Genomic DNA, 57,214 nt, shown 5'->3' on the forward strand with positions numbered 1-57,214 from the left:
GGCTGCACACCTACAATCACCACCGCGGACACACCGCGCTCAAGGGCCAACCACCCGCCAGCCGCGTCCCCAACCTCACAGGGCAATACACCTAGCGCGGCGAGGGTGCATCTTGACGGAGCCCTGACGCGGGCGCTGCCGCGTCGCTCTCACCCGGTGTGAACGCGGGGACGAAGGGCGCGGTTGGGTTCCGCCTCGCGCAGGACCTCTCGGGTGACCGGGGCCACCTCGCCCTGGCCGAAGAGGAAGAAGCGCAGGAAGTTGTTGAACGGGTTCCCTTCGGTCCACTCGAAGTAGATGTGCGGGGTGCAACCCGTCATGTCCCGGGCGTGCAGGAGGAGGGCCGCCAGGGCGTTGGAGACGGAGGAGTGCTCCAGGGTCAGGACGCGATAACGGTCGTGCAGGACCTCGCCTCGCACGGTCAGACCCGCCTCGAACTCCGAGGGATCGGTGATGGTGACCTCGGCGAAGACGAAGTCCTCCGTCTCGGGGAGGTCGTTGTCGGCGCGGATCTGCTCGGCCTTGGCGCGGTACGCGGCCTTGTCCCGTCGTCCCGGCTTGTTCGCGATGAAGCGTATGCGGCGGTGGGACATGTCCCGGATGAAACGCTCCGCCATGGGGTCGAGGTCGACGTTCGTCACCCGCAGTTCGAAGGCGCGGGCGAGGCGGGACAGCAGGGAGAGCAGCATGATGCCGACGATGAAGCAGGCACCGATCTTGACACCGTCCGGACGCTCGATGACGTTCGCGACCGTTACGTAGATCAGGACGGCAGAGACGACCGAGAAGGCGACGGTCCAGCCCTGCTGGGCGGCCCGGCGGGCGGCGATGGTCACCGCGATCGCCGCCGACGACATCAGGACCAGCACGCCGGTGGCGTAGGCCCCGCCCTGGGCGTCGACGTTGGCGTCGAAGATCCAGGTGACCAGGAAGGCGATCAGGGTGAAGACGATGACCATCGGGCGGACGGCACGCGCCCAGTGGGGGGCCATGCCGTAGCGGGGCAGGTAGCGCGGCATGAGGTTGAGCAGGCCTGCCATGGCGGAGGCGCCGGCGAACCAGAGGATGGCGATGGTGGAGATGTCGTAGACCGTGCCGAAGGCGTTGCCCAGGTACTCGTGCGCCAGATACGCCAGCGCGCGCCCGTTCGCCTGGCCGCCGGCCCTGAACTCCTTCGCCGGGATGAGGACGGTCGTGATGAAGCTCGTCGCGATCAGGAAGACGCTCATGATCAGGGCGGCGGTGGTGAGCAGCTTCTTGGTGTCCCGGATGCGGCCCTTCGGCTTCTCCTCGGTGTCGCCCGCGTCACCCTGGACGTGCGGCATCACGGCGACACCTGTTTCGAAACCGGACAGGCCGAGGGCGAGCTTCGGGAAGACCAGCAGGGAGACGCCGATCATGGCGAGGACATTGCCGTGCTGGGTGATCAGGGCGCTGGTCCAGTCCGTGACCACGTGTTCGGCAGTGAGGACATGCCACAGCCCGACGACCACGACCACGGCGTTCAGGCCGAGATAGACGACGACAAGGGCGACCGCGACCCCGATCGCCTCCAGGAAGCCCTTGAGGAACACAGCGCCGAGCAGAGCCACCAGCGCAAGCGTGATCAACATCTGCCGGCCGTTCAGCAAGCTCGTCAGGTGCGGGTTCTCGATCAGGTGGGTGGAGGCGTCGGCGGCCGACAGGGTGATGGTGATCAGGAAGTCGGTGGCGGCGAAGCCCAGCAGGGTCAGGACGAACAGCTTGCCCTTCCAGAAGGACAGCAGCCGCTCCAGCATCGCGATGGACCCCTCGCCGTGCGGACTCTCCTCGGCCACCCGGCGGTACACGGGCAGGGCACCGGCCAGGGTGACAACGACGAGGACGAGCGTGGCGATGGGGGAGAGCAGACCGGCCGCGAGGGCCGCGATGCCCGGCTGGTAACCGAGCGTGGAGAAGTAGTCGACACCGGTCAGGCACATCACGCGATACCAGCGCTGGCCCTTGTGGGGTGCTTCCGCCTTGGCGTACGGCCCCTGCTGGTGCCCCGCCATGTCGGACAGGCCTTCCAGCATCCACGTCCGCAATCGGCTCGGCGGCGGGTGTTCTGTGGTGGCCATCGAGGTGCTCTCCTGGTGTGCGACTCAGCGGCTCAGTGCGGGGGTCCGGCCGTCTGCGGACGGCGGCACCGGCAGCCAATCACCAGAGTGACCCCGGGGCCCATGAGCGATCTCACCGAGCGCATCAAGCTTCCGTTAAGACCGGGAGCCAAGAAGGCAACTCCTTCACGTGTCGCGCTCAGGGGGCCATGCAGCGCGCGTGCTCGGACGATGCTGCGTCAGTACCCGGCGGTGCCCGGCGCGGTTCACTGCGGTGATCATCTGCCCCGGTTACCGAGGGGCCCCGATCGCTTGCCGTATGAGTTCCGTCAAAGCAGGGGGATGGGCCGTAAGAGGGTCGTCAACGGGTGACCGGATCCGGCTGGACAGGCGTTTTCCTCTAAGCGTCCAAGTTTTCCACCGAACCACTCCAGGAGCTAACGATGGCCGATCTGGCCTTCGTCGCCATCACGATCGCGGTCTTCGCGCTGGTGGCCCTCGTCGCCAGGGGGGTGACGAAGCTGTGACCGCCGAGAACCTTGTCGGCCTGATCGTGGCCGTCGCCCTGCTGGGTTATCTCATCCTCGCCTTGATCTTCCCGGAGAGGTTCTGAGCACAGACATGGGTCCCGTACTTGCTGACGTGCTCTTCGTGACGGCGTTGGGCGGCGCACTCGCGTCGGTGCACCGTCCCCTCGGCGACTACATGGCCGCCGTCTTCCAGTCCCGGAAGCACCTGCGGGTGGAGCGGTGGATATACCGCTCTGTCGGCGCGAACCCCGACGCCGAGATGCGCTGGCCGGCCTACCTGCGCGGGGTACTGGCCTTCTCCGCGGTGAGTGTGCTGTTCCTCTACCTGCTCCAGCGGGTGCAGGACGAGCTGCCGCTGTCGCTGGGCTTCAAGCCGATCAGCCCCGACCAGGCGTTCAACACGGCCGCCTCCTTCGTGTCCAACACGAACTGGCAGTCGTACGCGGGTGAGACGGCGATGAGCCACCTCACCCAGACCATGGGCCTGGCCGTGCAGAACTTCGTCTCCGCAGCGGTCGGCATCGCCGTGGCCGTGGCACTGGTGCGCGGCTTCGCCCGGTCCCGCACCGGCGACCTCGGCAACTTCTGGGCCGACCTGGTGCGCTGCACCGTCCGCATCCTGATCCCGCTCTCCGTGATCGCAGCCGTGATTCTGATCGCCTGCGGTGCCATCCAGAACTTCGGCGACATCCACCACCTCACCACCCTCACCGGCCAGAGGCAGGCCATCAGCCCCGGCGCGGTGGCATCGCAAGAGGCCATCAAGGACCTGGGCACCAACGGCGGCGGCTTCTTCAACGCCAACAGCGCGCACCCCTTCGAGAACCCCGACGGCTTCACCAACTGGCTGGAGATCTTCCTGCTGCTGGTGATCCCCTTCTCGCTGCCGCGCACCTTCGGCACGATGGTCGGCTCGGTCAGGCAGGGCTACGCGATCCTCGCGGCAATGGGCATCATCTGGCTCCTCGCCGTGGTCGCCGTGACCTGGCTGGAGTACGCACACCCGGGCACCGCCTCCCAGCTGGCCGGCGGAGCGATGGAGGGCAAGGAGCAGCGTTTCGGCGAGGGCAACTCGTCGGCCTTCGCCGTGTCGACCACGATGACCTCCACCGGTTCCGTGGACTCCTTCCACGACTCCTTCGGCGGACTGTCCGGCGGGGTGCTGCTTCTCGGCATGATGCTGGGCGAGATCGCGCCCGGCGGCACCGGCTCGGGCCTGTACGGCATGCTGATCATGGCGATCATCGCGGTGTTCATCGCCGGTCTCATGGTCGGCCGTACGCCCGAGTACCTGGGCAAGAAGCTCGGCACCCGTGAGGTCAAGCTGGCCGCCTGCTACATCCTGGTCACCCCGGCCCTGGTGCTGATCGGCACGGCGCTGGCGATGGCGCTGGGGATGGGCCGGACGTCGATGACGAACGTGGGTGCGCACGGCTTCTCCGAGGTGCTGTACGCCTACACGTCCGCGTCCAACAACAACGGCTCCGCGTTCGCCGGATTCGCCGCGAACACCGAGTACCACAACACGATGCTGGGCCTGTGCATGCTGCTCGGGCGCTTCGTGCCCATGGTGTTCGTGCTGGCGCTGGCCGGCTCGCTCGCCGGGCAGCAGCCCATCCCGGCCACCGCGGGCACCCTGCGGACCGAGAAGCCGCTCTTCACCGGTCTGCTGGTGGGCGCGATCCTGATCATTGCCGGTCTGACGTTCTTCCCCGCCCTCGCGCTGGGCCCGCTGGCCGAAGGGTTGGCGTGATGACCATCAACACCTCGAATACAGAGATCAAGAAGCAGGACTCAATGTCCACTCCCACCCTCGCGCCCCACCAGGACGCGCCGACCGGGCACAAAGCGTCCGAAAGCCGTGTCGGCGGCGGACTGTTCGACCCCAAGCAGCTGGTCAAGTCGCTCCCGGACGCCTTCCGCAAGCTCGACCCACGGGTGATGGTCAAGTCCCCCGTGATGTTCGTGGTCCTCGTCGGCTCCGTCCTGACCACGGTGTTCTCCTTCCAGTACCCGGGCGACTGGTTCGGCTGGACCATCAGCGCCTGGCTGTGGCTGACCGTGATCTTCGCCAACCTGGCGGAGGCGGTCGCCGAGGGCCGGGGCAGGGCGCAGGCCGACACCCTGCGCAAGGCCAAGACCGATACCGTCGCGCGCCGGCTGCTGGAGGACGGCTCGGAGGAGCAGGTGCCCGGCACTGTGCTGACCGTGGGCGACCTGGTGGTCTGCGAGGCCGGCGACATCATCCCCGGTGACGGCGACGTCGTCGAGGGGGTCGCGTCCGTGGACGAGTCCGCCATCACCGGCGAGTCGGCGCCGGTCATCCGCGAGTCCGGCGGCGACCGCTCGGCCGTGACGGGCGGTACGAAGGTTCTTTCCGACCGGATCGTCATAAGGATCACCACCAAGCCCGGTGAGACTTTCATCGACCGGATGATCAACCTGGTGGAGGGTGCTGCCCGGCAGAAGACGCCCAACGAGATCGCGCTGAACATACTGCTCGCCTCGCTGACGATCGTCTTCCTGCTCGCGGTGGCGTCCCTGCCGCCGTTCGCCGACTACGCGCGTTCCAGGCTGAGCATGGTCGTGCTGGTCGCCCTGCTGGTCTGCCTCATACCGACGACGATCGGCGCCCTGCTGTCGGCCATCGGCATCGCGGGCATGGACCGTCTGGTCCAGCGCAACGTCCTGGCGATGTCGGGCCGTGCGGTCGAGGCGGCAGGTGACGTGTCGACGCTCCTGCTGGACAAGACCGGCACGATCACCCTCGGCAACCGGCAGGCCGCCGAGTTCGTGCCGGTGCGCGGCACGACGGAGGCCGAGGTCGCGGACGCCGCGCAGCTGTCCTCGCTGGCCGACGAGACGCCCGAAGGCCGGTCCGTCGTGGTCCTGGCGAAGGAGAGGTACGGGCTGCGCGAGCGCCCCCAGGGCGAACTGGCCGGCGCCGAGTGGATCGCCTTCACTGCCCAGACCCGCATGTCGGGAGTGGACGTGGACGGCCGCATGGTCCGCAAGGGCGCCACGGCCTCGGTCATCGCCTGGGTCGACGAGCGGGGCGGCACGGTCTCGGAAGACGCCCGGGCGCTGACCGACCGGATTTCGGAGGCCGGCGGCACTCCGCTGCTGGTCGCCGTCTCCGACGGCGAAGGTGCCCGTGTGCTCGGTGTCATCCATCTGAAGGACGTCGTCAAGGAGGGCATGCGGGAGCGGTTCGAGGAACTGCGCCGCATGGGCATCAAGACGATCATGATCACGGGTGACAACCCGCTGACCGCGAAGGCGATCGCGGAGGAGGCGGGCGTGGACGACTTCCTCGCCGAGGCCACCCCCGAGGACAAGATGGCCCTGATCAAGCGGGAGCAGGCAGGCGGCAAGCTGGTCGCGATGACCGGTGACGGCACGAACGACGCCCCGGCCCTCGCCCAGGCGGACGTCGGCGTGGCGATGAACACCGGCACGTCGGCCGCGAAGGAGGCCGGCAACATGGTCGACCTCGACTCCAATCCCACCAAGCTGATCGAGATCGTGGAGATCGGCAAGCAGCTGCTGATCACGCGCGGCGCGCTGACGACGTTCTCCATCGCCAACGACGTCGCCAAGTACTTCGCGATCATCCCGGCGCTGTTCGCGGCGGTCTACCCGGGCCTGGACAAGCTGAACATCATGCGCCTGTCCTCGCCCGACTCCGCGATCCTCTCCGCGGTCGTCTTCAACGCGCTGATCATCATCGCGCTGGTGCCGCTGTCCCTGAAGGGCGTGCAGTACAAGCCGGTCAGCGCCGACAAGATGCTCCGCCGCAACCTCGCGATCTATGGCCTGGGCGGCCTGGTCGCCCCGTTCCTCGGCATCAAGCTCATCGACCTGCTCATCTCGCTGATCCCCGGGATCGGGTGAAGAACATGAACAACTCTTTTGCGAACACCGGGCGAATGGTGTGGGCCGCACTGCGCATGCTGCTCGCCCTCACCGTCGTGACCGGGATCGTCTATCCCCTCGTCGTCACCGGCATCGGCCAGGCCGCCTTCCACAGCAAGGCCGACGGCTCGCTCCTCAAGGTCGACGGCAAGGAGGTGGGCTCCAAGCTGATCGGACAGAGCTGGAACATCAAGGGCACCGACAAGCCGGACCCGAAGTGGTTCCAGCCCCGCCCGTCCAACAGCAGCTACGACCCCCTGAGCACCGGTTCCAGCCAGCTCAGCGCCAGCAATTCCAAGCTGGTGCAGATGGTCGACAACGCCGAGAAGCAGGTCGCCGACTTCAACAGCGTGCCCAGGTCCGAGGTCCCCAAGGACGCGGTGACCGGCTCGGCCTCCGCGATCGATCCGGACATCTCCCCGGCGTACGCGCGGATCCAGGCCGACCGCGTGGCCAAGGCCAACGGGCTGCCCGGCGCGCAGGTCCGGAAGCTGGTCGAGGACCACGTCACGGGCCGCGACCTCGGCTTCATGGGGGAGCCGCGCGTCAACGTCCTGGAGCTCAACATCGCACTCAGGGACCTCGCGGCCAAGCACTGATGGGATGACGGCATCGTGCACGGGCGTCGACGGGACGGGACGAACCCCGGTCCGCCGACTCCCGCTGTCACGAGGACAGGAAAGGCAGACCTCCATGACCAGGGTGCTCGTGGTGGAGGACGACCCGCAGCTCGTACGGGCACTTGTGATCAACCTCCGCGCACGCCAGTACGACGTCGACGCCGCCCCCGACGGCGCCGCCGCGCTCCGCCTGGCCGCCGCCCACCGGCCGGACGTGGTCCTGCTCGACCTCGGTCTGCCCGACATGGACGGCGTCGACGTCATCACGGCCCTGCGGGGCTGGACACGCGTCCCGATCCTGGTCCTGTCCGCCCGTCAATCGTCCGACGAGAAGGTCGCGGCGCTCGACGCGGGCGCCGACGACTACGTCACCAAGCCGTTCAGCATGAACGAACTGCTCGCCCGGCTGCGCGCCGCCGTCCGCCGCACCGAGGACACACCGCTCGTCCCCGAGACGACGCGCGTGGAGACCGACGACTTCACCATCGATTTCCTCGCGAAGAAGGTCGTACGGCAGGGGCGGGACGTCCGCCTGACCCCGACCGAGTGGCACCTGCTGGAGATCCTGGTGACCAGCCCCGGCCGGCTGATCACCCAGAAGCGGCTACTCCAGGACGTGTGGGGCGTCACTCAGAGCAACAAGACCAACTACCTGCGTGTCTACATGGCCCAGCTGCGGCGCAAACTGGAAGCAGATCCCTCCCACCCCCGCTATCTGATCACCGAGCCCGGCATGGGCTACCGCTTCGAAGGGTGAACATGGCACGCGGCAAACTCCGGATCTATCTCGGCGCGGCACCCGGCGTCGGAAAGACCTACGCCATGCTCTCGGAAGGGCACCGCCGGGTCGAGCGGGGCACCGACTGCGTCGTCGCCTTCGTGGAGCACCACGGCCGGCCGCGCACCGAGGTGATGCTGCACGGCCTGGAGCGGGTGCCGCGCAGGGAGATCGCGTACCGGGGCAGCGTCTTCACCGAACTGGACGTGGACGCCGTCCTCGCCCGCCGCCCTCAGGTGGCCCTCGTCGACGAACTCGCGCACACCAACGTCCCCGGCTCCCGGAACACCAAGCGCTGGCAGGACGTCGAGGAACTGCTCGCGGCCGGCATCGATGTCGTCACCACCGTCAACATCCAGCACCTCGAGTCGCTCGGCGACGTCGTGGAGTCCATCACGGGCGTACGGCAGCAGGAGACGGTCCCCGACGAGGTCGTGCGCCGCGCGGACCAGATAGAGCTGGTCGACATGTCCCCGCAGGCGCTGCGCCGCCGGATGGCACACGGCAACGTCTACAAGCCGGACAAGGTCGACGCGGCGCTCTCGAACTACTTCCGCCCCGGCAACCTCACCGCTCTGCGGGAGCTGGCTCTGCTGTGGGTGGCCGACCGGGTCGACGCGTACCTGAAGGAGTACCGCAGCGAACACCGCGTCTCCACGATCTGGGGCTCGCGCGAGCGGATCGTCGTCGGTCTGACCGGGGGCCCGGAAGGCCGTACGCTCATCCGCCGCGCCGCACGCCTGGCGGAGAAGGGCGCGGGCGGCGAAGTCCTGGCCGTCTACATCTCCCGCAGCGACGGTCTGACCTCCGCGTCCCCGAAGGAACTCGCCGTCCAGCGCACCCTCGTGGAGGACCTCGGCGGTACCTTCCACCAGGTCGTCGGGGACGACATACCGGCCGCCCTGCTGGACTTCGCCCGCGGGGCCAACGCCACTCAGATCGTCCTCGGTGTCTCCCGCCGCAAGGCCTGGCAGTACATCTTCGGGCCCGGGGTCGGCGCCACCGTGGCACGGGACTCCGGCCCCGACCTCGACGTCCACCTCATCACGCACGCCGAAGTGGGCAAGGGCCGCGGACTGCCTGTCACACCCCGGGGCGCACGGCTCGGCCGGACCCGGCTCATATGGGGCTGGCTGGCCGGCATCGCAGGACCGCTGCTGCTGACGTGGCTGCTGAGCAGTTTGCTCCCGCAGGTCGGCCTCGCCAACGACATGCTGCTCTTCCTCACCATGACGGTGACGGCAGCCCTGCTCGGCGGCCTCCTACCCGCACTGGCCTCCGCGGTGGTCGGATCCGTCCTCCTGAACTGGTACTTCACCCCACCGGTCCACACCTGGACGATCGCCGACCCGAAGAACATCGTCGCCATCGCCGTCTTCTTCGGCGTCGCCGTGTCGGTGGCCTCGGTGGTGGACCTGGCGGCCCGGCGCACCCACCAGGCCGCCAGGCTGCGCGCCGAATCGGAGATCCTCTCCTTCCTCGCCGGAAACGTCCTGCGGGGCGAGAACACCCTGGAAGGTCTCCTGGACAGGGTCCGGGAGACCTTCAACATGGAATCGGCGGCCCTGCTGGAACGCGAGAGCGACGTCGCTCCCTGGACCCGCGCCGGTAGCATCGGCCCCCGCCCCTGCGCCACGCCCGACGAAGCAGACGTGGACGTCCCGGTCGGCGACCACCTGACCCTGGCCCTTGCCGGCCGCGTCCTGCCCGCCGAGGACCGCCGGGTGCTGGCCGCCTTCGCCGCACAGGCCGCCGTCGTCCTGGACCGCCGGCGGCTGGAGCAGAAGGCCGACGAGGCGAAGGCCCTGGCCGAGGGCAACCGCATCCGCACCGCCCTGCTCGCTGCCGTCAGCCACGACCTGCGCACCCCGCTCGCCGGCATCAAGGCCGCGGTCACCTCCCTGCGTTCGGAGGACGTCGAGTGGTCCGAGGCCGACCAGGCGGAGTTCCTGGCGGCCATCGAGGAGGGCGCCGACCGCCTGGACCACCTCGTCGGCAACCTGCTGGACATGTCCCGCCTCCAGACCGGCACGGTCACACCGATCATCCGTGAGACCGACCTGGACGAGGTCATCCCCATGGCGCTCGGCGGCGTGCCCGAGGACAGCGTCGACCTGGACATCCCGGAGACCCTGCCGATGGTCGACGTGGACCGTGGCCTGCTGGAACGCTCGGTCGCCAATGTCGTCGAGAACGCGGTCAAGTACAGCCCGCCGGGGGAGCCGGTCCTCGTCTCGGCCAGTGCCATGGCCGACCGCGTGGAGGTCCGGGTCGTGGACCGCGGCCCCGGCGTGCCGGACGAGGCCAAGTCCCGCATCTTCGAACCGTTCCAGCGCTACGGCGACTCACCGCGCGGCGCCGGCGTCGGCCTCGGCCTCGCGGTCGCCCGCGGCTTCGCGGAGGCCATCGGCGGCACCCTCAACGCCGAGGACACCCCCGGCGGCGGCCTCACCATGGTCCTCACCCTGCCGACGGCACCCCAACGCCGCCCAGAGGTACCTGATCCAGTCTCCGGTGTCACGTCATGAGCAGCCGGGCCTCCTCGGCGCCCCGGGCGCGAGAACGCGTCCCGACGCTCCCGGGCCCGTCTGCTCGTCCACGACCTTGCGCAGGGCCTCGACCACCCGCCGGTCCGCGCGGCCCGTGCCGTCCGAGACGGCCCGCAGCCGCGGGTCGACCAGCCCCACCACCCCCTCGGACACGGGCGAGGAATGCGAGGTCGACGTCCTCAAGCAGGCGTTCTGGGCCCCGCCAGCCCAGGGGATCGGCGCTCATGCCCGGCGTGACCCCCTACGAAAGCCGACGGCCCCCGTTGTCCTCGAACAGTTCTCGGGCGCGGCGCAGCAGCGCCTGCCGCACGTCGTCCGGGGACAGCACTCGTAGCGGGGTGCCCAGGCTGAGCAGGTATTTGGCGAGACCGTCAGCGTCAGGGCCGCCGATCTCGACGATGGTGTCCCCGGGTCCGTCCGAGCGGTGGGTGCCGACCGTGGGCGGGACCAGACGCAGCGCCCGGTCCAGGGACAGCGGGAGGCGGACCGTCACGTAGAGCGGGTACGCGCCTCTGGCGATGCCTCGCGAGACGAGAAGTGCCGGGTCGGGCGGGTCGACGAGTTCCACCACCTGCCCCGTTGGCTGCGCTTGCGTCACCCGGTCGGCCCGGAACGTCCGCCACTCGTCCCGCGCCACATCGTGGGCGACGAAGTACCAGCGGCGTCCGGTGTGCACGAGGCGGTACGGGTCGACATTCCGGACGGTGGCCTTTCCTTCCCGGTCCCGGTACGACAGGCGAGTGCGCTCACCCCGGCGGCACACGGTGGCCAGTTCCAGCAGCATGCCCGGCGCGATCTGCCGCTCGTCGGGCCTGGGTGTGTGCACGAACGCGGCGTCCAACTCGCCCAGCCGGTCAGCGACCCGCGGGGGCAGGCCCTGGCGCAGTTTCAGCAGCGCGGACAGCGAGGCCTGGTCGCTGCCGAGGACGCCGCTGAGCGCGGCCTCGCGCAGGGCGACGGCCACGGCGAGTGCCTCCTCGTCGTCGAGGACCAGCGGCGGCACCCGGGTGCCGCCGCCCAGACGGTAGCCACCCCACGGCCCGGGCTCGGATTCCACGCCGTAGCCGAGTTCCCGCAGCCTGGCGATGTCCCGGCGGACGGTGCGCTCGGTGACCTCCATCCGCCCGGCCAGCTCGCGGCAGGTCCACGACGGCCGCGCGGACAGCAGAGAGACCAGTCGCAGCAGGCGGGCGGAGGTGCTGATCACATCCGAAGTCTCTCTTATGACCAGGACAGAATCCGTCCTGGTCCCGGCGTAGCGTCTTCGCCATGAGCACCGGAAACGCATCCGCGCCCGCGATCCGCTACGCGGCCGTCACGTTCGACTGCCCGGATCCCGCCGAACTGGCCCGCTTCTACGGCGACGTCCTCGGCCTGCCCGTCGTCTACTCCAGCGACGACTTCATCCTGCTCGGCCAGGAGGGGTCGGCCGGACTGGGGTTCAACCGGCTGGCCGACTACCAGCGCCCCACCTGGCCGGGCCCCTCTCAGGAGAAGCAGGCCCACATCGATCTGGGCGTCGACGACCTGGATTCGGCGCAGTCTCACCTGGTGGCCCTGGGTGCTGTCGAGGCTCCGACCCAGCCTCAGCCCGATCGGTGGAGGGTCCTACTGGACCCCGCCGGCCACCCGTTCTGCATCTCCACCTTGGTCTGAACATGATCGGCCGATTGATGACCATGACCGCGCACCCGGGCAGGGGCGGCGAACTCGCCGCCCTCCTGCTGACAGTCGCGGAGCGACTTCGCGGCTTGCCAGGCTGCGAGATCTACCTCATCAGCCAGGACGGAGCAGACCCGGACACGGTCCACGTCGCCGAGGTCTGGCAGGACGACGCCGGCGCCCAGGCCGCCCTCGCTGCTCCGGCTCCCGTCGACGGCCCCGCCCCCTCCGACGTCCTCGCCCTGCTGTCGGCCCCGCCGCACCGCACGGACCTCACTGTCCTGGGCGGGGTGGGCCTCCCGACCGAGGGCCGACCCTGAGGAACGAGTCACCGGCCGTAGGAACATGGGCCCCGGCACAACCCATTCCCTGCTCGAAACCGTCTGAGGGGAAAGCTGAGAGATGGCCGACGACTTGGAAATCATCCTGTTCGAATCTGCTGAGGCATTCGAGCGCTGGCTGGACGAGCATCACTCCTCCTCGCCTGGCATCTGGCTGAAGCTCAGGAAGAAGACTCCGGGCGTCGTGGCTCTGGATTACGGACAGGCCCTCGACGTTGCACTTTGTTACGGCTGGATCGACGGGCAGAAGGGCAGGTTCGACGACTCCTACTGGCTGCAGCGGCTCACGCCGCGCAAGCCGAAGAGTAAGTGGTCGAAGATAAACCGTGATAAGGCCGAAGCCCTGCTCGAACAGGGACGTATGCGGCCGCCCGGTCTTGCCGAAGTCGAGCGTGCCAAGGCGGACGGTCGCTGGGACGCCGCGTATGCCGGGTGGAGGAGGGCCTCGGTGCCGGACGATCTGACTGAGGCGCTCGCTGCGAACCCCGCCGCTGCGGAGTTCTTCGCGACACTGGACGGCCAGAACCGGTACGCGATCCTGTACCGCGTTCAGGACGCCAAGAAGCCCGAGACCCGGGTGCGGCGGATCGAGAAGTATGTGGCAATGCTGGCGGAGCAGAAGAAGCTCTACCCCTGAGGCCCGCCGACCGGAGTGTGCACCTGGGCGTTGCCGGTGAACGGGATGCCCTTGTTGGGGCGGCCCGTTGCCGGATTCATCGCCGCGAGTAAGCGGGAGCGGCTGCTCCGGAGCATGGGATCCCTGCGGATGCTGAGGGACAGCCTCCCCCTCGATGATGGAGATCTTCCGGGTGCAGGACGGCCGCATCGCCGAGTTGTGGGGCATATCCACGCTCAACCGCTCAGCGGACGGCAGCGCGACCTCAGGGTGAGCACGTGTGGGGTGCGCTCGCCAGGACCACCACCGATCGCCAGGTGCCGACGCTCCGATCACCGCACGTGGACACGAGATCGCTGGGACACGGGGAGACGGAGTACTGATGCCGCCTGTCTCACCAGCATCGTCACCGCGATCAACGACTGGCTCTGCTGATCGGCCTGAGATCAGGCTGAAGACGCTCGCTGTTGATTACGCAGGTAATTACCTGCATAATCGGAGTGTGAGCCTCGAAGCGAGAGCGATGGACTCGGTCTTCAAAGCGCTGGCCGACCCCACCCGACGACTCCTGCTCGACCGTCTGCGCGAGCACAACGGCCAGACGCTGAGCGAGCTGTGCGAACGCCTGGACATGGCGCGCCAGTCAGCGACACAGCATCTGGACCTCCTCGAGCGGGCCAACCTCGTGACCGTCGTACGGCGCGGACGGGAACGCCTTCACTACCTCAACCCGGCACCCATCCACGAGATCGAGGAGCGCTGGATCTCGGGGTTCGACAAACCCCGCCTGCAAGCGATCAGTGCCATCAAGAACCAGGCAGAGGAGTACGCCATGACCAGCGAACCCACGTCCGTGCCGACCTACGTCTACGTCACCTACATCCGCGCAAACGCGGAGCAGGTGTGGCATGCCCTGACGGACGCAGACCTGACGGCGCGCTACTGGGGCCACGCCAACGTCTCGGACTGGCAGCAGGGCTCGACCTGGGAGCATCGGCGCACGGACGGATCAGGCGCCGTCGACGTCGTCGGACGAGTCATCAAGGCCGAGCCGCCGACACGCCTGGTCATCACCTTCGACGACGCCTCTGACGCCGAATCGCCGAGGGAGTCGTCGGTTGTCACCTTTCTCGTCGAACCGCACCACGACATCGTCCGACTCACCGTGACCCACGAGAATCTCGCCAACCCGGAGATGCTCAGCGAGGTTTCGCGCGGGTGGCCGGCCGTGCTGGCGAACCTCAAGTCGCTGCTGGAGACCGGCGAGGTCCTCCCGCAGGCGCCATGGGAGATGTACAGCGCACACGACTGAGCCGGAGCCCACACAGGCCGTCCCCCATTCCTTCTGCGCACGACCGCAGAAGGAGGAGGACGCAGCCACCTGATCATTCCGACCGTCCCCTCTTCCAACAAAGGGGCGAGCCGGGGCCGCTTGTGAGACCAGGGAGCCGCTCCTCCTGTATCGCAGTGCCTCGACGGATAAGGTCCTGCGGATGGACAGCACAGACCTGACGCCTCTGGAACGTCGCATCTGGCAGGCGTTCCCCAGCGGCGTAGCGATCGACGTCCGACGGGGCGAGAGTGAGGACCCCGCGACAATTCAGGACGCGGAACGAACGATACGGGCTGAGGTCATCCGGGCCCTCCTCCTGGGAGGTTCATCCGAACCCGGCGAGGCGCCTGCTCTGCGCGTGGCCGGAGCGAGGATCACCGGCGTCCTCGACCTCCAGCACGCAGAGATACACCACCCGATCCGTCTGACCTCCTGTCACTTCTGCCGCTCCTTGGAACTCGACGGGGCGCAGACCCGTCAACTCGACCTCACCGGGTCCTACCTTCCTGCTCTGGCGGCCAGGTCCGTCCGCATCGACGGCGCGCTCCGACTCACGAACTGCCGGATAGCGGGAAGCGTCCAGCTGAGCAACGCCGAGATCTCCAGCGGAATATTCCTGGACCACGCGCATCTCGGAACTGGTGGCGGATGGGCGCTCCAACTCGATCACGCCTCTGTCGGCGCCGACGTATGGGCACCCCACCTCGTGACACTGGGTGGGATCCGCCTCAGCACCGCGCATGTCGAAGGGGCAGTCGATCTAGAAGACGCCCAGCTCAAGAACGCGAATGGCGATGCCCTCGACGCCGCGCGACTCACCCTCGGAACCGTCCTCAACGCCGGTGGCCTCACCGCCGAGGGCCGCGTCAGGCTCACCGGCGCCAAGGTCGCAGGCTGGATCTCCTTCATCGAAGCCAAGCTCAGCAATCCCGGCGGCGTTGCGCTGGGCATAAGCAGTTGCCAAGCCACCCAGCTGACGCTACGAGATGCACAACCAGTCTCCGGCGACGTCAAAATGCACTACGCCAGCTTCAAGGTCATCGAGGCGGCGCCGCAGGTCTGGCCGGCCGCCGTACGCCTGGAGGGACTGACGTACGAGGCGCTTACCCCGCGCCTTCCCGCCGCAGACCGCATCGCGTTGCTGCAGCGCGATGCGGACGGGTTCGTCCCCCACAGCTACGAGCAGCTCGCGGCCTCCTACCGCCGCGTCGGTGATGACGCCGACGCCCGCACCGTCCAACTTGCCAAGCAGCGTCGACGCCGGACCACTCTTCCCTGGTACGCCAAGCTATGGGGTTGTCTCCAGGATGCGACCGTGGGCTATGGCTTCCGTCCCACCCGTGCCGCTAGCTGGCTCCTTGCCCTGCTCATTCTGGGCTCAGTCGCGTATGGAACCCACCAACCACCCCCAGTCGAGAAGGGCAAAGGTCCTCAGTTCAATGCCCCCATCTATACCCTGGACCTCCTGCTGCCGATCGTCGACTTCGGTCAGCAGAGTGCCTTCGCACCCACCGGCGTTTACCAGTGGTTCTCCTACCTACTGATCGCCGTCGGGTGGGTTCTCGCCACCACTGTTGCCGCCGGGATCACACGCACCCTCAGCCGCCAATAGCGCCCGCTCATTCACGCTCTCTGTCGAGCGGTGCTCCAGCGTGTCCGGCGGTAGTACGGTCAATCGGTGCCGCGCACGGGGCAACCGAGCGACGCGCCACGACAGGGCGAACGTTGCCTGATGCGGCACTAGCTGGAAGGGGTTGCCCTCCTCCCTCGCGCTACGGTGCTGCCATGTCTCGATCAGTCGAAACCGGATCGGTCTTGTCTCCTGTCACCGCGGACGACGTCGACCTCGCCGTGCGGCTCGCCGTGGGCACCCTTCGGGACGCACCCGCGGAGGGGTGGGGCGGTAGGGCCGGTTCGCTGGAGTGGGACTGCTGGGAGACCGCCGAGCACCTCGCCAACGACCTGTTCTACTACGCCGTGCAGCTGGGGCCGCCGAGCCCGCCGCTGGACACCCATGTGCCTTTCGCGTTGAGCCGGAAGAGGCCGGACGGACCCGCGGTCTTCCTCTTCGCGGACCGTGATGCGGGTCCGGCCGGCCTGGTGCAGGTGCTGGAGGCGTGCGGCGCGCTGCTGGTCGCCATGGTGCGTACCACGCCGCGTCGGGTCCGCGCCCACCACGCCGCCGGGGTGTCGGACCCCGAAGGCTTCGCGGCGCTCGGGGTGCAAGAGACACTGGTACACATGCACGACCTGGCGGAAGGCTTCGGGCTTGCCTGGACCCCGCCCCCCGCTCTCTGCTCGCGGGTGCTCGCCCGTCTGTTTCCAGAGGCTCCGGGCGGCGCGGATCCCTGGCTCACCCTGTTGTGGGCCACCGGCCGCGCCGAACTGCCGGGGCATCCTCGTCTCACCACGTGGCGCTCGGACAGCACACCGCGGTCATAGGAGCGGATCGGCCTCAGCCGCCGCCAGGCTGATGACCGTGCCCCTACCGCGCCGAGAGCACACCGGGTCACCCGTCCCAACCGGCGACCCGGCGAACCCATGCGGTCACGGCACTGGGCGAGGACGCCTGGCCGCCGTTCCTCAGGCCGGCCGAGCTCACCGGACTGGCCGGCGCTGCCCATCACGCTTTTGGTCCTGGTACAGCGACGTCCTCCCGTTCCCGGACGCACCCCAGTACGACGCGATGCTCCTGCAACTGCGCCGAGACTGACGTCACCATGCGAACGGCATGCCATGCCACCGGCCGGGCTTGCCTTCGATGGCGCCCTTCTCGTTGGCCGCTGAGTGCATCGGCGCGCGAGTGACCCGGTCCGCGGCGGTCCGCGAACTGCGGAAGGCTGCGGCGGCCACGACCGCGTCCAGCAGCATGTGCGGGGCGTCGTGTACCTCAGGAGGGCCGGACGCTGATCAGCCCGCCTGGCTGCTGTCCTTGTACGCGCCCCAGCCGTGCCAGCGCTCGATCTCGATCCAGGCGCTGACCCGCGCCCGGTCTCGTTGCGCGTAGGGCTTGCCGGTGTACTGCTGGCTGAGCCGGTCGATATCGGCGAGGTCTGAGTCGTTTCGCATCTTGGCGACCCGGCCGATGAGGCTGATGTGGTTGTACCAGTTGGCTTCGTCCAGCACCGTGAGGGCGACCCGTGGATCGTTGCGCATATGGTCCAGGCGCTTGCGGCCCTCGTCCATGTTGACCAGGATGCGGCCGTCGTCCTCCCACAGGTACCAGGTGGCGGTGGAGACGGGCTGACCATCCGGCCGGAGTGTGCTGATGACCGCTGGATTGGCCTTTTTGATCATGGCGATCGCATCGGGGGTAAGCGGAGGCTTCGACATCGTGCTCTCCTCGATAGCCGTATTTGTCGGAGACCGGTCTGCTGTGACCTCGTACACGCTGTCACATTTCACGCGAGAGGAGCTGTCGCACGACGCTCGCCGACCAGATGGTGCCCGTGTGGGCGAACGGCGCCGTCCCACAGTCGCAGTGAGGTCTCTGAGGATCTGGCGCGCCCGCTTCTCTTGCTCTCGCCGGACCCCATCGCCGTATCCGGCATCCCGGAGCGCGGTAACCGCTCTCCCCGTGTCCACGTACCGCCAAGAGAGCGGGGTCGGCTATCAAGGTGGAGGGGATGCGGGCGTGCGTGGCGCGGCAAGTTTCAAGACCGGTCAGGAATCGAGAAGCCCCGGCGGCCGCGCAGCCCTAGCGTGATGGTCATGGCAACCACCACTTCCCCCGCAGCCGCCACGGCCCTCGCGTCCGTCACCCTTGAGGTGGCCGACCCTGAGGCCGCCCGCCGCTTCTACAGCGCCTTCGGTGTGGACACGTATGTACGCCTGCGGGTGTGCGAGGCGCACTCCACCGGATTCCGCGGCTTCACTCTGGCGCTCACTGTGTCCGGGCCGGCCACCGTCGACAGCTTCGTCGCCATGGCCATGGACGCCGGCGCCACGGTACTGAAGCCCGCCGCGAAGTCGCTGTGGGGCTACGGCGGCGTCGTCCAGGCCCCGGACGGGACGATCTGGAAGATCGCGACCTCGGCGAAGAAGGACACGGGTCCCCCCACCCGCGAGATCGATGAGGTCGTCCTGCTGCTCGGCGTCGAGGACGTGAAGGCCGCCAAGCAGTTCTACGTCGGCCGGGGCCTGACCGTGGCCAAGAGCTTCGGTGGCAAGTACGCCGAGTTCGCCCCCGGTCAGTCCAGCCCCGTCAAGCTGGCGCTGTACAAGCGCCGTGCCCTTGCCAAGGACCTCGGAGTCCCCGCCGACGGCACCGACTCGCACCGCATCGTCCTCGGCAGCACCGTCGGCACCTTCACCGACCCCGACGGGTTCGTCTGGGAGGCTGCCGCGTCGCTCGCGCCGACGCCGTCCTGACGTCCGGCCCGCACTCCCGCCCCGCCCCACCCTGTACGAGAGGAAACTGCCATGCCGTCCACGAAGTCGTCCCCCGAGGACTCCGGCACGACCACCGAGAAGTACGACGGATTCACCGCCGAGGAGCGGGCGGCGATGAAGGAGCACGCACGCGAGGAGAAGAAGGCGGCGGCGCGGCGCGGTTCGTCCCGGGCGGAGAAGGAGGCGGCGGCGGAGCGGGACGTGCTCGCGAAGATCGCCGAGATGCCGGAGGCGGACCGCGTGCTCGCCGAGCGGATCCACGAGATCATCAAGACCGCCGCTCCGGACCTGACTCCCAAGCTCTGGTACGGGATGCCCGCGTACTCCAGAGACGGCAAGGTCCTCTGCCACTTCCAGAGCGCGGAGAAGTTCAAGTCGAGGTACGCCACGCTCGGCTTCAGCGACCAAGCGGCACTCGACGACGGCACCATGTGGTCGACCGCTTACGCCGTGAGGGAGCTGACCACGGCCGACGAAGAGCGTATCAGCGCGCTTGTCAAGAAGGCGGTGGGCTGAGGCCGGCCGGGGCAGAACCGGCGGCGAGAGCGACCGAGTCGTGGCCGTCTTGTCGTCCATCCACCGGTAGACCAGGCGGGAGGTGACGACCGCATAGGGCGCGGCGCGGTGGGTTCGCGACGGGCATTGGGGTTCCATCCTCGAAGGCAAGGCCGATGCCGCGGCCCGGGATTGTGCGCAGGTTCGGGTCCCATGCCGCCTGTGCGGAACCGCTGGGTCACGCCCTCGAACTGATCCCGCAGCCGCTCGGGGTACGGGCCGGACCTGCCGACCGACAGGAACGGTCCCGAGGAACTCCCACTCTTTGCCGGTGAGTTGCGTCTCCGCGTCACACCACAGTCCTACAGGACCCGCGCCCATTCCTCAGCTTGATCAAAACTGAAGACAGTCCCTGGCCCCCTGGGCCCGGGGGAGCACGGCACGCTGCTCGTGGTGGACCATATCCAGATGGGCTGCGGGAGCATCGGACCATTGTTCTCCTTCGAACCGGCCGGAATCACTTGCGACTTCATCTGCCTGTCCCAGTCCATCAGCGGGTACGGGACTGCCATGGCCCTCACGCTGATGCGCCCCGATCACGACGTGTGGAAGCCCGGCAAGCACAACGGCACTTCCGCGGCTACAACCACACGTGCGTCACCGCCGTCCGGGCGCTGGAGCTGTTCTGGTCCGAGGGCGCGCTGGAGGCTTGGACCACCGCGCTCGGCGAGCGCGTGGGCCGCGCCCTCGCTGAGACCGCCGGTGGCACGGACTGCCTGCACCGCGCGGGCGCGGTCTGACCCGGGACCTGCCCTTCGACCGTCCGGGTGCGGCCCGCGAGGTGTGCGACGCCGCGTACCTGGTCGGCCCCCTGCTGGAGACAGCCGGGCCTCAGGGTGAGACGGCCAAGGTCTGCCGCCGCTGACGGTGGCGGACGGGCAACTGGCACAGGGGCTCGGGACACTCGACGAAGCCGTCGCCTCGGTGGTCGGCAGGCGGATGCTTACGGCCTGAGTGAGCCCTCGCGCCAGCCTCTTGACGACGAACCGTGGGCGGCGAACAGACCAGGCCAACGAAGGGGAAAGCGCATGTCGGTCGATCTCGTCGGCTTCCTCGGCGTCGTACTGGTGGCCTACGTGGTCCCCGGCCCCGACTTCCTGGTGGTGGTCAGATCGGCCACCGAGCATCGCGCCAAGGGGCGGGCCGCGGCGCTGGGTGCCCAGACCGGGCTGTGTGTGCACATGCTCGCCGCCGCCGTCGGCCTGTCGCTGATCGCTGCCCGCTCTCCGGTGGTCTACGACGCCATCAAGCTGCTGGGCGCGGCCTATCTCGTCTACCTCGGTATCCGGGCGGTGCTGGCCGCCCGGCGCGCTGCCCGCGAGCAGCGTGCCGGGCGAGAGGTGACCGGCGGTCCGGGGGACGGTGCAGGGCCGCGGGCCTCAAAGGTAGACGGGTCGGCCCGCGGTCGATGGCGGTCCGGCTTCACCCAGGGATTCCTCACCAACGTGCTCAACCCCAAGGCGGCGCTGTTCTTCCTGAGCATCCTGCCGCAGTTCGTCCACGGCGGCGGCTCGCCAACGCGGCAGATCTTCTTCCTCGGCCTCCTGGACGTCCTGATCGGCATCGCCTACTGGTTCGCCCTCGTCGCCGTCGCGGTACGCCTGCGCATCCTCCTCGCCCGCCCGAAGGTCCGCCACCGCTGGGAGCTGACGACCGGCTGGCTGTTCATCGGCATCGGCGTCGCTGCAGCCTCCTGAAATACCTGCTCACTCTTCGCGTCACTGCGTCGATGCCGACAGCGTGTGTGGGGCGGCCGACCCGGGGAACCTGTGCTCCACGTGCGGCAGAACCGGTGAAAGGGTCATAACGATGCACACCTCCGAGGAGAACGACACCTCACACATCGACGAAGAGACGAAGGAACGCTCCGCGGAACAGCGGAACATCACCGCGCCTACTCCGCCGGATGTACGCGCCGAGGGCGAGCACGAGGAAAACTGGCCGCCCGCAGCCAAATCTCAAGCCCCATAAGAAGCGGCCAGGGGGACACAGTCGGCGAACGAGAAGCGAGACGGCCGACGCAACGTTTCGATCCCTTCGACGCGACTGGCGACCACCCCTACTGCCATGTGCTTCCCGTCGAGGGCGCTGCGCGCGTCGACTACGACGATCAGTACCCACCTGAGCGGGCCGACGCCATGCGACGTCCGGCCGACGCGACGTCCGGCCACGGCCTCGCTCTGGTCAGGCAGGACCATCCCCGCCGCCTCGTGCCGCATGAGCGGAACCGGCCCGAAGCAGGGAACGCCGGCCGGATCGGCCTAGGCGGACACTTGACGCGGCTATGCCGTAAGCCGGTTGGCCGTGAGGGCCGGGGTCGTCGAACAGTGGTGACCGGGCTTGGAGAGAATCCCGGCATGGTGATGGCACGGCACTGGTACTCCTCGTCGCCCGTGGTGGACGGGCTTCGGCTCTTGTATGAGCCGGGCTTCTGGCCCGCGCACTTGGCGGACTTGTCCGAGGGTCACCCGCCAGAGGCCTTCGGCTCCGATGCGGGCGACGCCGCGGCCATGCTGGACCAACTCCACAATCCGTCGGCGTGGCCGATGTTCACGGTGCCGCTGGTCGGCGGCTTCACGATCGTCCTGCACTACAACAGCGGCGAGGAGTTCACGACCACGGACTACTTCCTCACGCATCCCGACTGGGGCCAGGATCTCACCCTGGCCAGCGACGATCAGGACCGCATCGGCCCCGGGCTGTGCTGGCCCGAACTCACCGCCCTGCTGGAGGCACCACCGGGTGCGGCAGGCGTTACCGACCTTCACACCCGTCTCCTCCTTCTTCTGCCGGTTCTCGGCGACGCGGCGGTTCCGGAGGAGGCCGTGACGGGGGTGGCCGAGGCTCTGGCCGCTCAGGGGGCGCCCGAAGCGAGCGAGACGTTGGCCAGACGCCTGCTCCAGGGACACCCCATGTGGGGCGCCGCGGACTGGTGGTGCGACGATGACGAACAGAGCTGGCTCTGCGAGGGCGATCACAGCCCCCGCAAAGTTCCCCTCGGTGACCACCTGTCCCCACAACAGCGAACCGCTCTCGAAGCCTGCCTCACCCCCCGCTGAGCGCTCCGCACACGGTGCTCAAGTGTGGGATAACCCCTGCTCCGTTGTGTTCCCCACCTTCGCCGGCGCGTGTCGAGACGGCGGAAGCGGGGTCCGCGCGTTCGGCAGTCCGCTTGGTCACGTGCCCTCGCGGGGACGTGCATGACGACGTGCCGTCAAAGAGCGCGTAGTAGCCAGGTCAGTTCCAGTTCGCGGGCGGTCAGGCCGGATGTCTCGCGGAGCATGTCGGTTTCGGCTCCAGGGGGCAGTTCGCCGGCGAGAGTCAGGGCCGCTGCTGCCGTTTGTGGGCGGACGCCGAGGGATGCTCGCAGGTGGTAGGACCGGCGCAGCTGGGCGATGCCCTGTTCCCGGTCCTGCTCCAGGAGGTGGGCTCCGATGTGGCGTACGGCGTAGGACTCCAGCAGTGCGTCGTCATGTTCCCTGGCGTGCCCCAGTGCCTGCCGGTAGGCCGTTTTGGCGGCGTCGGGATCCTTGTGGATGTTGTCGGCGAGCACCCCGAGCCAGAACGTGGCCCAGCCGGTCAGCCGTCGGTCGGCCGTGGCGGTGGTGAACTCCTCGCGAGCCTGCGGCAGGTCTTCTGGGAGCGGCTCCAGGCTGAACAGCAGCCGGGTGTAGCGGATCTGTGCGGTGAGGTATCCGGCGAGTACGGGGTCGGACGGCTGGAGTGCGGTGACCGCCTCCTCGGCCGCCGCGGCGCCGTCCAGTCTCCACCAGTAGCGGTCCACCAGGATCTCCGCCCGCTCCGCCACCGCGTCCGTCGGCAGCATGGCGAGCGCCTCGTCCCACCGGCCCATACGGTGCAGCATTCGCGCGACGGCGGTTCCGCCGTCCATCATGTAGGCGGCATCAGTAGTCATGATGCCTACTCTTAAGGCTGGGAGGTAGGTGGTCAAGTGCGTTACGTCGACTACGTCGGGAATCTGACCCGACTTGCTGTCGAGATCGTCAACGGCGACGGCCCGAGCGAGTTGCGCCGGGAGATGTTCCGCCAGCACCGGATCGCCGAACCGGACCCCGAGCGGCTCGGCGAGTTTCTGCCCAGGCTGCTCGACGCGGTGGAGGCCGCATCCCATGGCGGGCCGCTCGGCCCCGTCAATGCCCTGCTGGAACAGCACCCGCCGCTTGTCCGGGTCAACGACCACAACGGCGAAGGCTCGCCACATCTGCACTTCGCTCCCAACGGCGAGGACGCCGTCAGCTGGCTCGGACGCAGTTGCTCCGCGGCACTCGCGCACGTCGTCTGCGGCGACCCGGCCGTGACGATCGGCCGCTGTCACGCTGTCGACTGTGAGCGTTTCTACGTCGACGACTCCCGCAACCGCACCCGGCGGTTCTGCTCCAACGCCTGTGCCAGCCGGACCACCGTCGCCGCCTACCGTGCCCGCCGCAAGGCTGGAGACTGACCCGGCGCCGTCGCCCCTCACAGATCGTCAATCGCTCTTCAGTCCACGCCTTCCCCACATCGTTGCCAAGCCAACGACCTGGGGCGAAGAGCAGCCCTGGCTGAATTCCGGTCCGGAGACCCCCATCAGGGATGCGTTCGTCGCCTCCAGCAGCCCGGACACCCCAGACCGTCTCGGCATGCACGCGTATGATCAGCCCATCCCGCCCAGCGAGAACGCATCAGCCCTGGGGGGTGCCCCTGTCTCTTTCCCGGCTGATAGCCGCCGGCGCGGCCCCGGACCTGATAGAGCGGGCCAGGACCGCGGCTGCTGAGGACATTGCCCACGCTCACGGGTCGTACCGGGCCGCAGGACAGCAATCGAAGGACATCAACAGCGCACCGAGGCTGGGCCCGTGGCATCGCGAAGTCCGCCAGACTGGACCCGCCCAGGGTCACGGCCTGCGCACGGTCTCCTGGGAACCGGGTCGGGTTCCCTCATGCGGTGCTCCTCAAGGCCAGCAGGTCCGACAACGCGTCCACCGTGCGGAGTGTGGGCACCTCGACGCCGGTGATCTCCGCCAGTTCGATCACGGCGGGGAGCAGGACGTCGAGTTCCAGCGGCTTTCCGCGCTCCAGGTCCTGGAGCGTGGACGGACGGTGGTCGCCGACGCGCTCGGCGCCGGCCAGGCGCCGTTCGACGGAGACCCCCACCTCGCAACCGAGGGCCTCGGCGACCGCGAGCGTCTCCCGCATCATCGTCTCGATGACCTGGCGGGTTCCGCCGTGCGTGGCCATCTGGCGCATGGTCGCCCGTACCAGGGCACTGATCGGGTTGAAGGAGACGTTCCCGAGGAGTTTGACCCAGATGTCGCTCCGGAGGTCCTCCTCCACGGGGCACTTGAGACCACCCGCCCGCATGGCCTCGGCGAAGTCCAGGCAGCGCTGCGAGGCGCCGCGCGCCGGCTCGCCGATGGAGAACCGGGTGCCTTCGACGTGCCGCACCACACCGGGGGCCTCCAGTTCGGTCGCCGCGTACACCACGCAGCCGATCGCCCGCTCGGGCGCGAGCACCGCACTGACCGCGCCGTCGGGGTCGACACTTTCCAGGCGGCGCCCGTCGTGGGGACCGCCGTGCCGGTGGAAGTACCACCAGGGAATGCCGTTCTGAGCGGCCACCACGGCGGTGGTGTCATGCAGCAGCGGCTCGATCAGCGGCCCGCACGCCGCGTACGAGTTCGCCTTCAGGCCCATGAACACGTAGTCGACCGGGCCTATCTCGGCCGAGTCGTCCGTGACGTGGGCGCGCGCGGTGAAGTCACCGCGCGGACTGAGGACGCGCACCCCGCCGCGCCTCATGGCAGCGAGATGGGGTCCACGGGCGATGAGATGCACGTCCGCGCCTCCGCGATGAAGGGCGGCACCGACGTAGGCGCCGATGGCACCGGCGCCGAGAATGGCGACTTTCACAAGGAGCTCCGTTCGGTCGAGGGTTACCGAGGAACTTCGGTGAACCTCCGGGGAGGCCTGGGGAATACGGCGAACGGCCAAGGAGGTGAAGGGGGTTCGGCATGACTGCCGTGATGTGCTTGTCGAGCGAAGAACTCGACTGAATATTGTCTACAGTATGGAAGATGGAGCGGCAAGGGTCCTGACGCAGGCGAGTGGCCGAACGGTGCGTCTCGGGCGTCGGGCGCCTATCGGGCGTACGACCGGGCCCAGTCCCTTTGTCGGGCGGAAGTTCGCCGTAGACTGTAGACGATAGTCAATCGGTTGCCGACTTCCTGCTGCCCGTCCCGGCGCCGTTCAGAGGGGACTTCGCGATGTTGTCGACTGGACTGGCGCATGGGGCGGTGCCCAAGCTGCGGCGACCAGGTCCGCTGCGCGACCGGGTCTACGAGGCGCTGCTCGACCTGATCACGACCCGCGCCCTGAGCCCCGGCCGGCACCTCGTCGAGAGCGAGCTCGCGGGCCACCTCGGAGTGTCCCGGCAGCCGGTGCGGGAGGCGCTGCAGCGGCTCAACACCGAGGGCTGGGTCGACCTGCGGCCTGCACAGGGCGCGTTCGTTCACCAGCCCACCGACGAGGAGGCCGGCCAACTGCTGTCCGCGCGTACGCTCCTGGAAGCGGAGGCGGCCGGGCTCGCCGCCGCCCATGCGGACGATGCGGGCGTTGCCGAGCTCAAGAAGATCTGCACGGCGGGCGCGCAGGCCGTCGCCGACGACGACGTCGACAGCGCGGTCGCGCTCAATGCCCGTTTCCGCGCCGAAGTGATGGAGTTGGCGGGCAACGCGGTCCTCCAGGGGCTCGTCGGCCAGGTCGACCGCCGGGTCCGCTGGTACTACACTCCGGTCGCCCGCCGGCGCGGCCGGCGCTCCTGGATGGAGCACCGCGGACTGATCGCGGCCATTTCCGGGCGCGACGAGGAATGCGCCGCTCGCCTGATGCGCGAACACGCCGAGCACACCCGCCGGTCGTACCACGAACGGGCGTGCGACTAGGGTCGCCGAAGGCGAGACCCGGCGCGAAGCCGGCCGTGCTGCGGCGACCGACCGGGCAGCGCCCGTCGGGAGCGGCCGAGGGCGGTCCTTCTCCCCAGGGGGAAAGGACCGCCTCGGGCTTGGCCGCCGACGGGCGTACGGCTCACGGGTCGTGGGGACGGTGCGTGGCGGTGAGCCGCTGGGACGTCACGCCACTTCCTCGCCCAGCGGTTGCGGGTTGGGTGCGATGGACCTGGCGGTTCGGCGGCCCGGCTGCCGCAGCAGCAGGGCGATGGCGGCCGCCACCATGGAGATGCCGCCGGCCAGCGCGTAGGCGCCGTTGTAACCCCATGCGGCGACGACCATGGAGCCCAGGCCGCCGCCGAACAGGCCGCTGACCAGCTTGCCGCTGTACACCATCCCGTAGTTCGTGGCGTTGTAGTTCTCGCCGAAGTAGTCCGGCGTGAGCGCCGCGAACATCGGGTAGAAGGCGCCGCTGCCGAAGCCGGAGAGGAACGCGAACGCCAGGAACAGGAACTCGTTGTGCGTGTTGCCGGCCCAGATCACACCGAACTGGGCCAGGCCCAGGACGACGATCACGAAGACGAGGGTCGTCTTGCGGCCCCAGAAGTCGGACAGCCAGCCGACGACCGCACGTCCGATGCCGTTGACGACGGACATGATGCCCATCGAGGAGGCCGCGACGAGCGGGCCGAAGCCGATCTGCTTGGCGTAGTCGACCTGGAAGGAGATGCCGAAGATCGAGACTCCCGCGGTCATCACGATGGAGATCCACATCAGGTACAGCTGGGCCGTCCTGAGGGCCTCCCTCGGCGTGAACTGCCGTACCGCCGGAGGGTTCTTCTCGAGGCTCTTGGTGTTCTTCCTGTTGCTGGTGTGGGTCAGCGGGTCGATGTCCGCGGGCCACCAGTTCTTCGGCGGGTCCTTGAAGAAGTACGCGCAGATGGCGACGGCGGCCAGGACGTAGAGGCCCACGAGGTCCAGGACGGTGTTGTAGTTCGAGGTGTCGAAGGCGTAGTTGAAGATGAAGATGAAGGGCAGGGCGCCGTAGGCGAATCCGCCGTTCACGAAGCCGGTCTTGGCGCCCCGCTTCTCGGGGAACCACTTGCCGACCATGTTGATGCAGGTGGCGTAGATCGCGCCGGCGCCGATGCCGCCGATCACGCCGAAGCCGAGGATCGCCATCCAGACGTTGTGCAGATGCGACAGCGCCAGGAAGCCGATGAGGCACATCACCGAGCCGATGTACATGGCCTGCCGTGCCTTGAGTATGCCCTTCTCCCGAAGCCACCCGGCAGGTGTGGCGATGCCGGCCTGGAAGAAGACCCAGATGCTCAGGATCCAGAAGGTGTTGCTCTGGGTCCAGCCGTGCGCCTTGGACAGTGTGTCCTCGGCCGAGCCGTAGGCGTATTCGAAGACGCTGATCGCGATCATCGCGACCCACGGCAGCCACATCATCAGCTTGCGTGGATGACCGAGGATGTCCCGGTCGGTCTCGCCGATGCGGTACACGCGGCCGTTGGCGTCCGTGACCTCCCGGTAAGGGACCATTCTGGGTGAATCGGTAGTTGTCATGTCAGTTGAACCCCTTGCGTTCGAAAGCTCTGGCCAGCGCCCCCTGTCCAAATGCCTTTCGTGCGCGTATGGGAGCAGGAGGCGGCCGACCGCGCTGTCGGCCGCCCCGTTCACCTCACGTCCTCATGTACCGCCCCCTTGCCCTTCGTTCTCGCGGCCCGCCATCGGACGTCGCATCAGAGCAGCCCCGCGGCCCTGGCCCACCGGTACTTGGCACCCAGCGCCGCCACCGGCTTCTCGGTGGTGTACGGGTAGGCCACGACCCCTCGCTCGAAGAGGTACTGGCACGCCTCCTCGACCTCGACGTCGCCGGCCAGTGACGCGACGACGGGCTTCTCGATGCCGCGCTCGCGGAACTCGGCCACCACGCGCGCGGTGAGTTCGGCGAAGACCATGGGAGGGGTGACGATGGTGTGCCAGTAGCCGAGGACGAGCGCGTGGATGCGCGGGTCCTCCAGACCCAGGCGGATCGTCGCCTCGTACGTCGACGGCGGCTCGCCCCCGGTGATGTCCACCGGGTTGCCCGCGGCCCCGAAGGGCGGGATGAACTTGCGGAACGCCTCGTCCAGGTCCGGCGGGATCTCCATCAGGGACAGGCCGTTGTCCGTGACCGCGTCCGACAGCAGCACGCCGCTGCCGCCGGCCCCGGTGATGATCACGACGTTGTCGCCCTTGGGTGCCGGCAGCACCGGCAGGGCACGGGCGTACTCGAGCATGTCGTTGAGGCCCGGGGCCCGGATCACGCCCGCCTGCCGCAGGATGTCGTCGTACACCGCGTCGTCGCCCGCCAGCGCGCCGGTGTGCGAGCCGGCGGCCTTGGCGCCGGCCGCGGTACGCCCGGCCTTGAGCACCACGACGGGCTTCTTCGGCACCGTCTCACGTGCGGCGGCCACGAACGCCCGGCCGTCCTTGAGGTCCTCGAGGTGCATCGCGATGCACTCGGTGTTCGGATCCTCGCCGAACCAGGTCAGCAGGTCGTCCTCGTCGACGTCGGACTTGTTGCCGAGGCCGACGATCGCCGACACACCCGTCTTGGTGGAGCGGGCGAAGCCGAGGATGGCCATGCCGATGCCGCCGGACTGGGAGGTCAGCGCCACCCCGCCCTTGACGTCGTAGGGGGTGCAGAACGTGGCGCACAGGTCCTGCCAGGTGGAGTAGTAGCCGTAGATGTTCGGCCCGAGCAGCCGGACGCCGTGCCGCTCGGCGATCGCCACGATCTCCGCCTGGAGTTCGTGCTCGCCGGTCTCCGCGAAGCCGGAGGGGATGAGGACGGCGTTGGGGATGTTCTTGCGTCCCACCTCCTCCAGCGCCGCGGCCACGAACTTGGCGGGGATGGCGAAGACGGCCACATCCACCTCACCGGGAACGTCCGTGACACTCTTGTACGCCTTGCGGCCCAGAATGTCATCGGCCTTGGGGTTAACCGGGTGGATCTCCCCGGAGAAGCCGCCGTCGACGAGGTTGCGCATGACCGAGTTGCCTATCTTGCCCGGTTCGTTGGAGGCGCCGATCACGGCCACCGACGAGGGCTGCATCAGCCGGCGCATCGAGGTGAGGATCTGCTCGCGGGTGAAGGTGCGCCGCGGCGTGGGCTCCGACTCGCTGAGGATGACCCGGATGTCCGCGGCGACCGCACCCTCGGGCGTGGCGATCACCGGGTTGAGGTCCACCTCGGCGATCTCGGGGAAGTCCGTGACGAGTTGCGACACCCGGCGGATCTGCTCGGCGATCGCCTCCCTGTCGACCGCGGGCCCTCCGCGCACCCCGCGCAGCACCTCGGCCGCGCGGATGGAGTCCAGCATGGACAGCGACTCGGCCTCGTCGACCGGTGCCAGGCGGAAGGTGACGTCCTTGAGGACCTCGACGAGGACGCCGCCGAGCCCGAAGGCGACCACCTTCCCGAAGGTGGGGTCGGTGACGGCGCCGACGATGACCTCCTGCCCCTTGGGCAGGAGTTCCTGCACCTGCACGCCGTCGATCCGGGCGTCGGCGGCGTAGGCGCGCGCGTTCTCGGTGATCTTGTCGTGGGCGGCGCGGACGTCGTCCGCGCCCTGGACGCCGACGATCACTCCGCCGGCGTCGGTCTTGTGCAGGATGTCGGGGGAGACGATCTTCATCACGACGGGTCCGCCGAAGCGGGCCGCGAAGGCGACCGCCTCGTCGGCGTTCTTCGCCAGTTCCTCACCCGGTACGGCGAGCCCGTACGCGTCGGCGATCACCTTGCCCTCGGGGGCGGTCAGTCCGGTACGTCCCTCGGCGCGTACGGCGTCGAGGAGCGCACGCACCCGCTCCAGACGGTCATCGGCCATCACGTCAGATCACTCCGTTCGACTTGAGCAGGCGCAACTCCTCATTACCGAGGCCGAGTTCGCCGACAAAGATTTCCTCGTTGTGCTCACCGAGCAGCGGCGACCGCCTGACGTCCACCGGGGAGTCGGACAGTTTGAGCGGGCTGCCCACGGTCTTGAACTCGCCGCGCCCGGGGTGCGGGACGCTGACCACCATCTCGTTGGCGACCAGCGACTGGTCCTCGATGATCTCCTTGGTGGAGAGGATCGGCCCGCACGGAATATTGTGGGCGTTGAGCTTCTCCAGGACCTCCCACTTGGGGAGCCTGGCGGACCACTCCTCGATCAGCTGGAACATCTTGCCCAGCTTGGGCAGCCGGGCCTCGGGCGTCGCCCACTCGGGGTCCTCGGCCAGTTCGGGCCGGCCGATCAGCTCGCTGAGCGGCTTCCAGCCGACGGGCTGCACGATCACGTACACGTAGTCGTTCGGTCCGCCCGGCGCGCACTTGACCGCCCAGCCGGGCTGGCCGCCGCCGGAGGCGTTTCCGGAGCGGGGAACCTCGTCGCCGAAGTCGTCGTTGGGATATTCCGCGAGCGGGCCGTGGGTGAGGCGCTGCTGGTCGCGCAGCTTCACCCGGCACAGGTTGAGCACCGCGTGCTGCATGGCCACGTTGACCCGCTGCCCGCGCCCGGTGCGCTCCCGCTGGAGCAGCGCGGCGAGGATGCCGGCCACGATGTGCACACCGGTCCCGGAGTCGCCGATCTGGGCGCCGGTCGCAGTGGGCGGCCCGTCCTCGAAGCCGGTGGTCGACATCGAGCCACCCATCGCCTGGGCGACCACCTCGTAGGCCTTGAAGTTGGTGTAGGGGCCTTCGCCGAAGCCCTTGATGGAGGCGTAGACGATCCGCGGGTTGATCTCCCGGATGCGCTCCCAGGTGAAGCCCATCCGGTCCACCGCGCCCGGGCCGAAGTTCTCCACCATCACGTCGCAGCGCCGGATCAGCTCGGTGAGCAGCTCCTTGCCGCGCTCCGACTTGGTGTTGAGGGTGATGCTCCGCTTGTTGCAGTTCAGCATCGTGAAGTAGAGCGAGTCGACGTCCGGGATGTCGCGCAGCTGCCTGCGGGTGATGTCACCGGACGGCGCCTCCAGCTTGATGACGTCCGCACCGAGCCAGGCGAGCAGCTGGGTCGCCGATGGTCCGGACTGGACGTGGGTCATGTCGAGGACGCGTATGCCGTCAAGGGCCTTTCCGGCAGGTGCGGTCGCGGAAGTTTCGGTCGTCACCGGGTCACCTCACTTGTACATCGGGTGGTTCGTGGCTCCTGGGGCGTACGCGGCCGGGGCGGTCCGAGGGGGGCCGCGCGGCCCTCGTCAGGCATGACGAAGTCCCGTCCCATCGCGCGGTTCTTGCTGGTCAAGGCTGTCGTCACACATCACGAAGTCCGTCCCTTCATGGGGAGTGCACCGCCCACGCGGTACATTGCATACAGTCGACGAATACTGTATGAAGCTTGTTATCCCGCATCCGGTGGGTGGTGTCCAGGGGGCGTGCGGCATTTTTGAACAGGAGCCGGAATGGACCTGTACGAACACCAGGCAAGGGAACTCTTCGAGGAGCACGGCATCGTGGTGCCGCGCGCGGAGGTCACCGACTCGGCCAAGGAGGCCCGGGAGATCGCCCGCAGGCTCGGCGGACGTGCCGTCGTCAAGGCCCAGGTGAAGACCGGTGGGCGCGGCAAGGCGGGCGGAGTGAAGCTCGCGGCCGACCCGGCCGCCGCCGAACAGACGGCACGCGGGATCCTGGGCATGGACATCCGCGGCCACCGTGTGGGCAAGGTCATGCTCGCCGAACCCGTCGACATCGAGCGGGAGTTCTACGTCTCCTACGTCCTCGACCGGGCAGCCGGTGGCTTCCTCGCCATCGCGTCGGCCGAGGGCGGCATGGAGATCGAGGAGGTCGCGGCCGAGCGCCCCGAGGCGGTGGCCCGCATCCCCGTCGACCCGAAGGAGGGCGTCACCTCAGCCGTCGCCGCCAGGATCGCCTCTGCCGCCGGGCTCCCGGAGCGCACCGCGGACGTCCTCATGCGGCTGTGGCAGGTCCTGGTCCGCGAGGACGCCCTGCTCGTCGAGGTCAACCCGCTCGTCCTCACGCGCCAGGGCCAGATCCTCGCCCTCGACGGCAAGGTCACCCTGGACGACAACGCCCGCTTCCGACAGGCCCGTTGGGCAGCCGGCACAGTGGAGCACGACGACCGCCTCGAGGCCGCCGCCGCGGCCAAGGGCCTCAACTACGTGAAACTGGACGGCCAGGTCGGCGTCATCGGCAACGGCGCAGGGCTCGTCATGTCGACCCTCGACGTCATCGCCGGCTGCGGTGCCCGGCCCGCCAACTTCCTGGACATCGGCGGCGGGGCCTCCGCCCAGGTGATGGCCGACGGCCTCTCCGTCATCCTGTCCGACCCGGACGTCAAGTCCGTCTTCGTCAACGTCTTCGGCGGCATCACCGCCTGTGACGCGGTCGCCGACGGCATCGTCCAGGCCCTGGACACCGTCAAGCTGACCCGCCCGCTCGTGGTCCGCCTCGACGGCAACAACGCGGCCCGCGGCCGCGCCATCCTCGACGAGCACGCCCATCCGCTCGTCCAGCAGGCCACCACCATGGACGGCGCCGCCCAGCGCGCCGCCGACCTCGCCAACGCCTCGTAAGGAGCCCGGACATGGCCGTCTTTCTCACCAAGGAGAGCAAGATCCTCGTCCAGGGCATGACCGGCGCCGAGGGCGTGAAGCACACCCGCCGGATGCTCGCCGCCGGCACCGAGGTCGTCGGCGGCGTCAACCCGCGCAAGGCCGGGCAGAGCGTCGACTTCGACGACCGCAGCGTGCCGGTCTTCGGCTCCGTCCGCGAGGGCATGGAGGCGACCGGCGCCGACGTCTCCGTCCTCTTCGTGCCGCCCGCCTTCGCCAAGGCCGCGGTGACCGAGGCCGCAGACGCGGGCATCGGCCTGGCGGTCGTCATCACCGAGGGCATCCCCGTCCACGACGCCGTCGCCTTCACCTCGTACGCGAAGGACAAGGGCACCCGGATCATCGGCCCCAACTGTCCGGGGCTGATCAGCCCCGGACAGTCCAACGCGGGCATCATCCCCGCCGACATCACCAAGCCCGGCCGGATCGGCCTGGTCTCCAAGTCCGGCACGCTCACCTACCAACTCATGTACGAACTGCGGAACATCGGCTTCTCCTCCTGCGTCGGCATCGGCGGCGACCCCGTCATCGGCACCACCCACATCGACTGCCTCCAGGCATTCGAGGACGACCCCGACACCGAACTCGTCGTCCTCATCGGCGAGATCGGCGGCGACGCCGAGGAACGCGCCGCGGCCTACATCCGCGAGCACGTCACCAAGCCCGTCGTCGGCTATGTCGCCGGCTTCACCGCGCCCGAGGGCAGGACCATGGGCCACGCCGGCGCCATCGTCTCCGGCTCCTCCGGTACCGCCCAGGCGAAGAAGGAGGCCCTGGAGGCCGTCGGCGTGCGGGTGGGAAGCACACCGACCGAAACGGCCCGGCTGGCCCTGGAGGCCATCGGCGGCTGACGTCACCCGGCCCCACTCGTAGTGTCCGGGCGGTGACCGGCATCCCGCCCGCTACAGCCATTCGTCCCCAGTCCGCCCATCTCGCGCGAACCGTCCCCACGGGAACCGTTCTCGCGGGAACTCGTCTCCAGGCGAACCGCCTTCGCGCCAACCGTGTTCGGGCACGAACTGCCCTCGTGCGAACCATTCCTGACGCGGTCCGCCCTCGCGCGATCCGCGAGACGCGTCCCACCGCGCGACACGCAACCACCACGAGACGCGCCCCACCGCGCGATCCGTCTCCCCGCGCCCCGTCCGTCCGGGCGGGTGCGTTCCGTGCGATCCGTACGACCGTGCAACGGCCCGACCTGCACGCCATGCGAACCGCCCCCGACTGTGCACCGAGAGTGGAGCAATCAATGGCATCGATCCTCGACAACACCACCACTCCCACCCTCACCCTGAAGTCCGGCACCGCCTGGGCCGACGCCTGGCAGCGCTGTCTGGCCGTCGCCCCCGAGGCGTTCCGCGAGGACCGTGTCCTCAACCTCTGGAACGCCTCCTGGCAGGCCGACGGCCGGGCACTGCCCGCCACCAGTCCCCTCGACGGCAGCCCCATCGCCGGGCCGCCCCGCCTGGACAGGGACACCGCCGGCGCCGCGGTCCGTGCGTCACTCGACCAGCACCGCGCCTGGCGTCACGTACCCCTCGGCGAACGGCGGGCCCGCGTCGCCGCCACCCTCGACGCCCTCACCGAGCACCGTGAACTCCTCGCCCTCCTCCTCGTCTGGGAGATTGGCAAGCCGTGGCGGCTCGCCCAGGCGGACGTCGACCGCGCGATCGACGGCGTGCGCTGGTACGTCGAGGGCGTCGAGCCCATGCTGGACGGACGCGCCCCGCTGGAGGGGCCCGTCTCCAACATCGCCAGCTGGAACTACCCGATGTCCGTCCTCGTCCACGCCATGCTGGTGCAGGCCCTCGCCGGCAACGCGGTCATCGCCAAGACCCCCACCGACGGCGGCCTCGCCTGCCTCACCCTGGCCTGCGCGCTCGCCGCCCGCGAGGGCATCCCGGTGACCCTGGTCAGCGGCAGCGGGGGAGAGCTCTCGGAGGCGCTGGTGCGGGCGCCCGAGATCGGCTGCGTCTCCTTCGTGGGCGGGCGCGACACCGGCGCCGCGGTCGCCACCGCCGTCGCCGACCTGGGCAAACGGCACATCCTGGAGCAGGAGGGCCTCAACACCTGGGGCCTGTGGAACTTCTCCGACTGGGACGCGCTCACCGCCGTGATCCCCAAGCTCTTCGACTACGGCAAGCAGCGCTGCACCGCCTACCCGCGCTTCGTCGTCCAGCGCACCCTCTTCGACGAGTTCCTCGCCGCCTACCTCCCGGCGGTCCGTACCCTGCGCGTCGGTCACCCGCTGGCCGTGGAGCACCCCGAGGACCCGTATCCCGCACTGGACTTCGGCCCGGTGATCAACGCGTCCAAGGCCAAGGAACTCCACGACCAGGTGGCGGAGGCCGTCGACCGCGGCGCCGTCCCGCTGTACCGCGGCGACGAGTCGGACGCCTTCTTCCTGCCGGGCCAGGACACCTCCGCCTACGTCCAGCCCGTCACCCTCCTGAACCCGCCCCCGTCCTCACCGCTGCACCATGCGGAGCCGTTCGGCCCGGTCGACACCATCGTCCTGGTCGACACCGAGGCGGAGTTGCTCGCCGCGATGAACGCCTCCAACGGCGCCCTGGTCGCCACCCTGTCGACCGACGACCGGGAGACGTACGAGAGGCTCGCCCCGCAGATCCGCGCTTTCAAGGTGGGCCACGGAAAACCCCGTTCGCGCGGCGACCGCGAGGAGCTCTTCGGCGGCTTCGGCGCGTCGTGGCGTGGCGCCTTCGTGGGCGGCGAACTCCTCGTCCGGGCCGTCACCGTGGGCCCCGCGGACGAGCGCCTGCCGGGGAATTTTCCGGAGTACCAGCTGATGCCCTAGCGGTACGGACAGCCAGAACGCGGCGCCCTGCCGCCGCCGGTCGACCGGCGCCCTCCGATCGAGGGCGCCGGTTCGCCCCTTCCCCCCGGCACGCCCTACGAAAAGCGAAGAGCGGCATCCCGTTCGGCCGGTTCGCGAAGGCCAAGGAGATCGCCGCCGCGGTCGCGTTCCTCGCCGGCGCCTCCTCCTTCCTGAAGGCCACCGGCTTCCCGGCGGACGGCGGGATCTCGGGCGCGTAGGTGACATCGCAGTGAGGCGGGCGGGACGGTCAACGTCGGTGGCCGCGCCGTCAGTGCGTGAAGGTAAGGTTCCGCCGTGAACATGGCGACTCCTGGGTGGTATCCGGACCCGTGGCACGAGGGCGGCGGTCCGGCGGGCTATCGGTGGTGGGACGGCACGAACTGGACCGAGCAGGTGCAGGTGCCGCAGCCGCCCTCCGGGAGCAAGCGGCGCCGCGGCCTGGTCGTGGGCCTCATGGCCGGCGCCCTCGTGCTGGTCGCCGGGGGCGTCACGGCGGCGGTGGTGCTGACCGGCGACGACGGCGGCCAACAGGTGCCGTCGGCCCACGGGTCCGCCTCCCCTGACCGGCCCACGCCGAGCCCGCCGGCGTCGCACCGCGCCCAGCCGACCCCTTCCGGATCCGCGAGCGAGGACCGCTCCAGTGGCGGGAGCCGGCCCCCGGGGCAGCGCCCGGCCGTCACCGGACACGTCGACGACACGGCCAACGGCCTCCGCGTCCCCCTGCTGCGCGGCTGGCGGGGCACTACCACCAAGACCGGTGCGGGCCTTGGGTACGGCACCGTGTACCCCTGCCCGGGGGCGCCCGCCGACTCCTGCCTGCCCGGCGGGGCGTTCACACGGGTCATCGCCCATCCGGGCGACCTGACCCTCAAGGAGCTGGCGCAGGCCGAGATCGGCGAGGTCGCGCGGAGCACGTACGGCACCAACACGAGCGGCCGGAAGGACTACGGCGGCATCACCGGACATCGCCAGACCGCCGCGGGCGCCGTGACGGTCGCGGGCCGGCAGGGGTACTTCATCCGCTGGAAGGTCAGCACGGGCAAGGGGCCCGGCGCCGTCGTGGAAGCGGTGGTGTTCCCCTCGCCGCGGGTCCAAGGCCGCTATCTGCTGCTCGGCTTCGGCTTCGACGACAACCGCAGGAGCCCGTCCGTGACGGACATGCAGTGGATCGCTGATGGCATCGGGCGCCTCGACGGCGGCGGCAGCGGCACCAGCGCCTGACCGTGGCGCCAAGGGCGCGTCGCCCGGTCGCGGCGCTCGCCGCGTCGTGACGCAGTGACGTGAACTTCAGCCGACGTCCTGCGCCCGCTCGCACCCGGTCGGTCAATGAGTTTGTGGTTGCGGCGAGTTGGGACCGGCCGACCAGGGGGCGCACCCGCCGGCCGGTCCCGATCTCGTGCCACGTGTCACCTCCGTCGGCAGGCGCACGGTACTAGCGCGCTCCGAGCCAGGCGTGGCACGCCTGTGTGCACGTCCATGCAGAGAGCCGCGGAACTCGGGGCCGCACACAGGGGCGGGTGCGAGAGCCGACGGCGCTCATCGAATGGCCGATTTCATTCTGTCTACAGTATCCGCTTTGTCGCTGACAAGGGTTGCGGCAGCACGTGTGTGGAGGCCGTGCGCGGGCGGTCGCCGGGACGCGGTGGGGCAGCGGACGGGCGCCGTCGAGAAGTCGAAGAACAGCATTCGTCGTCGAGGCATAGATTGCCGGGGGAGGGCGGTATACAGTATGCAATTCTCCGAGACCTTCAAGGAGCCGCCATGTCGTACCGCTCCGCCCTCACTCCCGTCCTGAGCAGCGCCATCGCCTCCTCGGCCCAACAGGCCAGCGTCAGCGCGAGGTTCCCGCGCGCGTCGGTCGCCGCCCTCTCCGAGGCCGGCATCCTCGGACTCACGGTCTGTGCCGACCTCGGCGGTGGAGGCCTTGGGCTGACCGAGGCCGCCGAGGTCGTGACTCTGGTGTCGCGCCTGTGCCCGGCGACCGGCGCCGTGCTCCGGTCCCACTACGCCGCCGTCGCCTTCATCGAGGAGTACGGCTCCCCGTGGGTGCGCCGGAAGGTGGCCGCAGGACATCACCTCAGCACCCTCGCCCTGGCGGACGCCGACGAGGGCGGACCGGGCGGTGCGGGCCCCCGGACCTCGGCGGCCCGGCGCGCCGGCGGCGTGGTGGCACTGCACGCGCGCAAGCGTGACGTCGTCGGGGCGGGCGAGGCCGACAGCTACATCTGGTCCTCGGCCCCGGTCGCGGACGGCGGTGCGGGGCAGACCCTGTGGCTGGTTCCCGCGGACGCCCCCGGTCTGCATGTGCCGGCCCGCCCCAGCGGCGCCGGGCCGCGCGGCAGCGGGACGGCCACGGTGTGCGCCGACCCGGTGCTGATTCCGGCCGACGCGATGCTCGCCCGGGACGACGGCGGGCTCGACGGAGTCCTGAGCACCGTACGCGCCTGGCTGGCTGCGCTGCCCGCGACGGACACCGAGCCGGCCTTGGCCGAAGCCATCGGCTGACCTGCGCCAGGGCGCGGCGGCAGCTGCCCCGCTGCGGCGACGGCTGGGAGCCCGGGGCGAACTCCCGCGCTCCGGACGGTAGGCGCGGGGACGGGCGTTGCATACAGTATTCGAAGAGCCAGGCTCACCACAGAACTCCGTACGTGAATCAGGGGCGTTATGCACCGCACGAGCAGGGCGGCGGGTCGCCGGGCTCGTCGATCACCACCCCGTGGAGCCGACCGAGCAAGGGCAGGGATGCACATGTGTGCACCGGTGAGGGGGAGGATTCATGACGACGAGCGTCAGTGACGTGACGACAGAGGCCGCCATCAGCGCGATCGTCGCGGCCCATCGCGGCGAGCGCGGCCCGCTGCTGGAGATCCTGCACGCCGTCCAGGCCGAACTGGGCCACATACCGAAGGAGGCCGTCCCGCTGCTCGCCCGGGAGCTCAACCTGTCCCGGGCCGATGTACACGGCGTGATCACCTTCTACCACGACTTCCGCGACGCGCCCGCCGGACGCACCACGGTGCGCATCTGTCGCGCGGAGGCCTGCCAGGCACTCGGTGCGGCAGACCTGGTGGACTGCGCCCAGAAGGCGGGCTCCCCGATCGGCGGGACCCGTGAGGACGGCTCGGTCACCGTGGAGCAGGTCTTCTGCCTCGGCAACTGCGCCTTGGGCCCCTCCGTCGAGGTGGACGGCAAGGTCCTCGGGCGCATGACCGCCGAGCGCCTGCGCTCGGTGCTCGACGAGGCGGTGACCTCATGACGCCGGCCAGAAGCCAGGACACGACCCGGGACGAAGCCCGGAACCTCACCCAGGACCCGAACATGACCCAGGACCCGAACCCCCCGGTGCGGGTGTACGTCCCACGTGACTCGTCGGCGCGGTCCGTCGGCGCGGACGCGGTGGCCGAGGCGGTCCAAAGGGCCGCGGGCGCCCAGGGCAGGCAGGTCGAGATCGTGCGCAACGGCTCACGCGGAATGTTCTGGCTGGAACCACTGGTCGAGGTGGTCACGCCCGAGGGACGCGTCGGCTACGGCCCGGTGGCACCCGAGGACGTGCCGGACCTCCTCGGCACGGGCCTCCTGGACGGCGCCGAACACCCGCTGCGGCTCGGCGTGGTGGACCGACTGCCCTGGCTGGCCCGCCAGAACCGGGTCACCTTCGCCAGGGTCGGCATCGTCGATCCGCTCTCTCCCGAGGACTACGAACGCCATGGCGGAATGACCGGTCTCCGCACGGCACTTGGGCTGCCGTCCGCCGACGTCGTGGCCGCGGTGACGGAGTCCGGGCTGCGTGGGCGCGGCGGGGCCGGCTTTCCCGCCGGCGTCAAGTGGAAGACGGTGCTCGACTGCGCCGACGAGCTGAAGTTCGTCTGCTGCAACGCCGACGAGGGCGACAGCGGCACCTTCGCGGACCGCATGGTCATGGAGGGCGACCCGTTCATGCTCATCGAGGGCATGACCATCGCCGCCCACGCCGTCGGGGCGAGCGAGGGCTACCTCTACATCCGCTCGGAATACCCCGACGCGGTGGCCACGATGCGCGCCGCCATCGGCATCGCTCACGAGCAGGGCTGGCTGGGCGAGCGCATCCTCGGCTCGGACCTCGACTTCGACCTGCACGTACGGGTCGGCGCCGGGGCGTACATCTGCGGCGAGGAGACCTCCATGCTGGAGAGCCTGGAGGGCAAGCGCGGCCAAGTGCGCGCCAAGCCGCCGATCCCCGCGGTCCAGGGCCTCTTCGGCAAGCCGACCGTGGTCAACAACGTCCTGACCCTCGCCACGGTCCCGGTCATCCTGGCCAACGGTGCGAAGGCGTACCAGGGCCTGGGGGTCCAGCGCTCGCGCGGCACCCAGGTCTTCCAGCTCGGCGGCAACGTGGCGCGCGGAGGCATCGTGGAGACCGCGTTCGGCGTCACGCTGCGCGAGCTGGTCGAGGACTTCGGCGGCGGCACGCTCTCAGGACGTCCCGTGCGGACGGTGCAGGTGGGCGGGCCGCTCGGAGCCTACCTGCCGGCCTCGGCGTTCGATCTGCCCATGGAGTACGAGGCGTTCGCCGCGGCCGGTGCCATGCTGGGCCACGGGGGAGTTGTGGTCTTCGACGACTCGGTCGACATGGCCGCGCAGGCCCGCTTCGCGATGGAGTTCTGCGCCGCCGAGTCCTGCGGCAAGTGCACACCGTGCCGCATCGGTTCGGTACGCGGCGTCGAGGTGATCGACAAGATCGTCGCCGGTGAGGACCGCGACGGCAACCTCGCACTGCTCGAGGACCTGTGCGAGCTGATGACCGACGGATCGCTGTGCGCCATGGGCGGGTTGACCCCGATGCCGGTGCGCAGCGCCCTCACACACTTCTCCGACGACTTCCTCGCGAGGAAGGACGGCACGGCATGACACTGCTCAGGGAACCCGACTTCGGCACCCCGGAACGACCGGGCGAGGCTACCGTCTCGGTCGAGGTGGACGGACTGTCCGTCACGGTACCGGAGGGCACTTCGGTGATGCGGGCGGCGGCTCTCGCCGGCATCGACGTCCCCAAGCTCTGCGCCACGGACAGCCTGGAGCCGTTCGGTTCCTGCCGGCTCTGCCTGGTGGAGGTCGACGGGCGGCGCGGCACTCCCGCGTCCTGCACCACTCCGTGCAGCGAGGGGATGGTCGTCCGCACCCAGACGCCCAAGCTGGAGAAGCTGCGCCAGGGCGTCATGGAGCTGTACATCTCCGACCATCCGCTGGACTGCCTGACGTGCTCGGCCAACGGCGACTGCGAACTGCAGGATGTGGCGGGCGCGGTGGGCCTGCGTCAGGTGCGGTACGGCTACGAGGGGGAGAACCACCTTGACGCCGAACCCGACACCAGCAACCCCTACTTCGACTTCAGCCCGTCCAAGTGCATCGCCTGCTCGCGCTGCGTACGCGCCTGCGGCGAGATCCAGGGCACCTTCGCGCTGACCATCGAGGGCCGCGGGTTCGACTCCAAGGTCGCCGCGAGCGCCGGCGAGTCCTTCCTGGACTCCGAGTGCGTCTCGTGCGGTGCCTGTGTGCAGGCCTGCCCGACGGCGACGCTGCAGGAGAAGTCGGTCGTCGAACTCGGTATGCCGTCCCGTTCGGTGATCACGACCTGTGCGTACTGCGGGGTCGGCTGCTCCTTCAAGGCCGAACTGCGCGGCGACGAACTGGTCCGGATGGTGCCCTACAAGGACGGCGGGGCGAACGAGGGCCACTCCTGTGTCAAGGGCCGCTTCGCCTTCGGCTACGCCACCCACCCCGACCGCAAGCTCAAGCCGATGGTCCGTGAGAAGATCACGGACCCGTGGCGCGAGGTCGAGTGGGAGGAGGCCATCCGGACGGTCGCCACCAGGATGCGTGCCATCCAGGGCACCTACGGCCCGGCCTCGATCGGTGCCATCAGCTCCTCACGGTGCACCAACGAAGAGGTCTACGTCGTCCAGAAGATGGTGCGCGCGGCCTTCGGCAACAACAACGTCGACACCTGCGCCCGGGTCTGCCACTCGCCCACCGGATACGGGCTGAAGCAGACCTTCGGCGAGTCCGCGGGCACCCAGGACTTCCGTTCGGTGGCCGAGGCCGACGTCATCATGGTGATCGGCGCCAACCCCACCGACGCGCACCCGGTCTTCGCCTCGCGGATGAAGCGAAGGCTGCGTGAAGGCGCCGAGTTGATCGTCGTCGACCCGCGCCGTATCGACCTGGTGCGCTCCCCACACGTCGAGGCCGCGCACCATCTCCAGCTCAAGCCGAGCACCAACGTCGCCGTCATCAACTCGATCGCCCATGTCGTCGTCACCGAGGGCCTGGCGGACCGCGGGTTCGTGGCGGACCGGTGCGAAGGCTTCGAGGAGTGGGCCGAGTTCGTCGCCCGGCCCGAGAACAGCCCCGAGGCGACCGAACCGGTCACCGGTGTCCCGGCGGACGAACTCCGCGCCGCCGCACGGCTGTACGCCGCGGCGCCCAACGCCGCCATCTACTACGGCCTCGGTGTCACGGAGCACAGCCAGGGCTCCACCATGGTCATGGGAATGGCCAACCTGGCGATGGCGTGCGGCAACATCGGACGCGAGGGCGTCGGAGTCAACCCGCTGCGCGGCCAGAACAACGTGCAGGGCTCCTGCGACATGGGTTCGTTCCCGCACGAGTTCACGGCCTACCGGCACGTCTCCGACGACGCGGTGCGCACCGTGTTCGAGGAGCTGTGGGGGCGCGAGCTGCTGGCCGAGCCGGGCCTGCGCATCCCCAACATGTTCGATGCGGCGATCGACGGTTCGTTCCGGGGCCTGTTCGTGCACGGCGAGGACATCGCCCAGTCCGACCCGAACCTCCAGCACGTCAGCGCCGCGCTCGAGGCCATGGACCTGGTCGTGGTGCAGGACCTGTTCCTGAACGAGACCGCGAAGTTCGCGCACGTCTTCCTGCCGGGCGCTTCGTTCCTCGAGAAGGACGGCACCTTCACCAACGCCGAGCGCCGGGTCAACCGGGTCCGTTCGGTGATGAAGCCGAAGTCGGGCAAGCACGAGTGGCAGATCGTCTGCGAGATCGCCACCGCCATGGGCTATCCGATGTCCTACGCCGACCCGGGCCAGATCCTGCACGAGATCGCCCAGGTGACGCCGACGTTCCAGGGCATCTCCTTCGAGCTCCTCGACAAGCTCGGCAGTGTCCAGTGGCCGTGCAACGACGAGGCGCCGCAGGGCACTCCGACCATGCACGTGGACGAGTTCACCCGTGGCAAGGGCAGGTTCGTGGTCACCGCGTACGTCCCCACGGACGAGCGCACCACATCGCGCTTCCCGTTGGTGCTGACCACGGGCCGCATCCTCAGCCAGTACAACGTCGGCGCACAGACCCGCCGTACCGGCAATGTGGCCTGGCACGCGGAGGACGTCCTCGAACTGCATCCGCTGGACGCCGAGAACCGCGGGATCACCGACGGCGACCTGGTGACGCTGGCCAGCCGGGTGGGCAGTACGACCCTGAGGGCGAGGGTCTCCGACCGGATGCCGCCGGGCGTCGTGTACACCACGTTCCACCATCCGGTGACGGGCGCGAACGTGGTGACGACGGAGAGCTCCGACTGGGCGACCAACTGTCCGGAGTACAAGGTGACCGCTGTCCAGGTCGGGCTCGCGCACCCGCTCGAGCGACATGCCTCGGAAGCGATCCCCGACTCCGTCTCCCAAAAAGTCGGTGCCGGCCGGTTCACGGGGGTGGAGTGAGATGACCGCCCTCGTGCCGTCCGAGCAGCGGATGGCGAACCAGATCGCCGTGAACTTCGCTCATGTGCCCGCCGATCAGGCCGCCGAGATGCTGGCGGGGCACATCGAGCGGTTCTGGGACCCGCGGATGCGGGACCGGCTGCTCGAGTTGGTGGACGCCGAGGCGCACGACCTGCACCCGGTGGTGGTCATGGGCGCGGGGGTGCTACGGAAGTCCCGGGAGAAATAGCAGTTCACCGGCCCCGACAGGAGCCGGGAGCACCACCGTGCCCCGGTCTCCCTCACTGCGAGGGAGACCGGGGCACGGTCGTGTCGTGCCGCAAGGACCTCCGGGCGATCAGGCGGCCTTGGCGCCGTCCCCCAGGCCGTCCAGGCCGCGGGAGGTGACCAGCCGGACCCGTCCCGTCGAGGTGGTAGGAGAGGCCGACGACCGCGGTGCTGCCCTTCGCCAGGGCGGGGGAGCGGTCGAGGAGCAGGTCCACGGTGTGCCGTACGTGCGTCCACGATGTCGGGTTCCTCGCTCAGCCCCGCCGCCCGTGCGGCGAGCACGCTGGACGTGACACGTTCGACGACGTCGCGCACGTAGCGGACGGGGAGAGCCCGTCGTCGAGGACGCCGCGTGCGGCCCGGACGGTGTCGCAGGCGTCGTGTCCGAGCACCACCACGAGAGGGCAGCCGAGTTGGCCGACGCCGTACTCGATGCTGCCGAGCACCTCGGGCCCCATGACGTGGCCGGCGGTGCGCACGACGGCCAGGTCTCCCGGGCCCCGGTCGAAGATGATCTCCGCGGCCAGGCGTGAGTCGGAGCAGCCGAAGAGCACGGCGAAGGGATGCTGGGCGGGTGCCGGCGAGGCACGGTGCGCGGCGTTCTGGTTGGGGTGCTGCGGGGCCCCGTCGACGAAGCGCCGGTTGCCGGTACGGAGGAGGTCCAGGGCCTCGGCCGCGGTGGGCGTGGTGGTCGGGGTCATGTGCCACCAATCTCACAGGAGTGCGGATCCACGTGCAGGGTCTCGGTGCGACACAGCCGGAACGACGCCGGGGACGCCGCGCGGCCGGTGCGCGGCGTCCCCGACGCCGGTGAGAGGAGGCCGACGCGTCAGCGCTTGGCCGTGAGCCCCTTGGGGTTGAGGTGTGAGATGTTGCCGCTCTCCGTGCCGTCCGCGGGGTCGATCACACAGTCGATGAGTGCCGGCGCGCCCGCCGCCAGGGCCTCGCGCAGCGCGGTGGCGACCTCTTCGGGGGTGGTGGCCTGGTAGCCCTTGCCGCCGAACGCCTCGATCATGAGGTCGTGGCGGGCCTTCAGGTAGGTGGGCGCCGGGTCTCCGTTGGGGGAGGCCTCGTCACCGCGGTAGACACCGCTGTTGTTGAGGACGACGGTGACGACCGGCAGGTTGTAGCGGCAGATGACCTCGATCTCCATGCCGCTGAACCCGAAGGCGCTGTCGCCCTCGATGGCGACGACCGGCTCCCCGGTCTCCACGGCGGTGGCGATCGCGTATCCCATGCCGATGCCCATCACGCCCCAGGTGCCGCTGTCCAGGCGGTGGCGCGGCACCTTCATGCCGATCGTGTTGCGTGTCAGGTCGAGGGCGTTGGCGCCCTCGTTGACCACGTAGGCGCGCGGGTTCTCCTCCAGGATGTCGCGGATGGCCTGCAGGGCGCCCAGGAACTTCATCGGGTGCGCGGTCTTCGCGGCCTCGAGGCGTTTGGCCATCTTGGCCACGTTCTGCTCCGACTTGGCGGCGAGTTCCTCCCGCCACTGCGTCGGGGCGCTGATCCGGCCCGGCTTGCTGCGCTCGACCAGCGCGTCCATCACGGAACCGATGTCGCCGACGAGCGGGGCCGCGATGGGCTGGTTGCTGTCCATCTCGTTGGCCGCGATGTCGACCTGGACGAACTGGGCGTTCGGGTTCCACTGGGGCGCGTCACCGTGCCCGAGGAGCCAGTTGAGGCGTGCGCCGACGAGCATGACGACGTCCGCCCGCTTCAGCGCGAGGGAGCGAGAGGTGGCCGCCGACTGCGGGTGGTCGTCGGGCAGCAGGCCCTTGGCCATCGACATCGGTACGTAGGGGATGCCCGTGGACTCGACGAACTCGCGGATCGAGTCGTCCGCGCGCGCGTACGCGGCGCCCTTGCCGAGCACGACCAGCGGCCGCTCGGCGCCCGCGAGCAGGTCGATGGCCCGGTCCACGGCCGCCGGCTCGGGCAGCTGACGCGGCGCCGGGTCGACGAGCTCCCACAGGGAGGCGGCACCCTTCTCCGCGTCGATGATCTCACCGAGCACGGCTGCCGGGATGTCCAGGTAGACGCCGCCGGGTCGGCCGGAGATCGCGGTACGGATGGCCCGGGCGATACCGCGGCCGATGTCCTCGGCCCGGGACACGCGGAACGCGGCCTTGGCGAACTGCTTGGCGGCCGAGAGCTGGTCCATCTCCTCGTAGTCGCCCCGCTGGAGGTCGACGATGTGACGCTCGCTGGAACCGGAGATCTGCACCATCGGGAAACAGTTGGTGGTGGCGTTGGCCAGTCCCACAAGACCGTTGAGGAAGCCCGGTGCCGACACCGTCAGACAGATGCCGGGCCGCTGGGTGAGGAAGCCGGCCGCGGCCGCCGCGTGAGCGGCGTCGCTCTCGTGCCGGAAGCCGATGTAGCGGATTCCCGACGCCTGGGCGAGCCGCGCCAGGTCGGTGATCGGGATGCCCACGACACCGTAGATGTTCTCGACTCCGTTGAGCTTCAGCGCATCGACGACCAGATGGATACCGTCGGTCAGGGCGGCCGGTTCTTCGGCGCCCTCCGCCCCGGTGTCCTGGGTGACAACGTCCGTCATGGTCCGGATCCTTCCTAGCGCGTCGCCAAGTTCGTGCTGCGTGTGCTCTTCACCATCGGCGTGGAAGGGCCGATGAGTCCAAGATCTTTTGCCAACCGGCCGATTCACGGCGTTTATCGATGCGGGCGGGGAGGCCCCCTGCGCTTCCGGCACCGGTGAGAGCGGTGATGCGGGCCAGCGTTTCCCGCCACCCCCGGGCGGCCGGCCCCCGGCATCAGCGTGCCCCGCGGACGAGCGCGGCCGGTTCCGGGAGCTCCCGCAGCTTTGGCGGTCCCGCGTGTTCCTGTACGACGGCTCGTTCCGGGAGTTCGGGCAGGAAGACCTCACCGAGGGACAGCCCGGCCACCACGTTCAGGAAGGCCCGCGCGGCGACCGAACCCGGCGTCGCCGCGTGGATCGCCACGGAGATCTGTGCGTCGGCGTCCGGCTCGACCAGCCGCACGGCCCTGGTGCCGCGGGCCAGGGGCATCGAGGTCAGCCAGGTGTGCGGCACGATGCTCGCCCAGGTACCGGTCGCGACGTGCGCGCAGAGGGAGGCGACCGAGTCCGTCTCGACCTGCGGGGCCGCCACCGCACCGCAGTCGGCGAAGGCGTCGTCGATGAACTGGCGGAATCTCATGTCGGGCGTCAGCAGTGCCAGGGGGAGCCGTGCCGCCTCGGCCCAGGTGATGGTGGGCTTCGCGGACACCAGGTGCTCGCCGGACACCAGCAGTACGTACTTCTCCTCGTACAGCGGCAGCAGTTCCAGGGACTCCCGGTCGTCGGGCCCGAAGTGGGCTATCGCGGCGTCCAGTTCGAAGTCGCGCAGCTGCCGGACCAGCTCGGCGGAGGACAGCCGGGAGCAGACCTTCACCCGGGCGAGGGGGTGCATCGCACAGAACGCGGCCACCGGGAGCCCGGCCGTCGTCGACACGGTAGGGCCCGTCCCGAGCCTGAGCGTTCCCGTGATGCCGGACTGCATCACGGCGACCTCGGCCTTGAGCGCGTCGTGTTCGGCGAGGATGCGCTTGGCCCACATGACGAGCCGATCGCCCTCGGGCGTCAGGCCCTCGAAATTGTGACCGCGGTTGATCAACGTGACCTTGAGTTCCCGCTCCAGCTTGGCGATGGCGGTCGACAGCGCCGGCTGCGAGACGCAGCACGCGTCCGCAGCCCGGGCGAAGTGCTTCTCCCTGGCCACCGCCACGAAGTACTCGAGCTGCCGGAACAACATGAGCGGCCCCTCCTGGTGAGTATTGTATGCAGTATCCCTTCTTCAATGAGTGGACGCCATACTCTCGCCGCGACGGATCCGCAGGCCCCTGCCGCGAGCACCTCCGGATTTCGCCGGACAGCCCCTCGTGGACAGGCTCTTGGGGCGCACGACGCCGGGCGAAATCACGCACATAAGGGGAATGGGGGATGTGTGTCTCGAACAGGAAGGTGGTGGGGGACGACCCTTCGCCGGAGGTGGATGCACTCAGGCGCTCCGAGCGATCGAGCGTGGGCTCTACTTATTGGCGCTCGGTCAGGAGACGCACTGGCGGCGCACGGTGGAGGCGCGGACGAGCGACGTCGATCAGAAGAGCGACGAGACAGTCGGCCGGGGGCCATCGCCTGCCCGCTCCTGGACGGTGCCGACTGGACGAGGTGGCGCCGGGTGACCGGGTCACGGTCACCGGGGTCGTCGCCGAGGCCGGCCGGCCGTGGCACGCCGGCTCGGGCCGTCCGTGGCACGCCGGCTCAACGATTAGGGCTTCACCCCGGGCGCGACCGTGGAGGTGGCCCGCCGGGCGCCCCTGCGTGATCCCGTCGTCTACCGGGTCAAGGACTACGAGGTGTCCCTGCGCCGCGCCCAGGCCGCCTGCGTGCAGGTCACAGTGGCGGTGCGATGAGCGCCGGCCGCCAAGGCGTCGGCGGCTGCCACGACACCGCCGGGTCGGGCGGGCGGCACCGGTGTCCCCCTGGCCGCCGACACGCCCGGTATCGCCCCCTTATCGCCCTGGTCAGCAGCCCCAACTCGGGCAGGACCAGCATCTTCAACAGCTGACCGGTCTGCCCGCCGAGGGCATGTTGGGCCGTCCCCGGGCACGCGGGCCGTGCCCGGCCGTCGGGCGTGCCGGCGACACCCGGACGGCCGGCTCCTCATCCCGTGGTGGTCCAGGTGCTCGCGCCATTGGGACCGCTCGTGCCCGAGCTTTGCGGAAGGTCCACGGTTCCGTCGGGGATCTGCCCGGGCAGCCGGTGGCCCGGCCCGGTGGCCGGGCGTGTGGGCCTGCCGGCGTCGGCGAGCTTCTCCACCTCGTACGCCAAAGCCTCGCGGGCGGTCTTGAGTTGTGACTCCACGGACTGGATGGCGTCGAGGAAGGCACGCGCCCACGCCAGGCGGCGCTCCAGTTCCTCGAACTCGGCGGTGTAGTGGGTGCCGGAGCGGGCGCGGTACTCGAGTACGGCGCGCTCCGCCTCCTCCTGGGCCCGGCGCTGCGCCTCGCGCAGCACGTCGTGGTACTGCCTACGGGCCTGGTCGGCGACCTGCCGGGCGTATTCACGGGCCTGGGCGATCAGCGAGTCCGCCTGCTGCTGGGCGCGGGAGAGCAGGTTGACGGCCTCCAAGTTCGGCTGCCGCTGAGGTACGGCCATGCCGGCCTGACCGGCCTGGCCCTCCGCCCGCTCGCCGCGCTCGCGGTAGAAGTTGCGCAGGCGGGCGTTCTCGGCCCGCAGCCCGGCCAGGTCCTGATGGAGCGTCGTCAACTCGTCGGCGACCCTCAGCATGAAGCGTCCGACCTCCTCCTCGCTGAGGCCGCGCCGGCCAATCGGGGTGCGGGTGAACTGCTTGGTGCGGATCTGTTCGGGCGTCAGTCGACGCTGGGGTTGGTTGTAGGGCGTGCTCATGACTCCATGTCCTCCCCGTGAGACGCGACGCCGTACTGCTCGCCGCCCAGGCCGGTGAACGACTCGAACCGGATGCGCTCGACGGGCGTACCGGTCTGCGCGAGGCGCTGTACCGAGTCGCGCACCATGGTGTCCGAGCCGCAGACGTACACCTCGTGGTCGGTGAAGCGGCCGAGGCGCAGCGCCACCTCCACCGCGGTGCCGTTCTCCTGGGGCCGCAGGGAGACCTCGGAGACGGCCGGGATCACGTTCAGCCAGCGGTGGTTGGCCTTGGCGAGGGCCTCCAGCGCCGGCCAGTCGTACAGGTCGTGGTCAGTGTGTGCGCCGACGACGAGTGTCCCCCGGCGTTCCGGGCGCCCGGCCCGCTGCCCGGCGACCTGCTCGGCAAGGGCCTTCAGCGGCGCCAGCCCGGTGCCGCCGGCGAGCAGCAGCAGCGGGCGGTCGCTGTCCGGGTCCAGCGTCAGCCGGTTGCCGACCGGGGCGCCGAACCTCAGCACGTCCCCGATCTGGACGCCGTGCACCAGCGCCGAGGAGACCGGCCCGCCCGGCACCATGCGGACGTGGAGGTCGAGGGTGCCGTCCGGGCGGGGGGCGTTGGCCGGACTGTAGTAGCGCCACAGCCCGGGACGCAGGTGGGTCTCGACCGCCACGCTCTGGCCGGGCAGGTAGTCCAGGCGGTAGTTGGGCTTGACGGTGAGCACGGCCACATCCAGCGTTCGCCGTTCGTGCCCGACCACCTCGGCGTCCCACCAGGGCGGGCTGCTGTTGGTGGCCTCCTCGGCGGCCTGGCGCATGACCTTGGCGATCAACTCGTACGCCGCCTGCCAGTCGGCGGCCAGTTGGTCCGTCCACTGCGGGCCGAGGAAGTGGGCCAGCGTCCCCAGCAGGGCGGACCCCACCGCGGGGTAATGGTCGGCCTGGACGCCGAACTTGCGGTGGTCCCGGCCGAGTTGCTCCAGGAAGGGCACCAGGTCGTCCACCTGGTCGACGCGGGACACGATGGTGCCCAGCGCCCCGAACAGCTTGTCGCGCTGACCTGCCATGCCGATCGGGAACATGTCCCGGGTCCCGGGATGGGTGAAGAACAGCGTCGAGTAGAAGAACAGCGGCACCTGGTCGCCGTAACCGGCGACCACGTTCCAGCTCTCCTGCAAACGGCGAGCGTCAACCACAATGTCAGGCTCTCCGCACCAGCTCGTCGCCGGGCTCTTGGACGATCTGCTCCTTGACCGCGGTAAGCACGCCGGAGACGTGCATCAGCACGTCCACCCCCACGCGGTTCTCCCACAGCACCCCGAGCAGGACGTGGCGCACCCGCTCGTAGTGTTCCCCGGTGATGTCCAGGCCCTGGTGGGCCTCGGCCAGACCTCGCCCGGCGTAGTTGTCCGGCCCGCCGAGGACCTTGGTCAGCATCAGCACCATGTGGCGCTTGAGCGTGGGCAGGTCGACGCCGTCGAAGTACGGGGACAGTTGCTCGTCCTTCAACGCGTGGAGATAGAGATCGTCGACGACCTTTCTGACGGCCTGCGCGCCGCCGATCTGCTGGTAGAACACGGGGCTTCCCGGCTGGTCGGCGGCCGGCTCCTTCGCGTGCGTCGCGGCGGCTTCGTCCAGCGTCATGTCTGTCACTTGGGCCTTTCTCATCTGTGGTCGTCAGATGGCGGCACGTCGGTGTGCCTCATCCCCGGGTATGCGCGCCCCCGTTCCCCGTGTGGCGGGTCCGGCCACAGCCGGGATCTCCAGCCACGTGCCTCATACACCGCCGCGTCCGCCGCCGGCGACGATGTCGGTCAGGGCGTCACCGAGCCGGCACCCCGGTGTGTATGCCTGAGGCAAACCCGGTGGTGCGTGCACCGTGGCAGGGATGTGACCCCATTCAGCCGGAAGCGGACGGCCGTGATCCTGTCGTAAGTTGACGGCGGGTCGCAAGCCTGGAACCACGGTCGTCATCCCATGCGGTGGCGTGATTCGATCGGTGCCCGCCGGTTGGGCTCTGTTGCCGTAACACGGCTACTACCAGCGGGGGTTGGAGTTGGAGTCGGCGCCCGGAGGGGATTCAGGACGCCGACGGCGAGTTTGACTTGATCGCCACTGGTCGGTGTGGCGCATCCAACAAGTGCTGCGTGAGCGAAGCCGTGGCGGCGTCAGCCTGTGGTGGCTCCGGGCTCGCGGGCGATCTCGGAGATACGGTGATCTCCGCACCGTTTGCGGCGAGTTGACCGAGGGCCTTTGCCGAGGGAGTCGGCGTGTACCGACGGCAGCGGCGAACCGCGGATCGGTGTGGGGGGCAACCAGGAATAGAGGAATCCGTCTCCGATTCCGTGTCGGTTTCGTCTTTTCGTGCTCGCGGACCGGAGGAACCGGTCTGCGCCTCCCTTCATGCCGATAGATCTTCGTGCGCGGTGCATTTATCGTCCTGGAGCTCGTCTCCTCGGGCCGCCGCGATTGACGGCGCGCCACTCGGTTCGGACGACGGACGCGCTGCCCGCGACCGGACGGATACCGCCGATATACCGCCGCTCTCCCCCGGGCGTGCAGGGTGAAGCTCGGACAAGCCGCGGTGGAGCCGCTGCCTCGGTGAAGGGCTGTCGGGAGGGCATCGATGTCTGGAAACGCAGGGAGCGAACGTCCCTCGCCCGGGATACCGGGTGTCGACGACGGTGGGCCCCCGGTCAGCGCGCCCCGCGTCGACGCCGTGCCGGGGCGCCGAAGCGCCGATCGCACCCTTGCCCGCAGATCCCGAGCGGCAGCGGCCCCCACGCCCGCCCACTGCGGCAGAGGGGCATGTCATGACCTATCTTCATGATCCGCATCACCGTGCGGTACCTCATGAACAGTCGCACGGCGGGCAGGTGCCTCGGCAGCGGTCGGCCACGCCGTACTCCCGTGACGACCGCGAGGCGGCGGACTTCCGGATGCCGATCGACACCGGCGCCGAGGCAGGGACGACCGGCTTCCACAGCTTCGTGTGCTCCGACTGCAACCTCGGCTTCGGCCGGCATGTGCACCTCCACCTCCGGTCGGCGGCGTCCGAGGTCGGCAAGGCGCGCAGGGCGGTGGGCGAGGCCCTCCTCTCCTGGGGGTGCCCGTCCGGAGTCGTCGACGACAGCCGGTTACTCGTCAGCGAGTTGCTCGCGAACGCGATCAAGTGCGCACCCGACACCTGGATCACCCTGGACCTGATGCAGATCGGTGACCGCCTGTTGGTGGAGGTCACCGACGGGTCTGCGGCACAGCCCGTCGTCCACCAGGCGGGTCCCCAGGAGGAGCAGGGCCGAGGGATGTTCCTCGTGCAGGCGATCGCGTCCGCCTGGGGTGCGCGCCGGCACCGCCGTGGCCGTAAGACCACCTGGTGCACCGTCGCCATCGACGGGAGCGGCGGGACGCCGCCTCGATGACCTGCGTGGGCCGGCCTGGGGCCGCGTCGCGGCTCCGTACCGATCGCCGTACCCCGGGCGGCGACCTGCGACGCACACGGCGGAAGACGCGAACGACAAGACGCGAACAGCAGAAGACGAATACACCTCCGAACACCCGGCATCGGCCTGAGCCGGCACCGGTGGTCGGGTAGGCCGCCATTCCTGAGGGAGGACCAGTGAACGGCGTGACCGGAAGCATGGGCCGGAGTTCATCCGCGCTGGAACACAGCCACCTGTACGCGTGGGAGGTGCACCAGGTCTGCGACAGCAGACACCAGCAGGGTCCGTGCGGTACGTGTGCGACGGAGCAGAGCGCACGGGCCTGTGTCGAGGCGGCCCTGTCCGCCGCGGCCCGCCCGGGCGTGCATTCCTGGGGGCTGCTCAGCCGCGTTCCGGCGGCGCCGCGGCAGCCGAAGTCGTCCTGGCTGTCTACGCCGATCGCTCGGGCCGCGCTCGGGCCGGACGGGACGGTGGCCTGGCAACCGCCGGCCGGCCGGGGACTGGTACCGGTGAGGGCGCCGGAGGCCGGCCCGACGCAGTCTCGCGGTGAGAACCTGCCCCGCGCACTGGCCCGCTTCGGGGGCACGGTGCAGCGGTATCGGTTGGCGGCCGGACTCGCCCGCCGGGAGGTCGCCGAGCGGTTGCGGTGCGCCGAGGCGGAGGTCGAGCGGGTGGAGAACGCCGAGGGGATGCCCTCCCGCGGCTTCGCCGTCGAGGCCGACCGGCTGCTCGGCGCGGACGGCGCCCTGGCAGCTCTGTGGCCCTCCCTCGTCAAGTCCGCCTATCCGGACTGGTTCTGGCAGGTCATCGAGTTGGAGCAGCAGGCGAGTTTCGTCCAGGAATTCGAGACCGTCGCCATTCCCGGTCTGCTGCAGACCGAGGCCTACGCCCGGGCCGTCTTCACCACCGCCCATCCGGTGGCCCCGGCGCTGCAGATCGAGCAGTACGTGACCGCCCGCTTGGACCGGCAGCGCATTCTTGAGAGACGCGACCCACCGCGGATCATGATCACCCTCGACGAGGCGGTGCTCCGTCGGCGCGTCGGCGGGAGCCGGACCATGAGCGAGCAGCTCGGACACCTGGTGACCCTGGCCGAGCTGCCCAAGGTGCACCTTCAGGTCATCCCGTTCAGCGTGCGCGAGCACCCCGGGGGCATGACCCCGTTCCGCATCATGGGATTCCGGGAGGGCCCGGACGTCCTCTACGGGGAGTCGTTCATCGGCGGCCAGGTGACCAACGACGCCCATCAACTCCGCCAGCACCAGCTCGCCTTCAACCTCATCCAGGCCAACGCGCTGTCCCCCCAGGACTCGCGCACCCTCATGAGTCGGCTGCGAAAGGAAATCGATGGTGGACCCGACTGAACTGCACTGGCGCAAGGCCAGCTACAGCATGGGAAACGGAGGGAACTGTGTGGAGGTCGCCGATGCCGGACACACCGTCCACGTCCGGGACAGCAAGGACCCCGATGGCCCGGCATTCGGGTTCGGTCGGGAACAGTGGCAGGCATTTCTTACAGCCCTGGAACACGGCGGGAGTTGGGCACTTACCCGCCCGGTGGCACCCTCCACCGCCGGGACGCACCCGAACGGCCGGGCCGCGGCTCCTCCTGAAGCGGCAGGACGTTTCGTCATCGGCCGCCACCCCACGTCCGTGCCCCCGCCATGCGCCTGACAGGCACTGGGAAGTCGTTCCCCTGGGCCGCTCGTACTGACTGGCGGCACAGCTCGGCGTCCCTGAAGTGGCCCAATCCACACCGCACTTCTAGACTGCCCCGGTGCCGTGAACTGTCACGGCACCACTTTCACCGGGGTTGTGGAGGCTCCGTGAGGCGACCCACGCACGCACGTGGATGTACGGCGCGCCATCGAGCCGCCGACGCCGGATCCCGGCGCGGGACCCGGCCGCCCTCCGCGCCGCGGCCCGGTGCGTCTTCGTCGCGGCGCCGCGCAGGCCAAGGATTCGATTCCCCCACTGGCTGAGGCCGGTGGTTCCTCGAAGGAAGGTCCGAGCATGGGTTCGGTCGGTGCACAGGCGGTGGTCATCGGCGGGTCGATGGCAGGACTTGTCGCGGCGCGTGCGCTGGCCGCCCGGTTCACCCGGGTGACCGTCGTGGACCGGGACGCTCTGCCCGGGGACGCGCGAGACCGGCGAGGCGTGCCGCAGAGTGGCCATGCGCACGCGCTGCTGGTCAGCGGGCAGAGCACGCTCGAAGAGCTGTTTCCCGGTCTCACCGACGACCTCGTCGCGGGCGGGGCGGTGCCCTTCGATCCCGGGTCGGACCTGCTGTTCCACCAGATGGGGGGCCACCGGACCCGCTGTGCCACCGGACTGCAGGGGATCAGCCTCAGCCGCGCCTTCCTGGAGCACGCGGTACGGGCCCGCGTGGCCGCGTTGCCCACCGTGGAGGTCCGCGACCTCCTCGCGGTGTGCGGGCTGACCGGGTCCGCCGGCAGGGTGACGGGGGTCGAACTGGACGGGGGCGAGGTCCTCGCCGCGGATCTGGTGGTGGACGCGACGGGACAGAGCGGTACGCGGTCCGACCGGTGGCTGCACGCCCTGGGCTGTTCGACCCCCGAGGTGGCCACCGTCAAGGTGGACGTCGGATACGCCACCCGCCTGCTGCGGCGCGGTGCCGACGACCGGTTGCTCGACGACGTACTGCTCTACCTGATAGCCGGCGTCCCCCCGCACGACAAGCGGGCGGCCGCCGTCTTCCCCGTCGAGGGCGACCGGTGGATGGTCACCCTGGCCGGCTGGCACGGGACCCACGCGCCCGTCGATCCGCAGGGGTTCGCGAAGTTCGCCGCCGAGCTGCAGACCCCCCACGTTGGAGAACTGGTCGCCCGCGCCGAGCCGGTGGGGGAGCAGGATGCGCGACGGTTCACCTATCCGCAGGCCCGGCGGCGTCTCTTCGAGCGGCTGCGGCAGCCTCCCTCGGGCTATGTGGCGATCGGTGACGCCCTGTGCAGTTTCAATCCCGTGTACGGGCAGGGCATGAGCGTCGCCGCTCTGGAAGCGGTGGAACTCGGCCGCTGCCTGGACCGGTTCGGCACCACGTCCTCAAGGATGGCCCGCGCCTACTACCGCGCGGCGGCCAAGGTGATCGCCGGCCCCTGGCAGGTGGCGACGGGCGGCGATTTCATGTACCCGGAGACGGTGGGCCGCCGGCCGCCGGGCACCGACCTGGTGAACCGCTATGTCCGCCAGGTGCTGCTGGCCAGCCACGTCTCGGTGGACGCGCACCGCGTCGTCCTCGACATGCAGCACCTGCTGGCTCCGCCGAGCGCGGCCCTGCGGCCCGCCACGGTCGTCCGCAGCCTGCTGGCCGCCCGCCGGTCGCCGGCCCGCGGGTGACGTACGCTCTCCGGCCCTGAAGCGCGGCGCACCGGCGCCGCGCTCGGAGCGCCGGGGGGGAACAAAAGGGAATGGATCCCACGGGTCGCACGCGAGTCGGGAAGTTCCTTGCCGCCCGTGGAAATTGCGCCCAGGATGTTCGAACCCCACGCTCGGCGATTTCGAGGTACCGCTGGAGGTCATATGGTGGCTGTCCGTGGCCGGTTCCCCGGTTTCCGCACATGTCCGGCTCCGGAACGGGCCTGCGTCAGGCCTGCCTTGCACGGGTGACGACTGACGGAGCGTGGCGTGCGGTATCAGGTCCTTGGCCCTCTCGGGCTGTGGCGCGGCAGCGACGAGATCCCCCTCGCCCCGGCGAAGTGGCGGATGCTGCTGGCGGTGCTGCTGTGTGACGCCAACCAGGTGGTCTCCACCGAGCGGCTGATCGCGGAACTCTGGGGCGCCGACCCTCCGCAGAGCGTGGGCAAGCTCCTGCAGGGCTATTTGTCGCGGGTGCGGCGGGCGCTGGGGGATGAGTCGGGCCGACTGCTGGTGACCCACGCGCAGGGGTACCGGGCCCACGGCTACCGGCTCGTCGTGGCACCGGGCGAGGTCGACGCCCACCGGTTCGTGGAGCTGATCGAGCAGGGCGGCCGGGAGCTCGACGGCGGTGCGCCCGAGACCGCCGCGGAGCGGCTCGAAGAGGCCCTGGGACTGTGGCGTGACGCCCCCTTCGCCGATGTGCCGCCGACGCCCGCCCTGGAGGCCGAGGCGATGCGCCTTGCGGGGTACCGCACGCAGGCGCGGGAGTCGCGCATCGAGGCCCGGCTGAGGCTGGGCCGCCACGAGGCCGTCCTCGACGAACTCGACGCACTGGTGGCCGAGCACCCGCTGCGCGAGGGGCTGCGGGGCCAGCTCATGTTGGCCCTGTACCGGGCGGGCCGGCAGGCCGACGCGCTGGCCGCCTACCAGGACCTGCGGCACCAGCTGGTCGAGGAACTGGGAATCGAGCCGGGCCCGCCCCTGCAACAGCTGCACCAGCAGATCCTGCGGGCCGACGCGTCGTTGCTGCTCGAGGCCCGGCCGCCCGCCGCACCCGCGAGGGCCGCCGAGCGCAGGCCTGTTGTGGTGCCCAGGGAGCTTCCCCACCTCAGCACCACCTTCGTCGGCCGCGCAGGCGAGAGCTCGGTGCTGCACCAGCTGCTGCAGGACGGCGACGAGGGCCGGGTGGCGATGGCCGTGATCGACGGTGCCGGCGGGGTGGGCAAGTCGGCTCTGG

48 protein-coding genes and 3 pseudogenes (1 of these 51 cut by a window edge) are annotated in these 57,214 nt (G+C 69.6%); 35 read left to right on the forward strand and 16 right to left on the reverse strand.

The annotated features are described in order from the left end of the window. Positions 1-149: 149 nt before the first annotated feature. Positions 150-2,099, reverse strand: coding sequence for an amino acid transporter (locus tag ACF1A5_RS27200; RefSeq protein ID WP_392195517.1), 1,950 nt, complete (start codon positions 2,097-2,099; stop codon positions 150-152). A gap of 502 nt (positions 2,100-2,601) precedes the next feature. Here ACF1A5_RS27200 and kdpF point away from each other — a divergent pair. The 6 genes from kdpF (at position 2,602) to ACF1A5_RS27230 (ending at position 10,449) form a co-directional block, all read left to right on the forward strand. After that, a complete protein-coding gene (gene kdpF / locus ACF1A5_RS27205; RefSeq protein ID WP_392195518.1) occupies positions 2,602-2,691 on the forward strand; it encodes a K(+)-transporting ATPase subunit F in 90 nt (29 codons plus the stop codon). A gap of 8 nt (positions 2,692-2,699) precedes the next feature. Continuing rightward, entirely contained in the window at positions 2,700-4,361 is a 1,662-nt protein-coding gene (kdpA, locus tag ACF1A5_RS27210) for a potassium-transporting ATPase subunit KdpA (RefSeq protein WP_392195519.1), read from the forward strand. Between the two features lie 44 nt (positions 4,362-4,405). Next, positions 4,406-6,502, forward strand: coding sequence for a potassium-transporting ATPase subunit KdpB (kdpB, locus tag ACF1A5_RS27215; protein WP_392195520.1), 2,097 nt, complete (start codon positions 4,406-4,408; stop codon positions 6,500-6,502). A 5-nt stretch (positions 6,503-6,507) separates the two neighbouring features. Next, positions 6,508-7,122, forward strand: coding sequence for a potassium-transporting ATPase subunit KdpC (gene kdpC, locus ACF1A5_RS27220; RefSeq protein WP_392195521.1), 615 nt, complete (start codon positions 6,508-6,510; stop codon positions 7,120-7,122). A 94-nt stretch (positions 7,123-7,216) separates the two neighbouring features. Then, positions 7,217-7,900, forward strand: a complete 684-nt coding sequence (locus tag ACF1A5_RS27225) for a response regulator (RefSeq protein ID WP_392195522.1) — start codon at positions 7,217-7,219, stop codon at positions 7,898-7,900. A gap of 2 nt (positions 7,901-7,902) precedes the next feature. After that, complete coding sequence (locus tag ACF1A5_RS27230; protein ID WP_392195523.1) at positions 7,903-10,449, forward strand: DUF4118 domain-containing protein; 2,547 nt, start codon at positions 7,903-7,905, stop codon at positions 10,447-10,449. Here ACF1A5_RS27230 and ACF1A5_RS27235 read toward each other — a convergent pair. Together ACF1A5_RS27235 and ACF1A5_RS27240 are read right to left on the reverse strand one after the other, a co-directional pair. Then, positions 10,444-10,623 (reverse strand): hypothetical protein, encoded by a 180-nt coding sequence (locus ACF1A5_RS27235; protein WP_392195524.1) that lies wholly within the window; start codon positions 10,621-10,623, stop codon positions 10,444-10,446. The two genes, ACF1A5_RS27230 and ACF1A5_RS27235, sit on opposite strands and share 6 nt — an antisense overlap. Positions 10,624-10,711: 88 nt before the next feature. After that, positions 10,712-11,677, reverse strand: coding sequence for a helix-turn-helix transcriptional regulator (locus ACF1A5_RS27240; RefSeq protein WP_392195525.1), 966 nt, complete (start codon positions 11,675-11,677; stop codon positions 10,712-10,714). 62 nt (positions 11,678-11,739) lie between these two features. Between ACF1A5_RS27240 and ACF1A5_RS27245 the strand changes: the two genes are divergently transcribed. From ACF1A5_RS27245 to ACF1A5_RS27270, 6 genes are all read left to right on the forward strand, one after another. Next, entirely contained in the window at positions 11,740-12,126 is a 387-nt protein-coding gene (locus tag ACF1A5_RS27245; protein WP_392195526.1) for a VOC family protein, read from the forward strand. A 2-nt stretch (positions 12,127-12,128) separates the two neighbouring features. Continuing rightward, positions 12,129-12,452 (forward strand): putative quinol monooxygenase, encoded by a 324-nt coding sequence (locus ACF1A5_RS27250; protein WP_392195527.1) that lies wholly within the window; start codon positions 12,129-12,131, stop codon positions 12,450-12,452. Between the two features lie 82 nt (positions 12,453-12,534). Beyond that, positions 12,535-13,110 (forward strand): YdeI family protein, encoded by a 576-nt coding sequence (locus tag ACF1A5_RS27255; RefSeq protein ID WP_392195528.1) that lies wholly within the window; start codon positions 12,535-12,537, stop codon positions 13,108-13,110. 502 nt (positions 13,111-13,612) lie between these two features. Continuing rightward, positions 13,613-14,401, forward strand: coding sequence for an ArsR/SmtB family transcription factor (locus tag ACF1A5_RS27260; protein WP_392195646.1), 789 nt, complete (start codon positions 13,613-13,615; stop codon positions 14,399-14,401). Between the two features lie 181 nt (positions 14,402-14,582). Next, entirely contained in the window at positions 14,583-16,034 is a 1,452-nt protein-coding gene (locus tag ACF1A5_RS27265; protein ID WP_392195529.1) for a membrane-associated oxidoreductase, read from the forward strand. Positions 16,035-16,207: 173 nt separating this feature from the next. Then, positions 16,208-16,864: a hypothetical protein gene (locus ACF1A5_RS27270; RefSeq protein ID WP_392195530.1), complete on the forward strand. Its 657-nt coding sequence runs from the start codon at positions 16,208-16,210 to the stop codon at positions 16,862-16,864. A gap of 273 nt (positions 16,865-17,137) precedes the next feature. On the opposite strand, the gene ACF1A5_RS27275 is transcribed toward ACF1A5_RS27270, so the two are convergent. Both ACF1A5_RS27275 and ACF1A5_RS27280 read right to left on the reverse strand, forming a co-directional pair. Continuing rightward, entirely contained in the window at positions 17,138-17,293 is a 156-nt protein-coding gene (locus ACF1A5_RS27275) for a hypothetical protein (protein ID WP_392195531.1), read from the reverse strand. A 39-nt stretch (positions 17,294-17,332) separates the two neighbouring features. Then, entirely contained in the window at positions 17,333-17,755 is a 423-nt protein-coding gene (locus ACF1A5_RS27280) for a PPOX class F420-dependent oxidoreductase (RefSeq protein WP_392195532.1), read from the reverse strand. 372 nt (positions 17,756-18,127) lie between these two features. On the opposite strand from ACF1A5_RS27280, the gene ACF1A5_RS27285 reads away from it, so the two are divergent. The 5 genes from ACF1A5_RS27285 (at position 18,128) to ACF1A5_RS27305 (ending at position 22,428) form a co-directional block, all read left to right on the forward strand. Further along, positions 18,128-18,793 carry a glyoxalase gene (locus ACF1A5_RS27285; protein ID WP_392195533.1) on the forward strand — a complete coding sequence of 222 codons (666 nt, stop codon included), beginning with the start codon at positions 18,128-18,130 and terminating at the stop codon, positions 18,791-18,793. A 51-nt stretch (positions 18,794-18,844) separates the two neighbouring features. Beyond that, positions 18,845-19,330 (forward strand): iron chaperone, encoded by a 486-nt coding sequence (locus tag ACF1A5_RS27290; protein WP_392195534.1) that lies wholly within the window; start codon positions 18,845-18,847, stop codon positions 19,328-19,330. Between the two features lie 584 nt (positions 19,331-19,914). Then, positions 19,915-20,109: a hypothetical protein gene (locus ACF1A5_RS27295; RefSeq protein ID WP_392195535.1), complete on the forward strand. Its 195-nt coding sequence runs from the start codon at positions 19,915-19,917 to the stop codon at positions 20,107-20,109. A gap of 288 nt (positions 20,110-20,397) precedes the next feature. Next, the gene (locus tag ACF1A5_RS27300) at positions 20,398-21,066 is read left to right on the forward strand and encodes a LysE family translocator (RefSeq protein ID WP_392195536.1); all 669 of its coding nucleotides are present in this window, start codon (positions 20,398-20,400) and stop codon (positions 21,064-21,066) included. Between the two features lie 660 nt (positions 21,067-21,726). After that, entirely contained in the window at positions 21,727-22,428 is a 702-nt protein-coding gene (locus ACF1A5_RS27305; protein ID WP_392195537.1) for a hypothetical protein, read from the forward strand. Between the two features lie 155 nt (positions 22,429-22,583). Here the strand turns inward: ACF1A5_RS27305 and ACF1A5_RS27310 are convergent, their stop codons facing one another. After that, positions 22,584-23,285, reverse strand: coding sequence for a hypothetical protein (locus ACF1A5_RS27310; protein ID WP_392195538.1), 702 nt, complete (start codon positions 23,283-23,285; stop codon positions 22,584-22,586). Positions 23,286-23,321: 36 nt separating this feature from the next. On the opposite strand from ACF1A5_RS27310, the gene ACF1A5_RS27315 reads away from it, so the two are divergent. Then, a complete protein-coding gene (locus tag ACF1A5_RS27315; protein ID WP_392195539.1) occupies positions 23,322-23,831 on the forward strand; it encodes a CGNR zinc finger domain-containing protein in 510 nt (169 codons plus the stop codon). Positions 23,832-24,307: 476 nt separating this feature from the next. Here the strand turns inward: ACF1A5_RS27315 and ACF1A5_RS27320 are convergent, their stop codons facing one another. Beyond that, a complete protein-coding gene (locus ACF1A5_RS27320; protein WP_392195540.1) occupies positions 24,308-25,279 on the reverse strand; it encodes a 2-dehydropantoate 2-reductase in 972 nt (323 codons plus the stop codon). 353 nt (positions 25,280-25,632) lie between these two features. On the opposite strand from ACF1A5_RS27320, the gene ACF1A5_RS27325 reads away from it, so the two are divergent. After that, positions 25,633-26,310: a GntR family transcriptional regulator gene (locus tag ACF1A5_RS27325; protein WP_392195541.1), complete on the forward strand. Its 678-nt coding sequence runs from the start codon at positions 25,633-25,635 to the stop codon at positions 26,308-26,310. Positions 26,311-26,496: 186 nt separating this feature from the next. Here ACF1A5_RS27325 and ACF1A5_RS27330 read toward each other — a convergent pair whose 3' ends face one another. From ACF1A5_RS27330 to frc, 3 genes are all read right to left on the reverse strand, one after another. Next, positions 26,497-27,885, reverse strand: coding sequence for an OFA family MFS transporter (locus tag ACF1A5_RS27330; protein ID WP_392195542.1), 1,389 nt, complete (start codon positions 27,883-27,885; stop codon positions 26,497-26,499). A gap of 176 nt (positions 27,886-28,061) precedes the next feature. Continuing rightward, positions 28,062-30,194, reverse strand: a complete 2,133-nt coding sequence (locus tag ACF1A5_RS27335) for an acetate--CoA ligase family protein (protein WP_392195543.1) — start codon at positions 30,192-30,194, stop codon at positions 28,062-28,064. A 4-nt stretch (positions 30,195-30,198) separates the two neighbouring features. Beyond that, on the reverse strand, positions 30,199-31,458 hold the full coding sequence (gene frc, locus ACF1A5_RS27340) for a formyl-CoA transferase (RefSeq protein WP_392195544.1): 1,260 nt from the start codon (positions 31,456-31,458) through the stop codon (positions 30,199-30,201). A 291-nt stretch (positions 31,459-31,749) separates the two neighbouring features. On the opposite strand from frc, the gene sucC reads away from it, so the two are divergent. From sucC to ACF1A5_RS27390, 10 genes and pseudogenes are all read left to right on the forward strand, one after another. After that, positions 31,750-32,880 (forward strand): ADP-forming succinate--CoA ligase subunit beta, encoded by a 1,131-nt coding sequence (gene sucC, locus ACF1A5_RS27345; protein WP_392195545.1) that lies wholly within the window; start codon positions 31,750-31,752, stop codon positions 32,878-32,880. 11 nt (positions 32,881-32,891) lie between these two features. Then, entirely contained in the window at positions 32,892-33,770 is an 879-nt protein-coding gene (gene sucD / locus ACF1A5_RS27350; RefSeq protein ID WP_392195546.1) for a succinate--CoA ligase subunit alpha, read from the forward strand. A 398-nt stretch (positions 33,771-34,168) separates the two neighbouring features. Next, positions 34,169-35,734 carry an aldehyde dehydrogenase family protein gene (locus ACF1A5_RS27355; RefSeq protein WP_392195547.1) on the forward strand — a complete coding sequence of 522 codons (1,566 nt, stop codon included), beginning with the start codon at positions 34,169-34,171 and terminating at the stop codon, positions 35,732-35,734. Between the two features lie 71 nt (positions 35,735-35,805). After that, positions 35,806-35,973: pseudogene (locus ACF1A5_RS27360) on the forward strand (short-chain dehydrogenase); the annotation flags it as partial. 82 nt (positions 35,974-36,055) lie between these two features. Continuing rightward, complete coding sequence (locus tag ACF1A5_RS27365; RefSeq protein WP_392195548.1) at positions 36,056-36,976, forward strand: DUF2510 domain-containing protein; 921 nt, start codon at positions 36,056-36,058, stop codon at positions 36,974-36,976. A 540-nt stretch (positions 36,977-37,516) separates the two neighbouring features. Next, positions 37,517-38,260 (forward strand): acyl-CoA dehydrogenase family protein, encoded by a 744-nt coding sequence (locus ACF1A5_RS27370; RefSeq protein ID WP_392195549.1) that lies wholly within the window; start codon positions 37,517-37,519, stop codon positions 38,258-38,260. Positions 38,261-38,531: 271 nt separating this feature from the next. Next, positions 38,532-39,011: an NAD(P)H-dependent oxidoreductase subunit E gene (locus ACF1A5_RS27375; RefSeq protein WP_392195550.1), complete on the forward strand. Its 480-nt coding sequence runs from the start codon at positions 38,532-38,534 to the stop codon at positions 39,009-39,011. Positions 39,012-39,073: 62 nt separating this feature from the next. Continuing rightward, positions 39,074-40,642, forward strand: coding sequence for a formate dehydrogenase beta subunit (locus ACF1A5_RS27380; protein WP_392195647.1), 1,569 nt, complete (start codon positions 39,074-39,076; stop codon positions 40,640-40,642). Continuing rightward, positions 40,639-43,479, forward strand: coding sequence for a formate dehydrogenase subunit alpha (fdhF, locus tag ACF1A5_RS27385; RefSeq protein ID WP_392195551.1), 2,841 nt, complete (start codon positions 40,639-40,641; stop codon positions 43,477-43,479). The genes ACF1A5_RS27380 and fdhF overlap by 4 nt, the downstream gene beginning before the upstream one ends. 1 nt (position 43,480) lies before the next feature. Next, positions 43,481-43,708 carry a formate dehydrogenase subunit delta gene (locus ACF1A5_RS27390; RefSeq protein ID WP_392195552.1) on the forward strand — a complete coding sequence of 76 codons (228 nt, stop codon included), beginning with the start codon at positions 43,481-43,483 and terminating at the stop codon, positions 43,706-43,708. A gap of 108 nt (positions 43,709-43,816) precedes the next feature. Here the strand turns inward: ACF1A5_RS27390 and ACF1A5_RS27395 are convergent. From ACF1A5_RS27395 to ACF1A5_RS27405, 3 genes and pseudogenes are all read right to left on the reverse strand, one after another. Next, positions 43,817-44,447: pseudogene (locus tag ACF1A5_RS27395) on the reverse strand (carbonic anhydrase). 128 nt (positions 44,448-44,575) lie between these two features. Then, positions 44,576-46,309 (reverse strand): oxalyl-CoA decarboxylase, encoded by a 1,734-nt coding sequence (gene oxc, locus ACF1A5_RS27400; RefSeq protein WP_392195553.1) that lies wholly within the window; start codon positions 46,307-46,309, stop codon positions 44,576-44,578. Positions 46,310-46,523: 214 nt separating this feature from the next. Then, positions 46,524-47,522 (reverse strand): LysR family transcriptional regulator, encoded by a 999-nt coding sequence (locus tag ACF1A5_RS27405; protein WP_392195554.1) that lies wholly within the window; start codon positions 47,520-47,522, stop codon positions 46,524-46,526. Positions 47,523-48,054: 532 nt separating this feature from the next. Between ACF1A5_RS27405 and ACF1A5_RS27410 the strand changes: the two are divergent. Continuing rightward, positions 48,055-48,183: pseudogene (locus ACF1A5_RS27410) on the forward strand (ferrous iron transport protein A); the annotation flags it as partial. Positions 48,184-48,433: 250 nt separating this feature from the next. On the opposite strand, the gene ACF1A5_RS27415 reads toward ACF1A5_RS27410, so the two are convergent. Genes ACF1A5_RS27415 through ACF1A5_RS27425 form a run of 3 tightly spaced genes read right to left on the reverse strand, consistent with a single transcriptional unit; the run spans position 48,434 to position 50,800 of the window. Continuing rightward, positions 48,434-49,180: a DivIVA domain-containing protein gene (locus ACF1A5_RS27415; RefSeq protein ID WP_392195555.1), complete on the reverse strand. Its 747-nt coding sequence runs from the start codon at positions 49,178-49,180 to the stop codon at positions 48,434-48,436. Beyond that, a complete protein-coding gene (locus ACF1A5_RS27420) occupies positions 49,177-50,334 on the reverse strand; it encodes a globin domain-containing protein (protein WP_392195556.1) in 1,158 nt (385 codons plus the stop codon). Before ACF1A5_RS27420 ends, ACF1A5_RS27415 begins: the two co-directional genes overlap by 4 nt. A gap of 22 nt (positions 50,335-50,356) precedes the next feature. Continuing rightward, on the reverse strand, positions 50,357-50,800 hold the full coding sequence (locus ACF1A5_RS27425; RefSeq protein WP_392195557.1) for a group 1 truncated hemoglobin: 444 nt from the start codon (positions 50,798-50,800) through the stop codon (positions 50,357-50,359). 1,232 nt (positions 50,801-52,032) lie between these two features. Here ACF1A5_RS27425 and ACF1A5_RS27430 point away from each other — a divergent pair. The 5 genes from ACF1A5_RS27430 to ACF1A5_RS27450 all read left to right on the forward strand — a co-directional run. Next, positions 52,033-52,578 (forward strand): ATP-binding protein, encoded by a 546-nt coding sequence (locus ACF1A5_RS27430; protein WP_392195558.1) that lies wholly within the window; start codon positions 52,033-52,035, stop codon positions 52,576-52,578. Between the two features lie 206 nt (positions 52,579-52,784). Then, positions 52,785-53,963 carry a helix-turn-helix domain-containing protein gene (locus tag ACF1A5_RS27435; protein WP_392195559.1) on the forward strand — a complete coding sequence of 393 codons (1,179 nt, stop codon included), beginning with the start codon at positions 52,785-52,787 and terminating at the stop codon, positions 53,961-53,963. Further along, positions 53,947-54,273, forward strand: a complete 327-nt coding sequence (locus ACF1A5_RS27440) for a DUF397 domain-containing protein (protein WP_392195560.1) — start codon at positions 53,947-53,949, stop codon at positions 54,271-54,273. Before ACF1A5_RS27435 ends, ACF1A5_RS27440 begins: the two co-directional genes overlap by 17 nt. 339 nt (positions 54,274-54,612) lie before the next feature. Then, complete coding sequence (locus tag ACF1A5_RS27445) at positions 54,613-55,956, forward strand: FAD-dependent oxidoreductase (protein ID WP_392195561.1); 1,344 nt, start codon at positions 54,613-54,615, stop codon at positions 55,954-55,956. A gap of 288 nt (positions 55,957-56,244) precedes the next feature. Next, positions 56,245-57,214, forward strand: partial view of a BTAD domain-containing putative transcriptional regulator gene (locus ACF1A5_RS27450; protein ID WP_392195562.1) — the 5' end (the start) only. 1,811 nt of this gene lie beyond the right edge of the window; the window shows 970 of its 2,781 coding nt (coding positions 1-970); its start codon is at positions 56,245-56,247; its stop codon lies off the right edge, out of view.

The organism is Streptomyces sp. NPDC014864 (assembly GCF_043081525.1).
In the GTDB taxonomy this organism is placed as follows: Bacteria; Actinomycetota; Actinomycetes; order Streptomycetales; family Streptomycetaceae; genus Streptomyces.

What these genes read in the sequence shown, in the direction of transcription:
- ACF1A5_RS27330 (WP_392195542.1), bottom strand. Translation starts at nt 27,885, where the DNA reads ATGACAACTACCGATTCACCCAGAATGGTCCCTTACCGGGAGGTCACG.
- ACF1A5_RS27200 (WP_392195517.1), bottom strand. Translation starts at nt 2,099, where the DNA reads ATGGCCACCACAGAACACCCGCCGCCGAGCCGATTGCGGACGTGGATG.
- oxc (WP_392195553.1), bottom strand. Translation starts at nt 46,309, where the DNA reads ATGACGGACGTTGTCACCCAGGACACCGGGGCGGAGGGCGCCGAAGAA.
- ACF1A5_RS27375 (WP_392195550.1), top strand. Translation starts at nt 38,532, where the DNA reads ATGACGACGAGCGTCAGTGACGTGACGACAGAGGCCGCCATCAGCGCG.
- ACF1A5_RS27415 (WP_392195555.1), bottom strand. Translation starts at nt 49,180, where the DNA reads ATGAGCACGCCCTACAACCAACCCCAGCGTCGACTGACGCCCGAACAG.
- kdpA (WP_392195519.1), top strand. Translation starts at nt 2,700, where the DNA reads ATGGGTCCCGTACTTGCTGACGTGCTCTTCGTGACGGCGTTGGGCGGC.
- ACF1A5_RS27290 (WP_392195534.1), top strand. Translation starts at nt 18,845, where the DNA reads ATGCCGTCCACGAAGTCGTCCCCCGAGGACTCCGGCACGACCACCGAG.
- ACF1A5_RS27300 (WP_392195536.1), top strand. Translation starts at nt 20,398, where the DNA reads ATGTCGGTCGATCTCGTCGGCTTCCTCGGCGTCGTACTGGTGGCCTAC.
- ACF1A5_RS27225 (WP_392195522.1), top strand. Translation starts at nt 7,217, where the DNA reads ATGACCAGGGTGCTCGTGGTGGAGGACGACCCGCAGCTCGTACGGGCA.
- ACF1A5_RS27230 (WP_392195523.1), top strand. Translation starts at nt 7,903, where the DNA reads ATGGCACGCGGCAAACTCCGGATCTATCTCGGCGCGGCACCCGGCGTC.
- sucD (WP_392195546.1), top strand. Translation starts at nt 32,892, where the DNA reads ATGGCCGTCTTTCTCACCAAGGAGAGCAAGATCCTCGTCCAGGGCATG.
- kdpC (WP_392195521.1), top strand. Translation starts at nt 6,508, where the DNA reads ATGAACAACTCTTTTGCGAACACCGGGCGAATGGTGTGGGCCGCACTG.
- ACF1A5_RS27310 (WP_392195538.1), bottom strand. Translation starts at nt 23,285, where the DNA reads ATGACTACTGATGCCGCCTACATGATGGACGGCGGAACCGCCGTCGCG.
- ACF1A5_RS27440 (WP_392195560.1), top strand. Translation starts at nt 53,947, where the DNA reads ATGGTGGACCCGACTGAACTGCACTGGCGCAAGGCCAGCTACAGCATG.
- ACF1A5_RS27425 (WP_392195557.1), bottom strand. Translation starts at nt 50,800, where the DNA reads ATGACGCTGGACGAAGCCGCCGCGACGCACGCGAAGGAGCCGGCCGCC.
- ACF1A5_RS27445 (WP_392195561.1), top strand. Translation starts at nt 54,613, where the DNA reads ATGGGTTCGGTCGGTGCACAGGCGGTGGTCATCGGCGGGTCGATGGCA.
- ACF1A5_RS27355 (WP_392195547.1), top strand. Translation starts at nt 34,169, where the DNA reads ATGGCATCGATCCTCGACAACACCACCACTCCCACCCTCACCCTGAAG.
- ACF1A5_RS27405 (WP_392195554.1), bottom strand. Translation starts at nt 47,522, where the DNA reads ATGTTGTTCCGGCAGCTCGAGTACTTCGTGGCGGTGGCCAGGGAGAAG.
- ACF1A5_RS27275 (WP_392195531.1), bottom strand. Translation starts at nt 17,293, where the DNA reads ATGCTGCTGGACGCGGTCGTGGCCGCCGCAGCCTTCCGCAGTTCGCGG.
- ACF1A5_RS27365 (WP_392195548.1), top strand. Translation starts at nt 36,056, where the DNA reads ATGGCGACTCCTGGGTGGTATCCGGACCCGTGGCACGAGGGCGGCGGT.
- fdhF (WP_392195551.1), top strand. Translation starts at nt 40,639, where the DNA reads ATGACACTGCTCAGGGAACCCGACTTCGGCACCCCGGAACGACCGGGC.
- ACF1A5_RS27245 (WP_392195526.1), top strand. Translation starts at nt 11,740, where the DNA reads ATGAGCACCGGAAACGCATCCGCGCCCGCGATCCGCTACGCGGCCGTC.
- ACF1A5_RS27285 (WP_392195533.1), top strand. Translation starts at nt 18,128, where the DNA reads ATGGTCATGGCAACCACCACTTCCCCCGCAGCCGCCACGGCCCTCGCG.
- ACF1A5_RS27255 (WP_392195528.1), top strand. Translation starts at nt 12,535, where the DNA reads ATGGCCGACGACTTGGAAATCATCCTGTTCGAATCTGCTGAGGCATTC.
- ACF1A5_RS27305 (WP_392195537.1), top strand. Translation starts at nt 21,727, where the DNA reads ATGGTGATGGCACGGCACTGGTACTCCTCGTCGCCCGTGGTGGACGGG.
- ACF1A5_RS27265 (WP_392195529.1), top strand. Translation starts at nt 14,583, where the DNA reads ATGGACAGCACAGACCTGACGCCTCTGGAACGTCGCATCTGGCAGGCG.
- ACF1A5_RS27370 (WP_392195549.1), top strand. Translation starts at nt 37,517, where the DNA reads ATGTCGTACCGCTCCGCCCTCACTCCCGTCCTGAGCAGCGCCATCGCC.
- kdpB (WP_392195520.1), top strand. Translation starts at nt 4,406, where the DNA reads ATGTCCACTCCCACCCTCGCGCCCCACCAGGACGCGCCGACCGGGCAC.
- sucC (WP_392195545.1), top strand. Translation starts at nt 31,750, where the DNA reads ATGGACCTGTACGAACACCAGGCAAGGGAACTCTTCGAGGAGCACGGC.
- ACF1A5_RS27250 (WP_392195527.1), top strand. Translation starts at nt 12,129, where the DNA reads ATGATCGGCCGATTGATGACCATGACCGCGCACCCGGGCAGGGGCGGC.
- ACF1A5_RS27260 (WP_392195646.1), top strand. Translation starts at nt 13,613, where the DNA reads ATGGACTCGGTCTTCAAAGCGCTGGCCGACCCCACCCGACGACTCCTG.
- ACF1A5_RS27280 (WP_392195532.1), bottom strand. Translation starts at nt 17,755, where the DNA reads ATGTCGAAGCCTCCGCTTACCCCCGATGCGATCGCCATGATCAAAAAG.
- ACF1A5_RS27325 (WP_392195541.1), top strand. Translation starts at nt 25,633, where the DNA reads ATGTTGTCGACTGGACTGGCGCATGGGGCGGTGCCCAAGCTGCGGCGA.
- ACF1A5_RS27390 (WP_392195552.1), top strand. Translation starts at nt 43,481, where the DNA reads ATGACCGCCCTCGTGCCGTCCGAGCAGCGGATGGCGAACCAGATCGCC.
- ACF1A5_RS27335 (WP_392195543.1), bottom strand. Translation starts at nt 30,194, where the DNA reads ATGGCCGATGACCGTCTGGAGCGGGTGCGTGCGCTCCTCGACGCCGTA.
- ACF1A5_RS27270 (WP_392195530.1), top strand. Translation starts at nt 16,208, where the DNA reads ATGTCTCGATCAGTCGAAACCGGATCGGTCTTGTCTCCTGTCACCGCG.
- ACF1A5_RS27380 (WP_392195647.1), top strand. Translation starts at nt 39,074, where the DNA reads ATGACCCAGGACCCGAACCCCCCGGTGCGGGTGTACGTCCCACGTGAC.